This is a genomic window from Roseivirga seohaensis subsp. aquiponti (assembly GCF_001267955.1).
GTDB lineage: Bacteria > Bacteroidota > Bacteroidia > Cytophagales > Cyclobacteriaceae > Roseivirga > Roseivirga seohaensis.
Map to the genome: position 1 here is coordinate 1 of NZ_JSVA01000012.1, position 57,671 is coordinate 57,671.

Here is a 57,671-nt window from a genome sequence, read left to right on the forward strand (position 1 = left end):
GTACTAGTTTTGGGGGAGCTTACAGGAATAATTGACCGAACGAATGAAATTGTTCCGAAAGATTTTCAAAACAATCTACAAGGATTCTATGTGACATTTGTAGTTAACAATGTGGACGAAATATTTAGAATTGCCGAATCGGAAAAATTTGAAATTATTAGCGAACCGAAAGACACGTTTTACGGACAAAGACGACTACTATTGAAAGACCCGAACGGAACTTTAGTGGACATTTCTTCACCGATAAAAGACTTTAAATTTTAGAATAAACAGATCAGATTGCAAACTTGAACCAGTAGAAAACCAATTTGAAACAACAGCGTGTATAAAACATAGCTATTTCAGACTTTTCCAAGATGTTTGTGTGTATTTACAAAGTCCGCCAATTTCTTAGAGAATCACGCCTCTCTACTCCTCTTCTTAACGCTTACCGTTAAACACCCGAATTAGTTTGCCGTCTTCTTCATCTGAAAGTAAATAGAGTTGACCTGCGGGTGAAACTACTGCTTTTCTTAACCTCACCCTGCTATTGATGAATAGTTCTTCGGCACTTATGATTTTATCACCATCAACCACCATTCTCCACAAGCTGCCTTTACTCAATCCGGGCACAATCAGATTTCCCTTCCATAATGGAAATTCAGCGCCTGAGTAAAAGGTCAGCCCGGTTGGTGCCACAGTATGATCCCATGAATATACTGGGTCGGTAAAAGTAGCTCCTGGAATAGTTTTTGGTTGGTAATCCGTTCGGTAACTGCCTGTAGTAACATTTGGCCATCCGTAGTTTGCGCTTGGCTTCAGAATATTCAGTTCATCTCCTTGATTTGTACCATGTTCACTAAACCAAATATCGCCCGTTTCTGGGTGTATGGCCAGGCCCTGCGAGGCACGAATACCAATGGCAAACAAACCTTTAATCGCACTTGGCCCAAAATCAGGATTGTCTTTTGGAATGCTTCCATCAGGATTAATTCTAATAACTTTTCCACGTTTGTCTTTTACATCTTGTGCAACTGGAATTTCAGGGTTCATATACTCAAAGAAGTTGCGCTCGCCAATGGTAATGTATAGCTTTCCATCGGTTCCGAAGATCATACCTCCTCCATAGTGATAAAGCCCATGCACATAAGGTTCTGCTACAAAAAGTGTCTCCACCTCTTTCAGCTCATTGCCAATCAGCTTTCCACGAATAAATTTGGTGGTGCTGGCGCGCGCTTTATTCTCAGCAGCATAGGACATATATACATAGTTATTTTGGTCAAAACTTGGGTCAAGGAGCACCTGAAACCAGCCAGCGTTGGCGCTTAGAGTTTTGGCATGAAGACTATTAGGGAAAATGCCTTTCTCGAATTTGGTAGTGTCAATTTCCACAGCCCTTGCCACATCCTTGGGTAATCCGGAAATGACTTTCCGTTGTTTGGTTTCCAAATTAACACGAAGAAGGCTGCCATCCTTTTCAGCAATAAGCACATCCTTTTCTGAAATAAAGGTCATGCTCCAAGGTTTGTTGAGCCCTGTCAGTACCACTTCCTTTGCTGGGTTTGGTGTAAACTCTTCTGGTGCTTTAGGAATCGGTCCGGCTGAAGTGGCCTTGCCCACAATTTTCCACTGACCAAGGATTTTTTTAAGTAAGAGTAAATCATGATATCGATTTCCAAAAGAAGGAATATCGATCTCCAATTTGGCATAAGCCACATCTCTCACAATCTCAATGCCGATGATTTTTGATGGTCGATTATTCAGCGTACCTGGTGCTCTGCGGCCATACAATGCAGCATATTCTTCAGAGGTCATATAATAGGCCGAGTCGGTTCCATTATAAAGAAACATTCGGGTGCCCGGGTGGAAAGCCATGGCTATCGAATCTGGATAGTTATACTGGGTACCCACAATAAATTGATTGAGCGTTTTCGTGATTTGCTGATGATCTGTTTGGGCAAAACACGGGCTAATACTTATTACAGCGAGAAAGATGAATGCTTTAATTTTCATTGGATGAATTGATTTGTTCGTCCAAGATTACGAGCAGTACCGTCAAGAAATCGAATGAAACGGAGATAAGAAGTCCAGAATGATCATTCTGGAGTAATTTGTAGCTTATGCCACCAGTTGATGGCTCTTTCTATACTCCGAGGGGGTAGAATTCGTGATCTTTTTGAATGCATCAAAAAAAGATGATTTGGAGCTAAAGCCTGCTTCAAAGCCGATGCCCTCCAGCGAAAGTTCATGCCTAGTATGAATTAATTGCTGTGCTTCTTTTACTCTAAACTCTTTTACATATTGCGCAAAGCCATATCGGTACTCTTCATTCAATAGTTTGGACAAACTGTGTTTCGTAAGACCAGCCTGCACAGCCAAGTCATCCAGTTTGAGTTTCTGATTGATATATGGTTTTTGTGTATCCATGAGGACATTCAGTTCCTCCAATTTTTTTGAGGCATCTGCAAGAGGTTGGTCGGTAGATTTAGGGGAGAAAAACTTGCTGGAAATCAACATCCTGCCCAAGAGAAAATATAAGGTGAAGGAAAAAATAAGCGCCCCCCATATGTAGGTAAACAAACCATATAGCGCCATCTGATAAGTCAAATTGATGATGAGCAGCGCAATGGTGAGTATGGCCAAATGCTGCTGTGACTTAGTCATTGTGGAGGGCTTGAGTATTACTGTTTTCAGCATTTTTACAGCGTAATACAAACCCAATAATGTGAATACAGCCCAATTGATATAGATTCCATAAACCACATAACCTCTCCATATGGCGGGCTGCGTTCGGTAAGGGAAGATTAAACCTACGCTTACAATAGATACCAAAAGGAGCAAGAGCAGCAGAGCATCCTTAGTATGAATTTTCCGATGTTGCTTGTAAATGGCTTTGGTGTAGAGGTAAAAGAATGGCCCAATAAAAGTACAGGCAGAAAGCCCAATTTGAAGAATCAGTAAGTCTACATTATCTTCAAAATAATAGAAAACAGATTTACCAATCCGTAAGCTCAATGCCAATAACAGACCGCCCAAATAGGCATTCGCTACTTTATTCTGGTTGCGAAAAACCAGAAAAACACCAATCAATAATCCGTTGATTACCCCCAAACTGGAGAGCAAATAAAGTACTGACATCTTGAGGTTTTAGAATGATAGGATAAAGATAGAAAAAGACTGCTTCTATGTAACGGTTCTGTTTAGGGTAGGTTGGTGTTGGGTTTATAAGAGAGGTGTTATTATGATTAAAGTTTGTTCAATTCTAAACTTAGTACGCAAGATCAACGTACAGTAATTTGTATGGTACGGATATTGAACGTACGTTTGTAAAAAGTAATAGTATGTCTACAAAAGAATTAAATGCCAAAGACGCGAGGTTTGACACTCGACTTCCTAAAGAACAAAAGGCTTTTTTCGAAAGGGCTGCTCGCTTAGGTGGTTATCGAAATCTGACTGATTTTGTAGTGATCGCTGTTCAGGAGAAAGCGAAAGAAATCATGTTGGAGCGAGAACGTATAATTGCTTCTCAAAAAGATAGTGAAATCTTTTTTGACGCGGTATTAAATCCAAAAGCACCCAATGAAGCGCTTTCTCAAGCGGCTAAAGAATTTAAAGCACTTTTTGATTAATGGGCCAAATATCAGAGCCTTTAAATTCAACACATAAGAAGGCTGACTTTTCTTGTGGGAAAGAGCTGTTAGATTCTTACCTCCACAAGCAAGCAAATCAAGATATTAAGAGAAAGCTTTCTGCTTGTTTTGTTATTACTGAAACAGAAACTAGTTTAATCAAAGGTTACTATACCCTATCAAATAGTAGTGTCCCATTAGAGTTTATTCCCGATCACATACAGAAAAAATTACCCCGCTCTTATGACTCCATCCCTACAACTTTACTAGGTCGATTGGCCATTGATAATAGATTTCAAGGACAAGGGATTGGAAAGTTAATCTTAATTGATGCCCTGAAAAGAAGTTGTGAAATATCTAAAACCATTGGTTCATTTGCCGTAGTGGTTGACCCCATTGATCAAGATGCAGAGCACTTTTATACCAAGTACGGATTTATAAAACTCCCCGATAGCGGAAAAATGTTCTTGCCCATGAAAACGATTAGTCAACTATTTGAGTGAAAAACTTTGGGTGCCAAAAGGTACTATTACCCTACTAACAATGACCTTTTTAAAGGAGTACGTTTTCCAATTATAAGCTAGCCAGTGACTGTTATACATTGTATATCATTTATATACGTCATAAAAATGAATATATTTATGGCTATCCGTCACATTTGTGACGGATACATAATTTAAGGTCAAATTCACACCATGGAACATTTTTCTTTCATATCTGAAAAGGGAAAAACTTCTTTGCCTTCAAAGGAAGAAATTGATCAGATGGTGGAAACTAATCAAGAACGCTACGCATTAGTTTTAGATAGCTCCGTTTGCCTTGAAATAATAAATTTGGTCAACTATAAAAGCTCAGCTCGTGTAGACAAACAGAAAATATTTAATCTGCTGGAATATGTACAGACCCATGATGTAGTACAAATTTCAATGTTTGCTCTTATTGAACTGTGCTATGACCGTCTAACCCTTGATATTAATGAAGAGAAATTTTGGGAATTTAAAAACAAACTAGATTTTGCATTTAGTTATAAAAATAAGCTATTCAGGCAGTTGAAATACGACTACAATACTGAGTATATAATCAACAGATGGCCACAGCTAAAAATCACGTCAATCAAACCTCTAACCGAACAACTCAACATTTCTTATGCCGCGCTTTTAAAAATTCGAGAAATTGCAACGAGTCAAGGATTATCCAAACAAACTGCAGAAAAAAACATCACACAATTCATTGATTGGATGACTTACGATTTGGATTTTATTATTGGAACTGAATATTTTCTGGCAATCCAAGTCTTTGGTGGAAACTCTGAATTTAGAACAATGATTAAACTTGATTCTAGCAAGGAGAAGACATTAAAAGTACTTTTGGGAACGGCATGGGATTTATTTCATGCGAGAGCCAGTCGAAACAGAACTCAACTAACAAAAATTGTTGGCAAGCCCGCATTTCCGATATTTGTAACAAAGGACAAACGGCTTTTCGATTTACTTTCACCAACTGTAATCTTACAAACAGAGTTGGGTTCCACAAAGCTTTCACTTACGCATGAAAATTTAACGCCCCCACATTATTCAGATTCTTTCATGAACACTTTGAACACAGAAATGCTGACCCGAACCAAAGAACGTTTGTATAACAAAAATGAACCAGATATGGTGAGAGTAAAGACAATGATAAAAGAGCTAGAAAACAACCTGACCTAACAAGCACTATCGGTTATGCGCCAAACTGCCTCTTTGCCAGTATCATCGGTACTTGCCCGCGGACATGCGCTTTCTGATCCTTTATTGCTTTTGGATACTTCTGTGCTTCTGGATTATGACTTTTGGAACACAATTTTCACAGATGTCGTAGTGCGTGTTGGGCATTTCCATTATTTTAGTTTACCTGCCAACTGTGGGCACACAAGCCGATAGTTAGTCGTTAAATCAAGAACTTCAAAGCATTCTCTTACTTCCCTTCTGACAAATCCTATTACTCACCTGTTACCAATTTGGTAACTTTTGATTATCTTTGTCGTAGATAGAATGAAAAATGAGAGTAATCGCTAAAAAGATACTTCGTGATTTCTGGACACTTCATGCTGATTCTGAAGACCAACTAAAGACATGGTACAAGGAAGCTTCGAAAGCATCGTGGAGTAATCCCGTTGATATCAAAGAAGAATATGCAAAAGCGAGCATACTCAAAGGTGGGCGAATTGTTTTCAATATCTGTGGAAACAAGTATCGGTTGGTGGTAGATATTAACTACTTGAGGCAATGGGTTTTTATTAGGTTCATTGGGACGCATTCTGAATATGACAAAATAGACGCAAATACTATTTAAGATGGAAATCAAAGTAATCAAGACGGAACTGGACTACAATCAAGCGCTTAAAAGATTTGAAGCAATCTTTCATGCTCCCGAGAAAACTCCAGAGGGCGATGAAGCAGAAATACTTTCAATATTAATAGAGAAATACGAGGACGAACACTATCCAATAGATGCTCCTGACCCGATCGAAGCTATTAAATTTAGAATGGAACAAATGGAAATGAGTAATAATGATTTGGCTCATATTCTTGGATACAAAAGCCGCGTATCAGAGATATTTAGTCGTAAAAGAAAACTCACACTCAAAATGATTCGAAACTTGCATACAAAGCTGAATATTCCCTATGAGTCGTTGATGACTGACTACTGAAAGCCAGAGCCTTTTTTAGAATAAAACAAAATGACACACACAGAATTCACCAAGTTTGATATTGCTGAATACCTAGAAGACGATGCTTCAATTGCCGAGTATTTGAATACCGTTTTAGAAGACGGGGATACCGAAGATATTCTATCCGCTCTTGGACATGTCGCTAAAGCACGAGGAATGACAAAGATAGCTGAAGAAACAGGCCTTAGCAGACCAAGCTTATATAAGGCATTATCGAAAGGCTCCAAGCCACAATTTGACACAATCCTTAAAGTACTTCGAGCAGTTGGGGGCAACTTGAATATCCCTACTACATAACCTTTTTATTTGCCTTGTCTTAAAAACCTACTCACTCCTCAACGCATTTACTGGGTTGCTTTTTACTGTTTTCATTGAAATAAGTGTTATGGTAAAGCCAATCAAGAACAGCACCGCTATTGCAGTAAGCACATAGGCCAAAGGATCTATTCCAATTTGGTAAGTGAAATTGCTGAGCCAGTCTTTCATAAAATATACGGAAACAGGCACGGCAATCAGCAGCGAAACACCAGCAATTAACAGGTACTTAAAGTTCATCAGCCATAGAATTTGAGAAGCCGAAGCTCCCATAATTTTACGGATGCTGATTTCCTTTACGCGCTGTTTAATCACAATGGAGATAATGCCCAAGAGTCCACCGCAAGCCAATAGAATGGAAATGGCCGAAAGCAAAGTAATGAGCGTCAGCGTGCGTGATTCTTCCTTGTACAAGTCCTGTATTTCGGTATCTAAAAATTGATAACTGAACTGACCATCCGCAATTACCTCTTTATAATCGGCTTCAATTTTAGAAACCGTTTGGCTGAGGTCAGTCGGGTTTACTTTTACCAACATAAAGTTAGAGTTCAGCGGTTGCATCAGCATAATCATCGGCCTGATAGGTTCATGCAATGATCTGAAATGGAAGTCTTCTACTGTCCCTACAATAGTGCCTTTCACCAAGTTTTCATTGTCTGCCCAAACCAATTGTTTGCCAATTGGGTCTGTGAGATTCAATTGGTTGATGGCCGATTGATTCAGCACAAAAGAACGTCCTGCGGAATCTGCAGCGTATGCTTTACTCAGCATTCTGCCTTCCAAAACCTTCAGTCCAAGTACTTCAGCCACATCATCGTCCACAAACATTTCAGAAGCATCCACACTTTCCGAAGGGTTGTTTTCAGCATAAATCGGATGTTGGTTAAATTGCCCTCCAGGAATATTGGACACGGCAGAAGCTCCGGTGACAGCTGAGTTTTTGAGTAATTCAGTTTTAACCAGTTTCGTTCTTGGGTCATAACCATCCACTTCCAAAACCATCAGGTTGTCTTGCTTAAAGCCAAGGTCTTTTTCCTTTAGAAAAGTGATTTGATGTTTTATGACTAAGCTGCCGCTAATCATCACAATGGCCGCAATCAACTGCACTGCCAAAAGGCCATTTCTAACATTATTACCACCCAGTTTGCTCAGTTTTAAGCCTTTCAGAATTTGTCCCGCTTCAAAAGAATTGAGGTAGAATGAAGGATAAATGGCCGATAAAAGTGCGGTCACAATGGTGATTGAAAGCAAAAGCAAAATAACATCTGTTTGGTATAAATCCGTCACCGAAACGTTTCCATTGACCAATTGATTGAAGGGAGCTTCCAGCATATACATGGCCACAAAAGAAAGCACAAGCGCCAAAAAAGTAGTGAACAGCGCTTCGAAAATGAATTGCGAAAATACCTGAGATTTGTAGGCTCCCAAAGTTTTCTTCACCCCAACTTCCTTGAGTCTTTGCGCGGCTTTGGCTGTGTTCAAATTCACGAAATTAATGATAGAAATGAGTAGAATGAACAAAGCGCTGATACCATAAATAAGCAGGTAGCTATAACTGCCGTTGGCTTCCAGTTCCCAGCGAATATTCGAATGCAAGTGAATGCTTTGGACAGGCTGTAACTCAAATTTCAAATCGCCAGCTTTCAGAGAAGCCAAGCTTTCTTCTCCCCAGTCTAAATACTTGGGTGCCCAATCAGGAATTTTCGCTTCAAAAGCTTTTGCATCGGTTCCGGGAGCTAGTTTCAAATAATTGAAATGACCAAAATCATCCCACGACATCCACGGATCGTTAAACTGCAATGACTTCAACGTTACATAAGAAATCAGGAAATTATAATGGAAATGTGAGTTTTTCGGAGCGTCTTCAATCACCGCAGCCACTTCCAGCATATCTGGATTTCCCATGAACGAAAGCGTTTGACCCACAGCTTCTTCATTTCCAAAATAGCGTTTGGCCATAGATTCGGAAAGAATTATTCCGAAAGGCTTTCGCAATGCTTTATCTGGGTTTCCTTCCACAGCCTTAAAGCTGAAAACATCGAAAAAGGTACTGTCGGCAAAATAACCGTTGGGTTCGTTAAAGCCCACCTCGCGTTTTTCGTTCCGAAGTGGAATGGTAGTTTTGGTAAGTCCAGGGCCATAAATTGGCGAAATACTGACCGCATCAATCACTTCAGGAAAATCGTTGACCAGCGCCTGTGCCATTGGGTGAGGTGTTCTGGTTTGAGGGTTTTCGTTCATCCATGCTATGCGATAAATGTCGTCAGCGTTATCGAGAAAAGAATCGTAAGACGACTCGTATTTGATGTGGGAATAGATGAATCCGCATACGCAAAAGGCCACAATAAGCCCTAGCAAATGGAAGCTGGTTTGCAGTTTTTGGCGGAGCATTCCGCGCCAAGTAAATTTGAAATAGCTTCTGTACATGATGATTGTATTTGAGTTTTGACCGAGTTTTTTGATGGCAAAGGGGCGTAAAAAATTAAGCATGTGAAACCAGTAATAAAGGTTCGCTACCCGTTTCGTTTTCTCTTCCCTTTGGCCTTGGTAGTATTCGTATAAATCGCCTTCTATTTCTTCAAGAAGGTTTTTCTTGCAAACAAGCGAAAGCAGCTTGACAGCGAGTTTTGGTGGTTCATATGTTGGTTGGAGCCCCACGAGATTACACTATTTTTAGGGCCATTTCTGGAATTTGGCTGAAAAGAGAGTTTCTCAATTCGTGGTTTTTTTCAAGGGCTTGTTTGCCGCTAGCGGTAATCTTAAAAAGGCGCTTTCGTCTACCTCCACGTTCGTGAGTGCCTTCGGCCAATTCAGATTCTAAAAAGCCTTTTTCTTCGAGCCTACTAAGAGCAGAATGTACTGCGCCAATTGCAACTTTTCGCTTGGTTTGATTAATGATTTCCTCGCGGATATTCAGGCCGTAAGCTTCTGGAAATAATACGCCTACCACCAACAATACCAGCTCTTCAAATTCACCTAATTGCGTTCCTTTCATTTTCCAAATTTCGTATTTGTAGAACAAGCATAATCAAAATCTACAAATATGAAAATTGGATGTACTAAAAATTAGGAAGAAGAATTGATTTAAGCCCTTTGAGCTCTCTTACTCTTTCTTCTACTGATGAATACACCCAAAACATTAGCAGAAATAATCAATGCCGCGCCTACGATTTTCTGAGCAGGCATAGCTTCATCTAAGAAAATAAAGCTGGTAACCATGGCGATTGGCGTACCCAAATAGAAAATAAGGCTTGTGTTGGTTGGCGGCAAAATGGTGGAGGCACGCAGCCATAAAGTATGTGCGCCTACTGTACATATGGTGCCGAGAATTGCTAGGTAAATCCAGTCTTGTTGGGTCAAATCCCAATTGGATTCGAATGACATGGGCAGAAAAACAACAAGTGCGAAAGTGTATTGACCAAATGCCCTTGTCAAGGAGTCGATATGCTGGTTTTTACGTTGAATAAAAGGCAGAATGGCAAAAAAGGCCGCACTAACCAAACCAATTAGAATTCCCGTTGTAAGGTTATTTTTTAAATCGAAAGCGGGTACGATTAAATAGATACCGAATAAGGCTATTAAGACTGCGGTAATTTCATAAGGCGATGGTTTTCTTTTGTTAATCGCCCAGTCTAAGTAAATCATGTGTAGCCCAAATGACGAGACCGAGAGAATGGCCATGGACGGAGTGGCAAGTTTTACACTTATGAAGTAAGTGATCCAGTGGCCTCCGAAAACTAAACCAATGAGAATAAGTGCCTTCCAATCTTTTTTAGTGAGCTTTTTAAGGTTCTTATTTCCTGCCAAGAAAAACAAAAAACTTGCGCCAATCACTAAGCGCACCAAGCCAATAGTTACCGCATTGGCAGAAACTTCCTTGATAAAAATTGGGGTAATGCCAAAGAGAAAAACGGCAATCAATCCCTCGATGTAGTAACGTGATTTCAATTTTTTGAATTAGGTAGCAAATAACGAAAAAAGCACGGCTATTAGATAACCGTGCTTTTAGTAAGGTATTAACCTTTCTTATTTCTCTGTTTGCTCTTTTTGACCTTTAATCAAGCCCTTACGTCTCATAATTGTCTCTACGAATTTTACTTCGTTTTGAGTTTTGAAAACAGTGTAAGGGAACATCATCATTTGTGCTTTGTTTACCACAAGCACAAATTGCTTTTTGTCCATCCAAGCGTATTTGATTTGCTCCCATTTCATGGGCATACCTTGCTTAGAATTCATTTTGATTAAAATCTGACGGCTGTCAATTTCGTAAGAAAGCTTATCGAAAAGCATTTTACTTTGTTCTAACTGGGTGACTCCCGTAAACTGAATAAGCCAAAAAAGTAGATACAATACATAGGCAATCAAAGCGCCAATCCACCACCAGTTTGAAGGTATAACGAAGGCCATGGCTGAAATGCCAATAGCAATTAAAACCACCCACCATTGCTCTTTAAGGATGTTTCTCATCCCCGCACGGATGTAAGCTTTTTTATCTAAAGCGTATTTTTTTGTTTTTACAATCATGATAATTTACCTGCTAACTCGCACAGTGTCGAAAAAGGAACACAAACATAATGATCAAAACCAAGGCTTCAATCATTAACACTAAAAAATTGCGTTTCTTAACTTTCAAATTATTCTGCTTTCAGGCTTATGTCCAGGCTTTTTGCCGAATGGGTAAGTGCACCAACGGAAATATAGTCTACTCCAGTTTCTGCTACTGCCCCAATGGTCGATTCGATAATGCCACCGGAAGCTTCGGTTTCTAAACGGCCATTAATTAAAGCCAAAGCTTCGCTCATTAATGCTGGGCTCATGTTATCGAGCATAATTCTATGTACGCCTTCCAAGCTCAAAACCTCTTTAACTTCCTCTAAGTTACGGGTTTCTACTTCAATTTTAAGGTCGCGCCCCGTGCGTTCTAAATAGTCTTTTGTTGCAGATACTGCCTGAGTTATTCCGCCAGCAAAATCGTTATGGTTGTCTTTCAGCATGATCATATCATACAAGCCAAACCTGTGGTTTACGCCTCCGCCAATAAAAACAGCCCATTTTTCCATCAGCCTAAAATTAGGGGTGGTTTTTCGGGTGTCTAAAAGTTTTGTTGAGGTGTGAGAAATCAGAGAATTCAGCTTATTGGTGTAAGTCGCAATGCCGCTCATGCGCTGCATACAGTTGAGCATTAAGCGTTCACCAGACAAAATGGTCCTTGAGCTGCCGTGGATCCGCATGATGATGTCGCCTTTTTTGACTACATCGCCATCTTTTACCAAGGCCTCTACTTTAATAGAAGGACTTAATTTTTTGAAAATGATTTCGGCCAATTCCACACCAGCAATAATGCCGCTGTCTTTCATAAGCAGATACGCTGAGCTTTCTGCGTTTTCTGGAATTGATGCTAATGATGAATGATCGCCATCGCCAATATCTTCGGCTAAAGCGTTTTCAATAAACTGATCGAGAGATTTTTCTGTAATGTATTTCGGCCACATAGGCCAAAAATACTAAATAGATTGCAAGGGCTTATCGGTCTTCGGTAAATTCAAGGCGATAGATTTTATAGTCTGCTTTATATTTCTTTGCCCTTAGAACAACTCTATATTTTTTGTTTCTCGAAACGTAAGAACCAATGGCATAAATAATTCCTCCATCTGAATTTCCTTCGTGAATAAACTCTGTGGAATCAGCAGGGTTTTTCTGAAAAAATTGCTTCAGAACAATCTCTGCTTGGTTGGTGCTATAATCCTTTTTTTCGTTGTCGAGTTTAATTTCAACTCTTTCGTGTAGGTATTTTACAAGCTCTCGCGAGCTCGAAGACTTCAATGCCTCTTGTACGTTTTTTATCAATTTTTCTTCTGGTGTTTGCGCAAAACCCGTAAAGGTGCTGAACACTAGCAAAAGAGACATGAAAGTAATAACGATGTTTTTATTCCTCATTTTTAGTGACTTAGCCATTAGTTTAACGAAAATAATGCCAATTATTACTCTCCTTAGGTTAGTTCAGAATCAAATTAATACAATCACTTTGGACTTACAAACCAGATCATAATAATATATATTTGCCCCCATGGAAAAACGCGTTCTCTTAATGATCTTAGACGGTTGGGGTTTAGGTACCGATTCTACCGTTTCTGCCATTGATCATGCCAAAACTCCCGTAATCGATTCACTTTATAGTAAGTATGCTCATTCTAAATTAGAAGCTTCTGGTTTAGCGGTTGGTTTGCCGGCTGGCCAAATGGGAAATTCCGAAGTAGGCCATATGAATATTGGGGCTGGTAGAGTTGTTTACCAAGATTTGGTGAAGGTGAATAAGGCTGTGGAAGAAAACACTTTGGCTGACAATCCAAGCTTGAAAGCCGCTTTGAGTTATGCCAAGACCAATTCCAAGAAAATACATTTTTTAGGTTTACTTTCAGATGGTGGGGTTCATTCTCACATCAACCATTTAAAAGCCCTACTCAGCATTGCAGGCGATCAAGGTTTGAAAGATGTTTTTGTACATGCTTTTACTGATGGCCGAGATACTGACCCAAAAGGAGGTATAAAGTATATGGCTGACCTAGAGGCGCACATGGAAAAAACTACCGGAAAAGTAGCTTCTGTGATTGGTCGGTATTATGCCATGGACCGTGATAATCGCTGGGAAAGAATAAAACTGGCTTATGATGCCATGGTTAAAGGAGCTGGTGTAAATTCAGAAAATATATCTGAAAGCATAGCTAAATCATATATTGAAGGCGTTACCGATGAGTTTATTATTCCAATTATTCATACAGAAAATGGTGCTCCATTGGCTACAATTGAGGAAGATGATGTAGTCATCTACTTCAATTTCAGAACGGATAGAGGAAGGGAAATTACCCAAGCACTTACTCAGCGTGATTTTCCTGATCAGGAAATGAAAGCCATGAAACTTTACTTCGTTACCCTCACAAATTACGATGACTCATTCAGTGGTGTAAAGGTGATGTTTGATAAAGATAACTTGAAAAACACCTTAGGCGAGGTAATTTCCGAAGCAGGTAAAAAGCAAATCAGAATTGCTGAAACAGAGAAATACCCACATGTTACCTTCTTCTTTAGCGGTGGGCGTGAGGTTCCGTTTAAAGGTGAAAAAAGAATTTTATGTCCTTCGCCAAAAGTGGCCACTTACGATTTGCAACCAGAAATGAGTGCGAATGATATTAAGGACGAAATTGTAATAGAGTTAGATAAAAGGGAAGTGGATTTTGTCTGTCTCAATTTTGCTAACCCTGATATGGTAGGGCATACTGGTGATTTTGATGCAGCTGTAAAAGCTTGCGAAACGGTAGATAAATGCGCTGGAGAAGTGATTGATTCAGCCTTGAAAAACGGATATACCACAATAGTAATTGCCGACCATGGTAATTCAGATATTATGGTAAACCCAGATGGTAGTCCAAATACTGCACATACAACGAACTTGGTTCCTTGTATTCTCGTTGACAAGGAATTGAAGCCTCAAATGAAAGATGGTAAATTGGGCGATTTGGCCCCAACCATTTTAACCTTAATGGGGCTTGAAATTCCAGAAGAAATGAGCGGAGATATACTCTTATGAAATTGAAAAATCTAGTGTTTTTACTTTCTCTAATGCTGTTTGGTTGTACAGTAGGCCAGAAGTCTGAACCCATACGAACAGGCACTTACTTTGACCTTGTCGAGTTATTAGACGAACAAATTGCTAAATTTGAAGCAGAGAAACCTGTTTTGACCAAGGAGCTTAATGTGAGCGGAGAAACGGATAGGGTAACAATTCAGCTAGATTCTGCAAAACAATGGAAAGAGGAGTTAGGGCTGTTTTATCAGGCCGATATCAATAAATTAGGCTTGGAAACTTCTTATACCACAGAAGAGCTTTCAACCGGGGTAAACACAAAAAAAGTGATTGATTCGGCCAAAAATGAAAGGCCAGCTGTTCGGTCAATTGAATATAATTATACTGACGACCAGTTGGTAAGCATTCGCATTATAATTAGAGACAAAAACCCAATCTATAAATTTGAAAAAGAGCTCAATCTCTATTTCCAAAATGAACAAGGAAAATCAATTTTGAGCTCTTTTACTATTTCTGGAGATCAGAACATGATCTTAAAAGATGAACTAAGTTATAGCCTAAAAGCTACAATTGGTAAATAGGTTACAAGCGGAACAGTGCCTCAAGTAGGCTTAGGTTCTCTTTCCCTTTCTTTACCAAGAACAAAGGAATATCACCACTTTCATAAACTAATTTTTCGGCAACACTACCAATTAAAAAGGCAGCTGCACTGGTACGTCCTTTTGATCCAAGAATGATTAAGTCTACACCTTTTTCCGAAGCGGTTTTATAAATTTTATCCGCGGGGTGTGGGTCATCATCTAGGGCAAAAGTATGTTCAAACTTTACATTGCCAAGCTCCATTTTCTTGAAGAATTTCTCGGAATCCTTTTTAGTGTTCTCAAGCATTATTTCAGCGAATTCTTCATAATTCTTGCCTGATTTGTGGTAACCAGTTGGAACTCTATAAATGTGGTTACTCATTAGCATGGCACCCGTTTGCTGTTGAATTCCCATGCCTATTTCAAAAGCCATTTGAGAATGCTCTGAATAATCAATTGGGATTAATATTTTATTAAGTTCAAGTTTTGGGTTTTCTGGTACATAAATTACTGAAGAAGGTGAGCTCTTCGCGATTTTGCTTGAATTCAAGCCTGCATTAGAGCGGTGATGCTTTCGGCCCAAAATCATAAGGTCAATTACTTTGACTTTGGCCATTTTTAGCACTTCTTCAGTCACTTTTCCTGTAGCTACTTTTATTTGGACATCGCAACCTTCTGGACAAACAAAATTCTCCTGCACTTTAGCATTTATTTCATGCTCCAGCGTTTCGTCTAGTGGTGCAACTAGGTCAGGGTATTTCTCTTGAATCTCTGCAGGTAGCTCTAATGATTCGGCTACATGCAAAAAGTAAACAGAATTAATTTCAAAAACGCGTGCTATCATTGACGCATATTGGATAAGGCCTTTATCCATTTCGGTTAGGTCTAAACAGACCATCATTCTCTGAAACTTGCTTAAATCGTACATCTTTAATCAGGAAATTTGTTGATGTAATTTATTGAAATAATTAGCCCATACCCACGTATTTGAGGTTTTTTTGATAAGGTTTTATTTATGGTTGGTGATTGGTATCAACATGCCTAACTTCGTGCGCTTTTAAAAAGGTAAAAGGTTTGGCAAATACGCAGTTTTTAGAGAAGATGAAAGAGCGATGGAATCTCAATTCGCTCATTCAGGTGGTTTTAGTGTTGGTTGTATTTTCACTTACAGGTACATCTGTTGTGTTTTTAAAGCCATATGTTTTTCAGCTTTTTGGTATTGAAAGCCTTACAGGCATTAAAGGCGTTTTTTTATACCTGCTCTTAATTCCACCCTTGTATCAAATTCTGCTCTTATTTTATGGAACCCTACTAGGCCAGTTTAGTTTTTTTTGGAAGTGGGAGAAGAAGACATTCAATTCAATAGGAAAACTTTTTAGAAAGAGAAAAAAGAAAGTTTAATACTTTGATGCCTATCTGCCCAATAAATAAGGAACTTAAAATTTGGATGTAGCATTCTACTTTCTAATAACTATCTTTATTACGTGGACAATCATATTAAAGAACTTTTAAGAGATCACGCCTTAAGGCTTACACAAGGTAGGGCAGATATTATTGATGTTTTTCTAAATCATCAAGTGGCCGTTTCTCATTCTGATATTGAGCTGGCTGTAGATGGAAAGTACGATAGGGTTACAATTTATAGAACTCTGAAATCTTTTTTAGACAAAGGGTTAATTCATAAAATACTCGATGACAAAGGTGGAATTCGCTATGCACTCTGTGCCGATACTTGTTCTGAAGGAAGTCATCAGCATAATCACATTCATTTTAAATGTAATAAATGTGAGCAAACCACTTGTTTGGAGCACGTTGAAATTCCGGTAGTGAAGTTACCTCGAGGCTTTACGGGCGAAGAAAGTAATTTTTTAATTACGGGTATTTGTGATAAATGTAAGCAGCAGTAATTAGTATGCTTTTTCGGGCTTTCGTTTTTTCACCAAAGGAGAGTCAGGCCAAACTACACCAGGAGGTAAATTAATATGTGGAGGTATAAACTCACTTACGCCTCCTTCATCATCATCTGTACCATTATTCACCTTTCTCCTTTTCATAAGCTGAAATGTCAAATACGTTAGAATTACGTAAGTGAGGCCGCTTAAAATTAGATCGAAGTAAATACTATTCATTTCAAAACATCAGAGAAATGAAGTTACAAAATGTTTCTACATAAAATCAATAATGCTGCAGTCTTTCCTACTTTACATTTAACCTAATGGGTAAAGAAAATAAGCCAAATAACAAATAGTATTGGTAAGAGAATAGGTATAGAATACCTTAATATATAGCCAAAGAATGAAGGCATATGAATCCCCATTTGTTCAGCAATAGACTTTACCATAAAGTTAGGGCCATTACCTATGTAGGTCATAGCTCCGAAGAACACCGCACCAAGTGAGATGGCGATTAATTTAGATACAGAGTCATCATAAACACCTCCTACTGCATAATCATGTACATTACTGATTACTGCAATATCGCCCCCTTGCGAAGCCATAGCTGCTGCCAAGAAGTTTAAGTAAGTAGGCGCGTTATCTAGAAATCCAGAAAGAATTCCTGTTCCCCAGTACAAGGTGTTGTGCGTAATAAGAGCAGTACCTGTTTCTGACTGAGCAAACTCACTTACCAGAGCTAATGCTGGCATCATTGTACCGAAAATTCCAATAAAGATAAAGGCGACTTCACGAATTGGTTCAAAATTGAATTCATTCCCTTTAATGGCTCGTTTGTCGGCAAACCGGTAAGATAGAAAGCCCACAGTGAACATTATCAATTCGCGAATAAACGAGAACTTCTGGCCGTGATAGTGAATGGCAGGAACGCCTTCAATTACGTTTGGATCAATAAAAACAGAAGCAATAATAATGGCTAGCCAAATAAAGTTTCTGGAACCAAGAATAGTAGTTTTATTAGTGAAGGTTGAAATCTCTTCTAAGTCTTCATCAGTATTACGTTTATCAAAAATGTAGAACACTATTGATAACATACCTAAAGCAGTTGCCCACGGGATAATATTATGTTCAAGCGTCCAACCAAAAGGTACGCCCTTCAAAAAGCCAAGGAATAAGGGAGGGTCACCAATAGGGGTTAAAGCTCCACCCACATTACTTACCATAAAAATAAAGAATATGATATGGTATGGCTGAATTCTGCCTTTATTCAAACGAACAAAGGGTCTAATCAAAAGCATTGATGCTCCTGTGGTACCAATAAGGTTAGAAATAACAGCACCAATGAGTAATAGGCCTACATTGGTGATAGGAGTGGCTTTTTTATCCACATCAATCATTATTCCACCAGAAGCAATGTATAACGAAGACAGCAAAGCTATAAACTGCACGTATTCGGCAAGTGCATGTACAGGATGGTTTACATCACCAACCCCAAACAAATAATACAAAACGACAATTGCGGCCAATGAAACCGCAATAATGGGGTAGTTCTTATGCCAAAAATGCTCGTAAAATAATGGGCCTGTGGCAATCATTATCAGTAACAAGGCAAATGGAATTACTGACCAACCCGCTGGAGATACATGCTCTTCGTCAGAAGATGCATCAGCAGAATCGTCAATTGAAACCGCTGGCAGTTCTTCTGTGGTTATAGCAGTAACTGAAATTTCAGGCTCAAGCCCATTCATAGTTTCAGTTTTGGCTATAAAAACCATAAACAACATGCACAATGTTAGTAGTAGTCTGTTTTTCATTAAAGTCGCTGTGTGTCGCTAAAGTATACTTCTGATTCGAGAATACAAATTCACTTTGTAGATTTTGGGCTAAGATAAGCATTAGTGGTAAAACCAATGTTAATCAAAAATCAAATTCTAATGGACAAAGAAAATGTTCAACTCGATATTTAAAATTCTTAAACTTATGAGGCAATGTGCTCTAAGCTGGCTCTAAAGTTTAAACAAGCCTTTACTTATTTCTAGGCTCAATTTTAGATGATTGTGTGATTGACCAAAGGATATTTATTCGAAAGGCAAAAATAAAAATCAGTAGGTTAATCAATCAATCCCGTGACTATTCTTTATGAATGCCAATGGTGTAGCCTTACGCAATAGCCGTTCTATAGGTTATGAAAAATTATTACCGAAGAAAATTCTATGGGGTGATCGGATAAGCTATACTGTATTTGGTTAAAATTAAGTGTGACAAAAAATTGTCACGACCAATTTATTCAACTAACTTTATAGTCGATCCTCTGCGATAAGTTCTAAAAGTTGCTTAGTATGCTCGGTGTTTTGCGGTTAGTTTTAGCGATTTGAAAGACTATTAAAAGGTGTTTGTAAGTCTGCCTGAGCGATGAACTGAGGCTATTTTCACAATTTTGGTTAAAAATGCCTGATTTTAAGGTGATTATTGATATCCCTTTTTATAAAGGTTTGAATCTAAAAGAAAAGCTGACATATTTGTAACCCTCAAATTAGTGCTCGTTGGACTGAATGTGTTTAGGTTAAGCAATGCTCAAAAATATCATTAAATATTCGGCCCTTTTAGGGGCATTTTTATTCTGTGCTCCTCTTAAGGCGCAGTTTACTCAAAGTTCTTATTCTGCTTTTGGAATAGGTGACATAAACTGGGGCGGTTACTCCCAAAATGCGGGAATGGGAGGTTTCGGCATTAGTTACAACAACAGGTTTTATGTAAACAACCTCAACCCTGCTCTGATTGCCTCTAACTATGACGCAGTCTTTCAGATAGAGGCTTCTTTTGATTCAAGAACCTATAACAATGGCGACAAGAGCTATAGCTCGTTTACAGGTGGATTCAAAGATTTTGGATTTTCATTACCCATTAAATATGGTAAATGGAATATGGCCTTAGGAATAAGCCCTTATACATCTGTTAGTTATGGTATTCTTCAAACCACTACTGGGCCAGATAATACAACCTTGTTATCTCAATTGGATGGTAACGGTGGTATAGACGAGGCTTTCATGACTCATGCGCTGAGGCTTGGGGATTTTATGATAGGCCTTAAAACCTCATACTTATTTGGTTCTATCGAAAGAGACACCGAATATCTTTTAACGGGTATTCCAGCAATTACCTTTAGTAGCACGATTTATAATGAAAGAAGAAGTTTCTCGGATGTTACAGCCAATGTTGGTTTGGCTTATAAACTGAAGTTTAACGAAAGGCAGTCACTGAATTTTGGAGCGTTCTATAATTTAGAGGCCAATATTAGAAGTAGAAATCTAACTAGATTAGAGAGCCAAGATATTAACGGAAATGTTCTCTCGAGTGATACCCTTAAGAATAACATTGATTCAAAAATCTCTATTCCTCAACGCATTGGTTTTGGTATCTCATATGAAAAATCACAGAGGTTTGCAGTCGGGATTGATATACAAACTCAAGCATGGAGTCAGTACTTGAATGAATCTGGCCAAACAGGTTCTGAATTCGGAGATGCCTTTAGAATTGCCGTTGGTGGAGAATTATTACCAAACTACGAAGTTTCAAAGGCTGGCCCCAGAATAACCTATAGATTCGGGGTTCATTACGAGAGGACTCCTTACTTAGTCAATTCACAAGAGGTAAACGACTTTGGTATAAATTTTGGAACGTCATTACCGCTGAGCGGAATATGGGGTGTTTCAAACGTAAACTTAGGAGCTACCTTTGGAAATAGAGGTAACGTAACCGATGGGTTAATAAGAGAAAACTACCTTAAGTTGAGCATTGGATTTAGCTTGCAAGACCAGACATGGTTTGCAAGACAAAAGTATAATTAAACTACAGTATTATGAGAATTAAATTTTTATTGACCTTGATCATTATTACCTCTGGGTACTCTGCTATGGCTCAATTCAAATGGCCAGAAGACCCAGAAAAAAGAAGTGATGCACAAACAAAATGGACTTTGTTTAGCGATACCGAAAAGGCGGGTAATTATGATGCCGCTAAAGGTCATCTGGAATATATTTTAGAGAATTACCCTGAATTAAGTGAGTCAACTTATATTAAAGGAATCGCGATTTGGGACGAATCATGGGAAAATGGTAAAACTGAGGCTGAAAAAGAAGCAGCGGCAGCTAAAGTAATGTCATTATATGATATGCGCTTTGAAACCTACCCTGAGTCAAAGAAAGACAACATTGGTCGTCAGGCTATTTCTGCTTACAAGTATTATATTAAGGATGCCGATAAAACGAAATATCTTCTAGACTTATTTAAACTCACCTATGAGCTTGAAGGTAATGAAGGCTTCTACTCAACTGGGCGTTACTATATGCAAACTGCCGTTTTAGGTTATGCACGTGACATTGGTCTTACTGATGATCAGCTTATTGAAATCTACAATACATGTACTGAGCACATTGATTATCAAATTCAAAAGGCGAAAAGCCAGAATAAGAGCACTAAAAGTATGGATGCGGTAAAAGAGTTTGTTGATAAAAAATTAGCAGACCTTAACCTAATCGACTGTAATTTCATTGTAGAAAAGCTTGTTCCAGAATTTAAGGCAAACCCTAACGATGAAGAGCTTGCAAACAAAATATTTGTTTATGCATTCAATGGCGGATGTACAGATGCCGATTGGTTTATTGATGCCGCTAAAACGGTATTAGAAACTAAACCTCAATATGGTATTGCTAACATGCTTGGCTCAACTTATCTTAAAGAAAAAGATTATGTTAACGCTAAAGTATACTACGAAAAGGCCATAGAAATTGCTGAAGATAACACTGACAAGGGTAAAGCTATGAAGCAGATTGTTTTAATGGAGCGCCTTGAAGGAAATAAAGCTGAAGCTAGAAAAATTGCCATTGCTGCTGTTGAAATTGACCCAACTTTGAAAGAAGAAATGTACACCTTGATTGGTGATATGGTGTGGCAAAGTAATGAGTGTAATCAAGAGAAGAGCCAAGTAAATGATAGAGCTAGATATATTGTTGCCTACGATTATTATATTAAAGGAGGTAATCAACTGAAAGCAAGTCAAGCAAAGGCACAATTCCCAAGTGGTGGAGAAATTTTCACCGAAGGTAAAGAAGTAGGAGACTCCGTTACTGTTGGCTGCTGGATACAGCAAACCGTTAAATTACAGAAAAGACCCGATCAGCAATAGTTGATTTCTAAATAATAATAAAGGCGGTCTTCTCTATTCGGGAAGACCGTTTTTCATATCATGAGATTGAAAAAGTTTATACCACTTTTGTTCATTATGGCTTTTACGGCCTGTTTTTCTGAGCCAAAAAAATTGGCCGAAATGGAAGAGTATGACGGTCCTATTCTGGAATCCGATTATGTAGAAATCATTATGACTGAAGGTTCTATTCGAAAACTGGGAATCAAAGGGAATAAACAATTAACTTTCTCCAATGGAGATTTAGAGTTTCCAGAAACCATAAGGATTGATTTTTTTGATAGCGAGGGCGACACAACTTCAGTGCTTACGGCTTTGGAAGGTTTTTATGATGCAAAAACAAAACTTTATAGAGCCAATGGCGATGTAGTAGTTAGAAACCTAAAGGAAAATCAAACACTGAAAACCGAAGAGTTATTCTGGAATCCAAACACAGAAAGAATTTATACGGATCAGTTTTTTATTGTAACAACAGAAACGGAACTGATTCAAGGGACAGGCATGGACGCCCCACAAGATTTTTCCGAGTTTTCAGTAACAAACCCAAAGGATTCGGAATTCGAAATTAAAGAGACAAATGAAAACAACTAGTGGCACCATAATCTTTTCACTTTGTGTAGTCACATTTGTGATTGGAGTTCATCAAACAATGACCTATGGCATTGCCTATTCCTATTTTATTTTTATGATATCAGTAGGTCTATTATTTTTATACAGATATAGGAAGTCTAAACACAAAGAACAGGAAGAACAAGCCAAATCAGCACCTAAGCGGAAAAAGAAAAATTAATGGACTACTACCAAATTACGGTTATCATCATTACCCTGATTTTTTCAGCATTTTTTTCTGGAACTGAAATCGCGTTTGTAACCTCCAGCAAGCTCCAAATAGAGCTTCAGAGTAAAAAAGGCTCGCTTAGTGGTAAAATATTGGTGTTTTTTACTCAGAAGCCCTCGAGACTTATCAATACCGCATTGGTGGGAAATACAATTGCCTTAGTTATTTACGGCTACTTCATGGCTTTAATTTTAGAACCTCTCATCATGCGGGTTTTGCCAGAGTATTTAAATAATCCAGGCGCTGTTCTTCTTATTCAAACCGTATTATCAACCCTGTTGGTTTTGTTTACTGCAGAATTCACTCCAAAAAGCATATTTCTAATTAATCCCAACCGATTATTGAGCATACTTTCGGTGCCAATTATGCTCATTTTCATTATCATGTTTCCGTTGGTTTGGGTAATTGAGCAAATGTCTCGTTTTATCATAGTTTATGTTCTAAGACAGAAATTCTCTGAAGATCGCCCAGTTTTTGGACTTACCGATTTGCGCTCATACATCCAGCGCAATACTCACAAAGACATTAAAGAATCCAAAGTAGAATTGGATACTAAAATCTTCAACAATGCCCTTGAATTCAAAACCGTTAAAGTGAGAGAATGTATGATTCCTCGAACAGATATTGCTGCGGTGGAATTAGAGGATTCTATTGAAGATTTAAAAAACGAATTCATAGAAAGCGGGCACTCTAAAGTTTTAGTGTACCGAAATAATATAGATGAAGTGATTGGCTATTGCCACGCTCTAGCCTTATTTAAAAAGCCTCAGGATATAGAGAGTATTCTTACTCCAATAATAATTGTACCCGAAACAATGCTCGTGAATGAACTTATGATTCAGTTTATTCAAGAAAGAAAGAGCTTGGCCCTCGTTGTCGATGAATTTGGTGGAACTTCTGGCTTGGTAAGCTTAGAAGATGTAATCGAAGAAATTTTTGGTGAGATCCAAGATGAACACGATGATGAAGACTGGGTAGAGCAACAACTTGACGAGAATAATTATCTTTTTAGTGCTCGTCATGAGGTTGATTACTTGAACGAAAAGTATGATTTCAACATACCAGAAGGCGATTACGATACGCTAGGAGGCTTTATCCTGTCGATTACTGAGAATATTCCTCAAGTAAATGAGACCATTTCTGTTCCTCCGTTTAAAATAAAAATAGTGGCAATGGAAGATGCTAGGATTGATAGTGTAATGCTCAGCATCCTGCCAGACAGAGAAGACTGATTAACAGGGCTTTTTGTCTGTATTTTCTTTTGCTAATAGGTCATAAATCAATTATGTTTGCGGCTATTTCAATTAATAAGTACAAATGGCAATAATTAACACGCTTCGTGAAAAGATGGGACGACTTTTGGTAGTCGTAGTTGGAGCATCGATTTTAGCTTTCGTTTTAACCGATGTTTTAAGTAGTAGGTCGTCCATTCTGGGTAGTGATAAGCAAGAAGTTGGAGAGATTTCTGGAGAATCAATCAGTCAGCAAGAATATGCTAACCTAGTAGAAAGCATCAAACAAAATTACATGGCTCAATACGGTATTAACCCGAATGAGTTCTTAATGCAAACCATTAGAGATCAAGCTTGGGAGCAGTTAATTGCTCAAATTGCTTACACAAAACGTTTCGATAAGGCTGGTATTGCGGTTTCTGGCGATGAAAGAATCGACATGGTGCAAGGCAAGAATATTTCGCCTCAAGTATTACAACAATTTGCAGACCCTCAAACAGGAGAGTTAGATCGTCAATTTTTGAACCAAGTTTTGGTGAATAGCGATTTAGACCCACAATCTAGACTTAGATGGCAATTGTTTGAGAACAGTTTGGCTGAAAACAGACGAATGACGAAGTATCAGAACTTAATTCTGAAAACCAACTATGTGACTTTGGCTGAAGCACAGCAGGAGCATATGGAACAAGAAGGTGGAATCACTTTAGATTACCTTTACATTCCTTTCTTAGCGGTAGATGATAACCAAATTACTGAAGTTACTGATACCGATTTACAAGCTTATTTGAACGAGCATAAAGATGAATACACAGTAGAAGAAAGCCGTTCAATCGACTATATTTCTTTCCCGGTGATTCCATCAGCTGCGGATAGTGCCTATTATACTGAAGAACTGAATCTCCTTCGAGCTCAACTCGAAACAGGAGATAATGACTCTACTTTAGCCGTAATTAATACAGAACAAGGTATTGGATTCGGTACTTTTGACCCATCAGCTCTTCCAGATGATGTTGTTAATAACCTTTCCAACCTTAAAAAGGGTGATGTAATTGGCCCTAAATTATCAAACGGAATTTATACACTTTTCAAATTATCTGATATAGTTAAAAGTGATGCCGAGTTTGTAAGAGTAAGCCACATCTTATTAAGAACAGAGGGAATGTCGGCAACAGAAAAAGCTCAAGTAAAAGCCAAAGCAGAAGGTATTTTACGTCAGGCTAGAAATGGTGCAGATTTCGCTCAGTTAGCAATCGAAAACTCTGAAGATTCTTCAGGTCCTTCTGGAGGAGACTTAGGATGGTACAGAAAAGGAGGAGACGCACAAGGTCAGTGGGCTGAACCATTTGAAAATGCTGCTTTCTCTGTAAATCGCGAAGGTGTAATTAACCGTGTGGTTGAAAGTGATTTCGGTTACCATATTATGAATGTAACTGGTGCGCCAAGTAACAACCGTTATAAGGTTGCTATGATTCTTAAGGAATTAACGCCATCAGACGAAACGATTGATGTTGCATATCAGAAAGCAGGGCAGTTTGTTTTGGAAACTGATTCTTACGATGAGTTTGTAAACAATGCATCTGCAAACGGTTATTCTGTTTTCAGTGGAAATAACATTAACTCTAATAGCTCTAGCATTGGTAGACTACAAAATGCTCGTCAAATTGTGACTTGGTTGTACGGAGAAGCTTCAGTTGGAGATGTTAAAGACTTCGACCTAGGAGAAGAATATGTTGTAGCAGTTTACAGAGCCAAAGTAGAAGCCGGTACTGCAAAACTTACCGATAGTGGTGTGAGAAGTCAAATCAAGCTTAAGGTTGAAAACGCTAAGAAAGCGAAATACATCACTGATAAAATTGCATCAGCATCAGGTTCATTGTCAGATATGGCCGCTTCATTTGACGCCATAGCGCAAGTTTATACTGATACTGAAGTGAAATTAAGCTCTAATTCTTTACCAAACGTAGGAGTTGCCCCTGCTGCGGTAGGTACGGCTTTCGCTCTTAAAAATGTTGGAGATAGATCTAAAGCTATTACAACCGATGTTGGAGTTGTTATTATGGAGCTGAAATCGAAAAATGCCCCAGCGGCCATTACTGATTACACAACTTATGTTAATCAAATTCAACAAAGAGCATTAAATAACGCCCAATTGAAGATGAATCAATCGATCAGAGAAAAGGCTGAAATTTTAGACAAACGTTATAAATTTTACTAAAAATATTAAATCGGCCTTCGGGCCGATTTTTTTTTGACTCTTCCTGCCTTAACTTAGCATGATGCAAAAGTTTACTTCAGAGAATTTTAAAGAAAAACTAGAAAGTACCCTTAATTTTCCAGCGTTATATATGTTTAAGTTTATTGTGGAAGAAGAAAAGCAAAATGAAGTAAAAAAGCTTTTCCCGGGCCACGACCTTAAAGCAAAAGCCTCTAGTAAGGGAAAATACGTGAGCATCACGGCTCAAGTCATGATGCCCTCTAGCGATGCAATTATTGAAGTTTATCTTGAAGCTGCAAAAATTGAGGGAATTATAGCTCTGTAATTGTGAGATCATTGTCTTACATATTGCTCATTCTTCTAGTTTGGTCCTGCTCCAGTCGGCCAAAAGAACAAAGTGTAGATTCTACTACTGAGAAAGAGGAATTGGTGCCAGAAGCTTTAGATGAAAGTCAGGATTTACAAGAAGACAAAGAAAGGACAGAATGGCAAAATCCTGAGTTCGTAGTTAATTTATTGGGCGATTTAACCGATAAAACTGTAGCCGATGTTGGGGCTGGATCTGGTTACTTCACTTTTAAGATTGCTAGAAAAGCCAAGAAGGTAATAGCTTTAGATATCGACCCAAATTCGTTAGAATATATTCAAAACCAGAAGTCCATTGTAGGCAAGTGGGCCGATAATATAGATACCCGTTTAACTCCTGCAGATGTGCCTAATTTGTTAGATAATGAGGCTGATATCGTATTGATAGTAAATACTTACGCCTATATTCCGAATAAAGACCAATATTTGAGCCGGTTAAAAAAGGGAATAAAGAAAGACGGCACTTTGGTGATTATTGATTTTAAGAATGGCGATATACCTGTAGGCCCTTCAGATGAGGCCAAGGTTCCGAGTAGAAGATTAGAACAATCCTTACAAAAAGCTGGTTTCTCAGGTATTAAAACAGACATTAAAAGTCTAGAATATCAGTACATCATTACAGCTAAAAATTAAGATATGTGGGAAGAGAAGAACAATAAACTCGTTCGAAAATTTGAGTTTGATGACTTTATAGAGGCTTTCGGCTTTATGACCAAGGTGGCTATTTGCGCTGAAAAAATAAATCACCACCCAAATTGGTCGAACGTTTATAATACGGTTACTATTGAGCTAACCACACACGATGCTGGCAATACCGTTACTGAAAAGGACCGTGAATTGGCTAGCAAAATTGACCAGTTAATTTGAATTAGATGTCTGAGGTTGCTTTGTATCTTGTACCAACCCCAATTGGAAACCTTGAAGACATTACTTTAAGGGCTTTAAGAATATTGAATGAGGTGGATGTTATCTTAGCAGAAGATACGCGTACTTCTGGCAAACTATTAAAGCACCATAATATTACTAAGCCGCTTCAGAGCTACCACATCTTCAATGAACACAAAACGGTAGAAAAACTGATTAGCAGAATGGAATCGGGTGAAAAGTTTGCACTGATTTCTGATGCAGGAACTCCTTCTATTTCAGACCCTGGTTTTTTACTTGTAAGAGAGTTGTTAAAGGCTGGTTTAGAAGTTAATTGTTTGCCGGGAGCAACGGCTTTTGTACCCGCCTTGGTTAATTCAGGATTGCCATCTGAGCGTTTTGTTTTCGAAGGCTTTTTGCCTCATAAAAAGGGAAGGCAGACACGGTTAATGAAATTGGCCGAAGAAGAGCGAACCATTATACTTTATGAATCGCCTCACAGATTGATTAAATGTTTAGAACAACTGAAAGAACATTTGGGCGATAGAAAAGCCTCTGTATCTAGAGAAATCTCAAAGATGTTTGAGGAAACGGTTCGAGGCACGTTATCAGAACTAGTGGCTCATTTTACAGCTAAGGGAGTAAAAGGCGAATTTGTGGTTTTGGTAGAAGGAAAGAGCTAATTTTTATATTAGCCTCCGCACCCAATATTCCTTTTAAATGAAACATCTTTAGGAATTCCGCCAAAATCGAAAGCATCATTTTCAATACTTTCTTCATTTTTTTCAACGGGCTTATCCTCCTTTTTCGTTATCTTTTTTGACTTTTTCTCGACCTTAACTTTTTTTTCTTTCATAATTTTATAACCAAAGTCTCCGGTTTAAAATTCCAAAATTGTATAGCTTAGATGTATGTTGAATTTCTTTTCTAAAATTATTCAAAAGCAATTCGATCCAGTAGATAATTCTCCGCTCGTTTTATTTCGGATGATTTTTGGTTTTCTAATCTTCGCAGAAACTTTTGGAGCAATACTTACAGGTTGGGTAAGGCAGGCACTGATTGAACCTGAGTTTACGTTTACACTTATTGGTTTAGAATGGCTCCAACCTCTTCCAGGTAGCGGAATGTACGTGTATTTTGGCTTAATGGCCATTTGTGGCCTTTGTGTCATGGTGGGCTATCGTTATAGGCTTACGCTCAGCATCTTTACTGTTCTATGGACGCTGGTGTATTGGATGCAGAAATCTTTCTACAATAATCATTACTACCTGCTGATCCTCCTGTGTTTATTTATGTTATGTGTTCCAGCCCATGCCTATGCTTCTTTCGATGCGAAAAGATGGAACTCTGTGGTAAGCACGACCTGTCCTAGGTGGTGTATCAGCATTTTTATAATACAGCTCTGGATTGTATTCACGTATGCCGCCTTAAACAAGCTGTACCCCGGTTGGCTCGAAGGACATTTTATTCAAGTGGCTATGAGCTCTAAAAGAGGCTATTGGTTAATAGGTGATCTTTTGCAAGAACAATGGCTTCAAAAAACGGTAATTATAGGTGGTGTAGTCTTCGATCTTCTAATTGTTTATTTTTTGCTATGGAAGAAAACAAGAGTAGTGGCATTTATTGTTTCAATTGGTTTTCATTTATTCAATGCAGTAGTATTTCAAATTGGCATTTTCCCTTTTATGATGATTGGGCTCACAGTGTTTTTTTTCAACCCAGAAACCATCAGAAAGACCTTTTTCCCAAGGAAAACATTAATTGCACTTTCAAATAATGAACAAACAAAACTTAAGGCGGGTAGGTTAGCCTTGGCAGTGGCTTTTGCCATTTATTTTGGTTTTCAAATTTATCTTCCTTTACGTCATCATCTATATAAAGGGGATGTCTTTTGGACCGAAGAAGGGCATAGGCTTGCTTGGAGAATGATGCTGAGAGTGAAATACGGAAGCTTGTCTTTTGACATCAAGCATCCTGAAAGCAATAGAACATGGCAGGTAAATCCTAAAGAGTTTTTTACATCTAAGCAAGTAGCAGCTGCGGCATCAAAGCCGGACATGATTTTGCAAATGACCCGATGGATGAAAAAGCATTATGCTAAAGAAGGAATTACTGGAATTGAAGTCTATGCTAACACTAGTGTTTCTTTGAATGGAAGTAGCCGGCAAGTAATTATTGACCCTGAAGTGGATCTAGCCAAAGTAAAATGGCAACCGTTTAAACATTCTGAGTGGATTCTGAGCCCAGAATAAGTTTTTCTTTACCTCTGCTAAAATAGATTAACCTAAAAGGCATCAGTATTTTGTTATCATCGTTGACTCTAGTAAATTGCGGCTGTTTATATTTAATCTAAATAAGCATAGAGCCGTGAGAAGTCTAGCAGAGTTAAAGAAAAACGAGAGAGGAATTATAAATGGGTTTAAAGATGACTCTCTTTCCGTAAAACTAATCGAAATGGGCTGTCTGCCTGGCACAGAAGTTTCTGTAGATCTGATAGCTCCGTTTGGCGACCCGATTGCTATTGGTGTTTCTGGTTACTGCTTATCGCTCAGAAAAGATGAAGCGGCCTGTATCATGATTGAAGATTAGCACATGGCAAGCACAGACCGAATTAAAATTGCACTGGTTGGAAATCCTAATTCTGGAAAAACCACACTTTTCAACTTACTTACTGGGCTAAATCAAAAAACAGGCAACTTTCCTGGAGTTACGGTAGATAAAAAATCTGGGTTCTCTAAACTTCCTGATGGCACTACGGCCGAAATCATTGACCTTCCTGGTACTTACAGTATCTATCCGAAAACATTAGACGAACAGATCGTTCAAGACATTCTGCTCGACCCAGAGCATTCACAATACCCAGACAAGGTTATTGTAGTTACCGATGCCTCAAATCTAAAAAGAAACCTACTCCTTTTTACTCAAATCAGAGATTTGGGTATTCCTTTGGTTTTAGTGTTGAATATGATGGATGTGGCTCAGTTGAAAAAACTGAATATCGATTTAAGAGGCCTTTCCATTGATTTAGGAGTTAAGATAATCCCTACAAACTCTCATTCTGGAGATGGAATTGCAGCTTTAAAAGAAGCTCTCACTCAGCCTTTAGTAAAAAGTAAAAGGCCGTTCTACGATATTTATGATTTAGCGCCTAAAACCATAGACGCAATAAAAACCGAATTTGACCTCACCGAAAATTACCGTGCTTATCAATATGCGCAGCAGTCGGTAAGGTTGAATTTCTTGAATGACAAAGAGAAGGAAAGAATTGCTAAAATTAAGGATGAGAATGGCTTTTATGATGTTCCAACTCAGTCACAAGAAACTTTAGGTCGGTACCAATTCATTTCCGATATCGTAGATCGTAATGTAAAGAACTCTCGCGATCCACTTAAGAAATCGGTAAGCCAGAAAATAGATAGGGTAGTAACCCATCCTGTTTTTGGTTACCTCATTTTCTTTACGGTGCTTATGCTTATTTTTCAAGCCATTTTTGCTTGGGCAGAAGGGCCTATGAACCTTATTGAAGGGTCTATTGCTGAATTTAGCGGTTGGGTAAAGGGTATTCTTCCAGAAGGAATTTTATCAGACTTGCTCACAGATGGCGTTTTAGCAGGGCTTGCTGGCGTACTCGTATTTATACCTCAAATTGCTATTCTTTTTGCATTTATAGCGCTGCTAGAAGAAAGCGGCTATATGTCGAGAGCAGTTTTTCTTATGGATAAACTGATGAGAAAAGTAGGGCTAAATGGTAAATCTGTGGTGCCATTAATAAGCGGAATGGCCTGTGCAATTCCGGCAATCATGGCAACAAGAAACATTGAAAGTTGGAAAGATAGGCTCATCACAATTTTTGTAACCCCATTTATGAGCTGTTCGGCTAGGTTACCAGTTTATGCCATTTTAATTGGTTTGGTAGTTCCTGAACAACAAGTTTTGGGCATATTCAATCTTCAAGGTTTGGTGCTTCAAGCACTCTATTTACTTGGGTTTTTAGCAGCAATTGGTTCGGCATATGTAATGAAGCTTATTTTAAAAACTGGCCAGAAATCATATTTCATTATGGAACTGCCGGGCTATAAAATTCCAAGCTGGAAAAATATTGGGCTCACGATTTATGACAAGAGTAAAACTTTTGTGCTTGAGGCTGGAAAAATAATCATCGCTATTTCTATTGTATTATGGGTGTTGGCATCTTATGGTTTCAACGATAATTTCCGAAATGCGGAAGAAAACGTTAGGCAGCAGGTAGGAGAAAACGCTTCTCAAGAAGAGTATGAAGTAGCACTAAGCTCTTATAAACTCGAACATTCTGTAGCTGGCTCGTTTGGTAAAATTATAGAGCCTGCAATTCGTCCGCTTGGTTATGATTGGAAAATAGGAATTGCCCTTATCACGTCATTTGCAGCGCGAGAAGTTTTTGTAGGTACCATGTCTACGATATATAGTATTGGTGCCAGCGATGACGATGAAGTAACGATTAGGGAAAGGTTGAGAGAAGAGAAAAACCCTGAAACTGGCGGCCCCATGTATACCCCTGCCGTTGCATTTTCTTTAATGGTTTTCTATGCCTTTGCTATGCAATGTATGAGTACTTTGGCTATAGTGTATAGAGAAACTAAAGGGTGGAAATGGCCAATAATTCAAACGGTATATATGACAGCAGTGGCTTATATATCGGCATTTATTACCTATAATATTTTCTCTTAAACGTAACTGCCAAGATTATTGGTCTGATTCTTTTGGCCTAAAGTTTAACGGTAGCTTTACCGAAAAACCACCCCATGTCCACCAGCCGAGGTACAGGGCAGCTCGCTTACTACTAAAATAGCCGGGGTAGGCAATTAATGGTTGTTTTTCTTGAAACAGAATTACTGACTTTTGAAACAGCGGTACATCACTGATGTCCATGCCTACTACTTGGTAACTTGTTAGGCTTTGATCATTGCTTAATGAAATGGTAGACCTTGACTTCTGGTCAGTGTATTTATAGTTTCCACTTTTGGATTTACTTCTGAAAAGCTTTTTATATTCTTCATCTTCATAATCTTTTGTGTAGGTAATTTCTATGTCAGAAGAGGTTATCAACTTATACTCTAGCTCTTTTTCAGCTGGCTCAAGTTTTATGATTTCTGAAATTTTGGCAGGGTTCAAAGGTGTGCTGTATTCTGAAGTTACCGAGTCGAACTGAACCGTATTTACTAAAAACCCTTCTTCTGCAACTCTGCCTTCTATTAATGAATTCAAAAAATGATTTACAGACCCCAAATAGGCCTTTTCTCTAGCTGCTTCCCATTTACTATTTTGCTTTCTAGATTTTGGTTCAAGCTCTGTAAACTGAGCTTTTCCAATATAAGTTTTAGTGCCATTTATAAAAGTAAATTCCTCCAGCATATAGCTAATAGAATAGCCTAAGGCGTAATTCTCTATATATAGTTTGTCGTTAGCTGTTACCTCATAGTTATTTAATGAATCCAGTATAAAGAAATCAAGCACTTCAGGATTCACAATTCTACAATCTTTAGCATTGTTATCTCTTCCTAAAAAGTCTTCTTCAAACCTTTTCAAGAGTCTCCGATCACTTTTTCGCTGCTTTCTGGTCTTGTTGGCCGAGACTTCAACAGGCTCTAAAGCTACTTCGTCAACATTCATTTCAATAATAAACCGATTGTTTTCTAAGGGTTGCGAATAGTTGAAAGGAATTGTCTTGGCTTGATAACCCACGTAGGAAACTACTAGGTTAAAGGCTATATAGGGGATATTACGAATTTCAAAATAGCCTTCTCTATTTGTGGGAACTCCAAAGGTGCTATTATCGATAAATACGTTGGCATAGGGAAGGGGAGCTTGTGTTTCGGCATCAAGTACCTGCCCCTTTATTGTTCGGTCTGTGGAGGGCTGTTTAAGGATTACTACCGTTCCGTTGACCTCTCTGTAATATAGATTGGCTTTTGATAGAATGTCATCTAAAATCGACCGTAAGGATACACTATCATACGTCACCGAAAATTTATCCATTTTCGGAATGATCATAGTATTGTACGAAAAATTGATTTGCGTCTGACGGTTCAATTGACGTAAAGCCGCACTAAGCGTTACGTTGTCAAATTCAACAACGTATTGAAAGTCTAAAATAGAATTAGACTTGTCTTGAGCTTGTGCATTAATACACCAAAATGCGTATATGGAAACCAAAAATCCCCTGAGCATGCAACAATTTAATGATAGCAGGCCTTTCCGTCTAATTTTATTTGATTTTCTTTAAAGGAAACGAGCTTTACTTCTGGGAAAGTGGCTACAATAGTCTTAATTACGTCTTCAATAGTAGCTCCTTGAAAAGTTGAAGTTAGAGGGCAAGCGCCAATGGCTTCATTATAGTCAACTTCTACCCAGTAAGTGTCTTCTAAATCTTTGAATACTTCACTTAAAGGAGTGTCATCGTATTCAAGTTTTCTTGTCCACCAACCGCTAAAGTTAGTGTCTTTCATTTCCTTCTTCTGTAGTACTTTTCCTGTTTTATCAAGTTTGGCACTTTGTCCTTTGGCTACTTGTTCTTTGGCTCCTGTAATTGTTGAAGAAAATTCCACCAAGCCTTCAGTAACATCCAACTCTACACCATCTTCAGCATCGGTTGTTAAATTGAAACTAGTGCCTAAAACTTTTACTGTACTGTTTCCTGCTTCTATTATAAAGGGTTTTTTTTCATCTCGAACAATGTCAAAATTTGCCTCTCCGCTTAAAATCACATTGCGATTGCTGTCTCCAAAACTCTTTGAAAGGGTAAGTTTAGCATTAGCGTTTAATTTTACTAATGACCCATCAGGCAATGTAAATTCTTTGATTCCATGGGGTACTGAGGCTAATTCTGTACCTTCAGCTTCTTGGTTCAGGGTAGAGTTATAAATGAAATAACCAGCAACAGCGAGTACCAACAAAGTGGCGGCAACTTTTAAGAAACTAAAGTTAGTCCTTTGAATTTTTACAACCTTAGTCTCTTTTGTGCGTTCGTTTACTTTATTCCATGCGGTATCCGCATTGAAGATTGTGTTATCCTCATTGCTTGTTAAATCAAGCACTTTAGCATAGGCCTCTAAATCGAGTCTAAGCTTTTCATCTTGAATCAATTGCGATTCAAAATCGGCTCGTTCGCTAGTGTTTAGTTCATTGGCCAAGTATTTGGCCACTAACTCTTCCATCATTTCCTTCTTTCTGTCAGTTAATGTAACAACCCTGACAATTTATTCCCCTATAACAAAACTACAACAGGCAGAAAAAAAACCAGATAATCTTGAAGTTGGGTTCTTAATAACTTAAGTGCTTTCCCCATATGTACCTCAACAGTCTTTTTTGATATATGTAGTTCTTCTGCAATTTCATGGTATTTTAAGCCTTCCTCTCTACTCATTCTAAATACTTTTTGACATTGAGGTGGTAAGCCCTCAATTGCGTCATCGATTCTTTTTTGTAGTTCAAAATCAGGCTGATGACTTACATAACTTTGGATGCTGATTTCTATAGAATCTTGCTTATTATTTACATATTTATTGACCACCTTTTCATGCTTAATATAATTAAGGGCAGTGTTATAAGCGGCTCTAAACAAGTATGATTTGAAGTTGATGTCTTCTTTAAGCATCTCTCGTTTTTCCCATAGGTTTACGAAAGTACTCTGTACAATTTCTTCGCAGGTGTCTTCATCACGAAGAATTCTAAATACATACCTACAAGCACCATTGTAATGCTCTTTAAATAGATGCTCAAAAGCACGTCTATCGCCATTGGCAAATGCAGCAAGAAGTTGATTTTCGTTTAACGACACTCTTTAAGATTTCAGCAGCGTTGAAGATAAAAAGAAAAAACAAATTCCAATGAATTCACGTGTTTGCATACTAATTAATTGATGTTTTTTGTAGAAGTGTAAACTGTGGTGTCTATGTTTGAACATAAATACGCCTGAATGGTAAGATTGGTTTTTTATTCCCATTATTTTATCCAAAGCCGCATTTAAACCGCTAATTAACAAAATGGAAAAAATTTTTAACGAGAGGGCAGAGCAGTTTAGGCTTAGTCTGGATAAACTAAAGAAACGATCACTTTCACTGGCATGGCTGAGGGTATCTTCTTTCTTTGGAGCAATCATTCTAATCACCTTGTTTGCAAATGCTAAAATTACGCAAGGTATAACAGCAACCATTGTGGTTTTTATTCTGCTGTTTTTCTATTTGCTGAAAAAGCATCTCGCAGTAAAGAAACAACTAGATTTTACCGAAGCTCTGTTTAAAGTGAATGAGGAAGAACTTCAAAGGTTAGAAATGAAACTTGCGACCTTAGATGATGGAGCTGAGTTTATTAATCCACTTCATGAATACCATATTGACTTAGATGTTTTTGGCAGGCATTCACTTTTTCAATTAATCAATCGTGCATCGACTGCTTTCGGTAGAGTAACTATGGCAAATTGGCTTAGCACACCTGCCAATAAAGATGAAATACTTCTGAGACAAGAGGCCGCTAAAGAAGTAGCACCATTAGTAGACTGGAGACAAAATATTCAGGCAAGCGGAAGAGCATTTAATGAAGAAAAGGCAAACATTGAGCCGTTACTTTCTTGGATAAAAGAGCCTAATGTTCTGTTAACAAAAGCGTTTTACCGACTTGCAATTTTTATTTTTCCACTGCTATCTGTCACTTGTATTGTACTTTCTTCGATAGGCGTTGCCCCAATCGGACTTCCTGTTTTAGCGGTTTTCATCAATATTGGTGTTTTAGCCACAGTATTTAAATATGCGGGAGATGTATTTCAGAAAACCATTTTCAGTAATAAAATATTGAAGGCCTACGAAGCCCAAATTGCTTGGATTGAAAAACAAGAACTGACATCGCCTTTAATGAAGCAATTGAAGGCGAAACTTCAAACCGATGGTAAAGATGCTTCGGTAGTAATAAACCAGCTCCAGTTTATTTTAGATAACCTGCACAATCGGGCTAACATGATGTATCAGATATTCAATACGCTCTTTACTTTAGATATCTTTTGGTTGATCCAGGCAGAAAAATGGAGAGAGAAAACAAAAGAAGATATCCAATCTTGGTTCGAGGCCATTGGTGAAATTGAAGCCGTGAATAGCCTTGGTGCATACTACTTTTCAAACCCAACTGCTGTTTTTCCTACCATTGAAACAGAACCATTTGTGATTAGAGCCACTCAAATGGGTCACCCCATGCTAAACGCTAAAAAGAGGGTAAGCAATGATTTTGATTTCTCTGGAAAGGGTGGAATCTGTTTAATTACGGGTTCGAATATGAGTGGGAAAAGTACATTTTTAAGAACTGTGGGTGTGAATTCAATTATGGCACTAATGGGCGCGCCAGTTTGTGCCGAGTCCATGAATATTTCTAAACTTCAGGTGTTTACCAGCATGCGTACTCAGGATGATTTGGAAGAAAGCGTTTCTTCTTTTTATGCTGAATTGAAAAGATTGAAGCAGCTTCTGGGTTCTATCAACACAGAAACTCCTACACTATTTATGATTGATGAGGTTTTGAAAGGGACCAATTCAGAAGACCGACATACTGGAGCTATCGCTTTAATCAGGCAATTGAATAAATCATACGCCTTTGGCTTTGTTTCCACACATGATTTAACGCTTGGTAAAATAACTACAGAGCTTCAAGGCATTAAGAATTACAGCTTTAATAGTGTAATTCAAAATGACGATATCATATTTGATTATACACTTACTCCAGGCCTTTGCAAAAGCTTTAACGCAACTAAGCTCATGCAAAAAATGGGAATAGAAATTATTGATTAAATTTGCCCGCATTCCATTAAAAGCAAGCATGTCGGTATTTGATTCTAATTTCAAAATAGGAGTTTTAGGAGGAGGTCAGTTGGGTCGAATGATGATTCAGTCAGCCATAGATTTCAACTTTAATGTACACGTATTAGACCCAGACGCAAACGCGCCTTGTAAAGAAATTGCCACTTCGTTTACACACGGAAAACTCACTGATTTTGATACGGTTTACAGTTTTGGGAAAGACAAAGATGTAATTACCATCGAGATTGAAAATGTAAATACCGAAGCTTTGAAGCAACTGGCCAAAGAGGGTAAAAAGGTGTTTCCACAGCCTGAGGCAATTGAGTTGATTCAAAACAAGACACTTCAGAAAAGGTTTTACAAAGAAAACGGAATACCTACAGCCGACTTTATTGAAACTCAATCTAAAGCCGATGTCGCAAAACACACAGACTTCCTTCCTTTTGTAAACAAACTGGCCACTGGTGGTTACGATGGCCGAGGAGTGCAAGTTATTCGTACCGAAGAGGCATTAGAGAAAGCTTTTGATGCCCCCGGTTTTGTTGAAAAGCTTATTCCTTTCGAAAAGGAAATAGCGGTGATCGCTGCTAGGAATGAAAAGGGTGAAATAACCTGTTTTCCAACCGTTGAAATGGTTTTTCACCCAGAATTGAACCTTGTTGAATATTTGTTTTCACCGGCCATTGTGAGCCAGAGTATTGAAAACAAAGCACAAGAAATTGCCAAAACATTAATCAGTAAACTGAACATGGTAGGTCTGCTGGCCATTGAAATGTTTTTGACAAAAGAGGGAGAGATATTGGTGAATGAAATAGCCCCACGAACTCACAATAGCGGTCATCAAACTATTGAAGGCAACGAGACTTCTCAATTTGAACAACACCTAAGAGCCATTTTAAATTTGCCTTTGGGTAGCACCAAAATTGTACAGCCCGCAGCAATGGTAAACCTTTTAGGTGAGGCTGGCTTTGAAGGGCCTGCAAAGTATGAGGGAATGGAAAACGTACTAAGCCAAGAAGGTATCCATGTACACCTTTATGGAAAAAGAATTACTAAACCTCACCGCAAAATGGGGCATGCTACAGTTACCGCAAGTAGCATAGAAGATTTGAATGAAAAAGTTAATTTCGTAAAAGCAGAATTAAAGATAAAAGCATGAGCAAGGCATTAGTGGGAATCATCATGGGTAGTCAGTCGGATTTACGTGTAATGTCTGATGCGGCTTCTGTTTTAGAAGAGTTGGGTGTGCCTTTCGAGGTAACCATAGTTTCTGCACATCGCACACCACATAGAATGGTTGACTATGCTGAAAAAGCCATTGAAAATGGTATTAAAGTAATTATTGCTGGTGCTGGTGGGGCAGCGCATTTGCCGGGTATGGTGGCTTCATTAACTACTTTGCCTGTAATTGGTGTGCCTGTAAAATCTAGTAACTCTATTGATGGTTGGGATTCAGTGCTTTCTATTTTACAGATGCCAGGAGGAGTGCCTGTAGCTACAGTAGCGTTAGATGGAGCAAAAAATGCAGGAATTCTGGCAGCTCAAATTGTGGGTACTTTTAACGAAAAGGTGGCTGAAAACCTGAAGGCGTACAAAACACAAATGCGTAAAAAAGTAGAAGACAGCGTAGAAGAGTTAGCGGCTAAAGGCTGGAAAAAATAGAGCCAATGCCTAGGCTTAGGCGTAACTTCTTTCTCTTCTCACTCAAATTTTATATTTCAAATTCTAACTCGTTCATTCCTGAATATTGAAAATCGAACCAATATTCATATTCTGAATACTGAATGCAGTCCTCTAAAACTTGATCGGGCAAATTAAGCCTAACAAAACTTGTTTGTGGCAACCATTCCCTAAGTCTCAAAGCCTGATCAAAAGGCAATCTCGAAACCTGAATATATCCAGTGCCTAAGTCGATGTGGGGATACGCTTTCATTTGAGTGCAATTCTAAACAATTCTAACATGTTTAACTTAATCTTCTGTTTATCAGATTGTTAATTTTGTGTATCTAAAACAATAAGTCGCTCGTAACTCAAGCGACTTATTGTTAAGATGATAGAATGGACTAAAATGTTACAGGTCTGGTTCAGAAATTATTCTTCGTTGCCTCCATTCCCTTTTTTCTTTTTCAGTAAACCTTTTAAAACACTTTCAGCTTTTTTCTTTGCTTCTTCAAGCTTCTGATCTGTCGTGTCTGGTTTAACTCCGAGTTTGCCAGCTAGTTTTAAAGCAACACTATCTTTTTGAGCTTTCAATAAGGAATCAGCCTTAGATTTTAATTCTGTTTTCTTGGCATCTAATACTAGGCTAGCAGAATCTTTAGCCTGCTCTACCATGGCTTCTACTTCTTGTTTTGCCTCTTCTTTCTTTTCGTCCACTTTGGCTTTTACCGAAGCTGTGACCGCACTCTTTACGTCTGTGCCATCTCCACTTCCAACACTTCTAAGCCCAAATTCTGGTTTAGCATATGTTCCACTCATGCCAATATTCAACCTTACAGTACTGCTAGTGGCGGCTGAGCTACCTGTGATTTGAGAAACCAAACTATTGAGTTGAGTGCCTATTTGTCCGGCTTGAACGTCCATAGCCAGCGTATAATCAATTGACCCATCAATTCCTGTGCTGCCTGCAATTGTGGTTTTATAATCGCCAAGCTTCACATCAAAGGGTTTTACAAATAACCTTCCTTCTTTAATTTCAGCCGACATTTTCACTTTATCTAGAGTGGTGGCAGAAAGCTTTTGAAGTTTGGTAAGTGAAGTTAAGCCTGTAACGATTTTTGAGTCTTGATCTAAACTTGCCTGTAATAATTGCAATACACCGCTACCAGTCAGGGTGCTATAATCAGGCATCATGTCTGCGCCCAAGGCTCCTGCCATTGAAAAATCAGTAGATAAAAGTCCTTGCGTTCTTTCTGCTATAGGGGCTAATTTCTGGATCATCTCAATGCTCTGAAACGATTGTGGGATTGAAATCTCCTTTACTTTGAACCCAAATGCAAAGAGAGGTTTTTCTGGCTTACTGTCATAAGAGCCTTGTAAACCTACGGTACCGTTGAGGGTTTTCATATTGGCGTTGTCAAGGGCTACTTTTCCATCCTTTACTACCAAACCACTTTTTACCTCTTTAAGCTCAAGCTTATTGTACATCACTTTATTTACTGAAGCGTTCATGTTGAACTCCACGTTTTCTGGAATTCTAACTACTTCCATTGGCTCGCCATTTTCGTCAACCGCCTCATCTTCTGATTCGGTCATCCATTCGTTTACATTAAGTACATCGGCTGTAGCATTCAGATTTCCTTTAAGCTTTCCTTCATTTAAGGCAAAGCCCAAGTAATTTTCAATTTTACCTGTGGCGCTAAAGTTAGTTTCACCAGCCGAGCCGCTTAGCTCGTTTAGGTTAATGCTGCTTTTATCGAAAGTGGTATTGGCAGAAACTACTTTGAATGTTTTGCCCATGGCTTCATCGGCATACACTAGGTTCTTCACGTTCAAAGCTCCTTTGGTATCTAAGTTCTGATAACGCTCGTTCTCTATATCACTCATGCGGCCTTTTGAGCTTAAATCGGCAGTAATAATTCCAGATGCCTGAACCCCTTCCATTGGGTAAATTTTGAAGATTTTCTCAAGGTCGATTGTTCCTTTCGCGGTAGCATCCCATTCAAAATTGTCTGGGTTTTGTAGCATCAATTTGGCCTGAAACGGCTGACCATCCATCATAAAGTCCATATTAGAAACATTGATTTTGGTGTCATTCATTTTACCCGTTGAGTTAAGAACTTCTGCCATCACATTGATTTTCTCTAGTGGAATAGGGAACTCGGTAGATTGGATTAAACCGTCTTTCAAGTTCATAGTAATATCTAGCGTAGGAATAATAGATTGTATGCTATCATATTTACCGTTGGCTTTTGCATTTAAGGTCAAAATTCCATCTAAGATCAGCCCTTCAATCGGTAGCATACTATTGAGGTCTTTAAGATTTAAAGTTCCTTTCATGTCCGCATCGATAGGGTAGTCTTTAAGATTGGCCACTTTCAGTCTTGCATCAAAGGGGTTTTTCCCAAAATCAACATGCATTTTCTTTAAGTCGATAACCGTATTTTCTATTACTCCATCGGGGTTATCTACATTTAAAGCAAGTTGGATGTTGTTAATTGCCTCGGGTAAATCAGGGTACTGAACAGAGGCGTCATCAATGTTAAGAGTGAGATTGAAAGCTGGCATTTCTGTTTCTGAATACCTGCCCTTTACCATTCCACTGAACGACACATTTCCTGCGGCTTTTACATCGTCAAAACTTTCAGTGTATGCTCCCGGAATTAGGGAGAATATTTTTTTGAATTCTGATGAAGGAGAACTGAATGAAAGATCCATTCCGTAAGCATCATCGAACATGGTAAATGAACCATTGGCGGCCAAAGGAAATTCGTTAATTAAAAACTCATTCTCTTTAAACGTGAACTTCATGTTTGGTAAATCCATGCTCATAACTAAGTCCATTGTGATAGACTTGTTGGTTACATACTCTGTTCCATCATAGGTAAATGTGGCCTCATCTACTTTTCCTTCAGAAATCAAATCAAAAATATCTTCAGCAAAATCGCCTTTACCAGAAATGTTAATTCCGTTGAGTTGCGTAAAAACTTGTGTCGACTGGTCGAAGTAAATAAACGCACCATTTGAAATTGAAAAGCTATTGATTCCGAAGCTCATTGAACCCTCAGACTCTGTTTCTGCTGTTTCGCTTACTTCAGCAGAAGCTTTCATTATATCGTAGTTGGCTGTTCCATCTTCTAAAACGATGATGGTAATGTCTGGAGTTTCCAGGTTTACTCCTTTGATGGTAATGGCATCGCCAAAAAGCACTTCTTTTAAGTTGATTTGTGCCTCTAGATTTTCTACGCTTGCCAAAGTATCGCCTTCAAAAACGCCTTTGCCAATAATGCCAAAATCGCCTAAGCTTACTGTGAAATCAGGAAAATTTTTAATCAGCGAGAGCCCAAATTTATCAACATCAAAGAATAAAGTGGCTTCGGTGTTTTTGTCGAATTCAGAAACAATTTTATCCCGGATTTTATCTTTGAAAAATACAGGAATGAGAAGCAACAACAAAAAGATGACTAGAAATATTCCTAGAAGAATTTTAAAAAAGCGTTTCATACAACCTTAGTTTTTTATACTACAAAAGTAAATAATTAACTAAGAAGTAGCTTTGATGTTATGAAAATGAAGGTTAAATAATCTTGAAGCTTATGATTTTAACTGTCGAATCTTTCTAGGGCCATACCATAACCATATGCCTGAAACGGATAGGATTAATAAACCAATTCCCAGAACATTCATAGAAATGAGCTTAAATAATTCAGAAATTATGCTGCCGTCATGAATTTGCTCGATCCAATCAGAGTTTCTTTTGGCTACAGAATAAACTTCTAGTGTTGTGGCATCTACTTGAACTTCCCAGCTTCCAGTGTCAAAAATTACTTTCGCAATTCCTTTGGTAGGTCTGTATTCAATTCTGTCAAAATTTGAGGCGTTCAATCCTAAACTGTCTACCGCCTGAATGGAGACTTCAGCTAAACGGTGAACAGGCTGCCATCCTGAAATGTCTAGAGTTTCTCCTGTTTGAGTAGGGGGTTGTAGAATATCAATATTCTTTTTCCAGCCTAAAATAAGGCCCGTAATTGAACTTATAATTAAAAAGACCACGATGAACAAACCGAGTGTTTTGTGGATTTGACGATATGATCTTATGCTTTTTACAAGTTTAACAGGAGCCTTCGCCATAAGTGAATGAGTTTTGCTGAAAGCCCGAATAAGTGGAATTTAAGTGGAATCCGCAACCCTATTTACAGGAACAGAGCATTGATCTTATAGCTAAGCTAATCATTGAAAATTAACCAGACATAAATTATATGTTACGTAATTTGCTTTTATGTTATGTTAATGTTACCTTAATGTTAACAATTGTTTTATAGATTGATAACTTTGCGCCTAGATAATGAGAAAAAGAAGGTATATATGGTTGATAATAGTATTGGGGTTTCTCCATGTCAACCTGTATGCTCAAGCTCCTATTCAGCAAAATGTTTTAGCCCAGACGCTAAGTAAAGCAGATCTATTTCTTGCCGATATTGAGCCAGAACAAAGAGAAGATGCGTATAAAAACCTTAGTCAGCTTATTGAAAGCCTAGAGGTTATAAGAGAAAAAGAGTCAGATGACGATGTTTTTTTGCGCAAAGTATTCCTGAAAACAAATAGAAAAGTACTTCGCAGATATAGCCTTTTCTCTGATTTTTCTGAAACTCTTTCTACTGGAAATTACGGTTGCTTATCTGGCACGATTCTGTACTCACTTGTACTTTTTCATTTCAATTTTGATTTTACTGCCATTGAGCTTTCAGACCATGTTTATTTGTTGGTTGAGAATGGTGAATCGAAATTTATTTTTGAATCTACCCTAGGTTCAAGAGGCTTTATTGCGAACAAGCAAGATATAGAAAATGCGCTTAGTGGCTATAGTGAGCGATCCATGATCAATCAATCAATGGCAGCCGTGGCTTCGTATAGAAGTAGTGAGCAAGCTTCTTCAATTAATAATCGTATAGGTTTAAGAGAACTAGCAGGTTTGCAGTTGTATAATAAGGCTATCGAAAATTTTAAAAACACTGAATTGATTCTTTCGTTAGAATATGCTGAAGCGTCTCATGAGCTTTACCCTTCAGTTAGAATAAAACAACTTATGCAGTTATTAGTAAACGAAATCCTTTATAGTGAAGGCTTAACCAAAGAGGTGAAAGAAAACGCCTTGAAGAATTACATTTCTCACGTTCGTGAGAATAAGATTAGTCAAACCAAATAGGTTTCCTCTCTACATACTTATAATGGTGAACTCAACCCTTCGGTTGATGGCTCTACCCATTACAGTTCTATTGGTAGTGATTGGTTCACTTTCTCCGTGCCATACAAACTGAAGTCTGTCTTCTTTAATGCCCAAGGTAGCAAGTGCTTTTTTGACAGCTTCCACTCTTCTTCTAGATAAGTCGATATTATACTCTAAGGTGCCATAATTATCGGTATGGCCAGCCAGTTCAACAATCGCTGTTGGGTAGTCATTCATAAACTGGGCAAGGTTCCGAATTTCCGTCCACGACCTCGGTTTAAGTAGATCTTTATCGAAATCGAAGAATACATTTCGGATAATAAACGAAGCGCCAGGGGCTGCTTTTACCACTTGTGCATTTACGTTTATGATTGGAGCTTGTACACCACTCACCAAAGCATTAGATTCCAATGGTTCTTGTCCTAATTCTTTACGCTGTGCATTTAATAGCTCAAATGTATCTCTCTTAATTTGAGGTAAGCTCAAGTCAATTGCTACCGCCTTCATAATATCATTAGGCACACTAATAGGTTCTCCTGTTGCTAAATCGGCACTATCCAGATCTAGTTTATCAAGCGTTACGGCATACACATTGATTTCAGAAATATCAAGAAGGTCAATAGTGGCGCCTACAGGAATGAAGCCTGGTATTTCGGCTCTATAACTATAGATTTCATCGGCAGGTAATTCAATGCAGTAGTTTCCGGCAGCATCGGTTCTTACTCGGCCTACTTCAACACCATCTCTTAGCCTAGAGAAAACTACCTCCGCATCCAATGGGTTGCCTGTTTCGGGGTCTGCTATGGTACCACACAAGGTTACCAATCGTAACTGACGAGTTACTAACGGTAAAGTTAAGGAATGAATATCTAAGTCATTGCCTTCTACCTCTCTACAGAAATAAGCAAAAGAGCCATCGTGTGGAATGAAAAGGAACATGTCATCCACCTCAGTGTTAATCACGGGGCCTAGGTTTTCTGGCTCCGTCCAGCTAGTCCATGAATTATCAAGGCGTCTGGTAACAAAAATATCTTTCTTACCATAACCACTATGTCCTTCAGAAGTGAAGAACATGGTTTTCTTATCAGGCATTAGGAATTGGCCTTCTTCTTCGCCAGCAGAGTTGATTACAGGCCCCATATGTAATGGTTCTGTCCATAAACCATCCTTCTGCAAAAAGCTTACATATAAATCTCTTCCTCCTTCTGTGCCCCTTCCTTCTTCAGAAATAAGTAAAATTTCACTATCGGGTGTGAGCCAAAAATTTACATTTCTATGAACATTGATGTCGTTAAAAATCTTAAGGTTGTTTGGTTTGGTCCACTCAGTTTTGGATATCCTCTGACTTTTTGAAATACCATATTTCATTCCGCCAGGTAAGTACTGGTTTCCTAGAATAATCAACTCTTCATCTTCTTGAAGGAATGAGCTTATAAAGTTTGGGTCGGGATTGTTGAGTACATCTCCGATATTTTTTGCCTGCCCCCAATCTAGGGTGGTTGAGTCAAAATCGGAATACCAGATATCTTCTAAGTCTTCCTCACCGCCTACATTTTCTGGATGCCCCCTTCTGCTGAAATAGAGTGTTTTCTTGTCTTTGGTCATCAGGGGTTTTATCTCTCTATTGGTACTGTTTACCAAATCATTAAGTCTATACACCATCAATTTGGTATTGATATTGGGCATTAAGTTGATTTTTGCCTCTATAGGTTCTTGAGAGTTAGAAACACCAATACAGTCAATGGCAGTAAAGCCATCAACAGATTTTCCGTCTATTACAACTTTTACCGCTTTTACATTGTAAGGGGTTTTATCCAAAAATATTCTGAACATTCTGTGCAGTTCACTTACTGGCCCTGGGGCTTGCTTAAATACAGAATACTCATTGTCATCATCATCGTACAAAAATACTTCTCTAATGGCTCCTGGATTAAAGGTTTCACCAATGGCAATTTGCTCAATGGGCATTTCTAGATCGAATTGCACCTTTACAAACTCAACAGTATTAGGATTAAAGGGAGACCAAGCACTTGGATTATCACCGCCAGCAGGAAGTACATTGGGTTTGCCCAGCACTTGCTTGGCTGAGCCTTGTAATTCTGAAATTTCGGAGGAATAATCAATCACACGAGAAGCCCACTGAACTGTGGTTTGGGAATAGGTTGTAGAAAAACACAATACCCAAAGAAGCGTACAAAAGACAATTCTCATAAAAGTGGAAACACACATGTTAATTGGGACTCAATAATAACCAATTATAACAAGTAAATGAATATTTAAAGGAAGCAAATAGCCTTTTTCTATTCAATTGATCTTTGGTTGAAAATCATATACCCGAATGAGAGCGACAACCCTAAATTTGAAGTGGGGTTTTCTAAATAATTCACTCGAAAAGTGAGAGGGCCTAAAACCGAATTGTAGATTAGGCCAGCCATTCCTAACAAACGAACATTGTCAAAACCTCTTTTGTCTTGTGCCTTTTGTCCTGCTATTTGCTGTGGTCTATTATAGGCGCTGAAACCATAAACCTCTCCTCTAAAAAACAGATTATTGGCCAAACGAACGGAGTGTACCATTCCTGCCCCTACATAGCTATATGCTCTATAGTTTGGAAGAAAATAGGTTTCTGAATCGAACATGGGGTTAAACTGGGTGGTATAAATCAGACTAGACTGATAGTTTATGAAATTGGGTTGGCTACTGAAAATTGACTCAAACTTCCATCCAAAGCTATAATTCTCAGACATCTTCTTATACTCTTCAAAATATAGTTCAAGTGCCAGCCAATTTTTTGATTCTGTATAGGTGGTAGTCACATTGGGTCTGAATAAAACAGAAGTGCTTCCTGGGGTATAGGAAAGGTGCCCTACCAACATGTTGGCAGAGGTGTAAAACCTCACTCCTGAAGTGGCAAATTGTTTGGCGTTCAGGCTGTTTCTTTCGTAGCTCAGTTTGCCTTTAAAGGCCTCATACCTGGTGTGGTCTAAGCTTTCTTCAACTGAAATATTAGCCATGTTGCTAAAGTTATCAGAGTTTCTAACATAGGCGGCTTCGGCTGTAAATACACTGCGTTGACCAGATCCTAAACCTACGATAGCACCAAACTTTCTGTCGATTCTATTCAAAATAGTTGGATTGGCTTTTTCATTGAAAAAATCATCTGTATTCAAGTAATCCCATTGGTTTAGTAAAAAGGAAGGTTCTAAAAATAACCTTGTTCTAGGGTTAAGATTAAAACGCGAACCCAAATAAACCGACTCATAAAATTTACCAGTTGAAATTTTAAGCTTATACGAATTTAAGAATCGATTAAAAGAATTAAGCGTCAAACCGAAGTGTAGGGTACTCACGCTTCTCGTGGAAAGATTTCCTCCAAAATCGACAGATAGGCCATTTCTTGCAGTTGGTTTTAAATAAAATTCCAATACATAAAATTCCTTTTCGTAATCGTAGTCAAAGTTGATATAGATATTTCTGAAGTAAGGTTCGGAAAGCAGCTTAAAGTAGGCTTGTCTGATTTCTAGCAAGCTTAAAGGGCCATCTTTAAAAGAAACTAATGAGTTAATCAATAATTCCTGTTTTGGCATAAAACCAAATAACCGAATGGCTCCAAATTCATATTCTTCAAACTTTTTTCTGAATTTGGTTCGATTTGATTCCACCTCATTTTTATCAACTCTACGCGAAATTTTCTGCTTTATACTTTCCATTTGGCTCATGGTTACATCGTAGCCTGCTTGAATTAATTCCGGAACTTTATCGAACGACATGGCCGTATAAGACTTCATTTCTGGTTCAATGTAAATATCCGTGCTGTCTAGCTGAGAAGGGTCAGACTTGTTGAGGAAGAGAAAAAGAAGAGCGTCCGTCAAAATTTCTTCATCAGCGTCAAACGGATAAGATTCGGCTTTTTTAGTAGCTACGTTTGACCCGATTGTTACTTCGGGCTTAAACTCATCTTTCATTATGTCTACAGGAAAGTTGTCGTAAACACCACCATCAAAAATATATTGGTTCTGAAATTTGATTGGCCGGTAGAAGAATGGAACTGCCATGGATGAACGCGTAGCTTGCATTAACGAGCCCGTGTCTAGTCTCACTACTTTTTCAGAAAAAATGTCGGCAGCTACAGCTTTAAATGGAACAAATAAATTATCGAAATTATAATCGGCTGCTTTTGCCGCCTGACCTAAATATTCGTTCAAAAGAAAATTGATAATGATATCATTGGCCAAAGGAGTGCTAATGGAAGCCTTAAGGTTTTTATCTAAAAGAAGATCAACGGTTAGCCATGAGGCATCGTCTTGAGATTTGGTATAGTTGTATTGATAGCGTTCTGATGATACTCCGTTGATCCAATTCTCAAAGTTGGGATTAGTAACAATTATCTCGATTTCTTCTGGGCTAAAACCTGCAGCATATAGCGACCCGACTACTGCTCCCATAGAGGTGCCTACTACATAATCTATCGGGATATTATTCTCTTCTAGGGCCTTCATTACCCCAATATGGGCAATACCTTTGGCTGCTCCTCCGCTCAAAACCAAGCCCACTTTTTGCGCATGGAGAATGAATGAACTGCACAGCAATAAGGCAATAACTAGAGACCGGTTTGCAATTTTGATTGACATAAAAAAAGCAGGGATTAGCCTGCTTAAAAATATAAATTCAATTTCATTTATCTATTACTAGCAGTAATAACATCTTCCACCCAATCCATGGGAATATCGTTTAGCTTTTTATCCATCAATTCCTTCATGGCTTCAAACTTTATAATGTGTTCTGCAGAAAGTGGTTTTTCAGCAGGTAAATCTTCTCTCAAGAAATCAACTTGCTCTCCTCTTTTCCAAAACCTGAAACAAAGGTGGTTGCCAGTGGCTAAGCCGGTGCTACCTACGTAGCCAATTATATCACCCTTTTTTACTTTTTGACCATTTTTGTAATTGCCAAATTTAGACATGTGTAAATAGCCTGTAGTATAAGTGCCGTTATGTCTAATTTTCACATAATTTCCATTTCCTCCAGTATAACCTCGGGCAATAATAACTCCATCGGCAGCAGCTTTAATTGGGGTTCCTTTTGCAGCGGCAAAATCAGTTCCTAAATGAGCTCTTCGGGTATTCAGTACCGGATGAAGACGATTTTTATTATAGCGTGATGAAATTCGGGAAAACTCAACAGGATACCTTAAGAATGCTCTTTGAAGGCTTTCACCCAGGTCGTCATAATAATCGAAACCGTCTCCTTGGTCGTAGGCATAGGCCATATAGTTATTTCGAATATGATTAAACTCTGCCCCTAAAACTTTGCCTATTCCAATGGGTTCACCATTCACTTGTCTTTCTTCATAAATCACTTTAAACCAATCTCCCACTTGGAGAGAACGCATGTCTATTTGCCAACCAAAAACATCGGCCACAGCACTTACCAATGCGGCTGAACCTCCTTTTTCTCGTATGGAATGATCGAGTGAAACGGTAATTCTGCCCGACATGGTTTTTTCTATGGTTTCAACTTCTCTTTCTTCTTTATAAATAGAAATAGAATCCTTCAATTGATAAACTACATATTCTAAAGGGCTTGGTTCGTAAACAAAGTAGGCGGCTCTTTTAATTGAGTCTTCGGTATAAAAAAGGGTGTAGTCACGATTGGGAACAAAATTACGCACGCTAAATACATCTTTAGAAAGACGATCGATGCTGAAAATATCTTGATTACTGATATTAAAAGGGAGAAGGATGTCTGCAATAGTTTGATTTCGCTTTATTTTTCCTTCAAGCATTTGGTACTCATCTAAGGGTATTCCAAACTTATAAAGTGGCTCTGAGATTTCAGCAACCTCATTCATTGGTATGTTTTCTTCAATAGAGGGGGTGCTTTTTTTGCTAAAATAGAAGTATAGAACTACCACAACGACTAAACTCACAACACTGGCAAGTCCTAAGTTTTTTTTCATTCTCCGTTAGTTTTTACCTTTCAACGGCAAAGTACTAAAAATGTGGCCTTTTAATAAATCTTTTTTTTCGACTATATTTTTGAACCTCTAAGTCTAAGACTATTCAATACAACAGAAACAGAAGAAAAGGCCATTGCCGCCCCAGCAATCATAGGATTTAGAAGAAAACCATTGATAGGAAAAAGTACTCCTGCAGCCAAAGGAATGGCTATTACGTTGTATGCAAAAGCCCAAAACAAGTTCTGCTTCATGGTTTTTGTGGTTTTTTCGGAAAGTAGAATTAACTGATGTAGTTTAGAAATATCTCCATTTAGTAAAGTTACAGAAGCGCTTTCTAATGCTACATCGGCTCCGGTGCTCATGGCAATTCCTAAATCGGCTTCGGCCATGGAGGGCGCATCATTAATGCCATCGCCAGCGAAAGCTACAATGTGTCCCGCAGTTTTGGCCTGTTTAACTATCGCGTGCTTGTCGTCTGGCAATAGGCCAGCCTGATACTTCTTGATTCCTGTTTCGCGGGCTACATTCGCACAAATTTGTTCGTTGTCGCCTGAAAGCATTTCGATTTCTATACCGCGTTCTTGTAATTGAGCCACTAAGGCTGCGGATGATTTACGGACAGTATCTTTTAAAGCAATTACCGCCAAAAGCTTTTCGTCCCGAATAAAGAATACTTGGGTTCTACCTTCCTTGTCATAGCTTTTTATCAAATCACTAATATCATCTGAAAGCGAAATTTCCTTTAAGCCGCTTTTTCCTACAATTTTATAATTGTGTTGGTCTAAGGTAGTGGCTAAACCAACCCCTGCAATTGTTTTAAGGTCTTTGATTTGTACAGGGAAAAGCAAATAATTTTCTTCTAGGTAATCCGTAACTGCTCCTGCAATTGGGTGACTTGATGCCGCCTCCATTCCGTTGAGCACACTTAAGAGTTCAAGGTTGTTTTCTTCAGTAAAGAAGGTTTTGAAGTCGGTAACCGAAAGTTTTCCTTCCGATATAGTGCCTGTTTTATCTACAAATAGCTTGGTCACTTTGGAAGCATTCTCTAAAGCCACTGCATCTTTAACAAGAATTCCGTTTTTAGCTCCTTTGCCAATACCAACCATAATGGCCATAGGTGTGGCTAATCCAAGTGCACAAGGGCATGCAATTATGAGTACAGAAAAGGTATTTACAAACGCGTAAGTAAGTGCAGGGTCGGGGCCAATAAAATACCATATAACGAAGGTAAGTGCGGCTAAGCCCAACACTATTGGCACAAATACACTTGCAATTTTATCGGCCAGTTGTTGGGCGGGAGCTTTGGAGCCTTGGGCTTCAGTAACCATCTGAATGATTTTGCCCAACGTGGTGTCTCCACCCAACTTTTCGGTTTTAACTTGTAGACTTCCATCGGTATTGATGGTGCCTGCTTTTACTTCATCACCTTCTGATTTTTCAACTAAAACAGATTCGCCAGAAATCATGGCTTCGTCTAAACTTGCACGTCCAGATATAATTTTTCCGTCTACAGGAATTTTCTCTCCAGCTTTTACCAAGAGAATATCGTTTAGCTGAACTTCTTCAAATAGAATTTCATGTTGTTCTCCATCTTCAATCTTTATTACTTTTTTAACCTGAAGCTCATAAAGCTTTTCAATGGCTTTTGAGGTAGAAAACTTGGCTTTTTCTTCCAAATACTTACCCAATAGAATAAAGGCAATTATTATCGCAGCCGACTCATAATACACATGCACCTGCAAACCTTGGTTTCTAATTATTTCTGGAAAAATGGTGTTGAACATGCTGAATAGAAATGCCGATCCTGTTCCAAAAGCAATGAGCGTATCCATATTAACGGCTCCTCGCTTAATTTGCGAGAAGGCACTTGTAAAAAACCTCCACCCAGAAATAAAGACTACAGGAAAAGAAAGGGCAAGTAGAACCCAATTTTTATAGGGAAAGTCGCCTACAAACATGGAAAGCACCATGACAATAGCGCCAAGCGTAATGGCCAAAGCCAATGCTCGTTTCGTTTTCTTTAGACCTTCTTCGCGTGACGCGGCAACTGAGGCTTTGTCTTTTTTGGCCTGCAAAGTATAGCCCGCTCCTTTTACATATTTCTGGAGCAGCTTAAAGTCAACTTCGGCCTCGTTGTAGACCAAGCTAACCGTATTGGTAGCATAGTTTACCGAAGCTTCTTCTACTCCTTTGCTGTTCTTGAGGGTTTTCTCAACGGTGGAAGCACAGCCTGCGCAGTGCATTCCTTCAACGGGGTAAGTATCTTTAATCATGGCTTCTTTCATTGCGTTCTGTGAACAAAACCAACGCTGGAAAAGTTGCCACGAACATGTTTAGCGTTTAGCGAATTCAGCAAGGCCTTTGTCTAAGAACTCCACAAAGTTAGACACTTCAACATCATAGGCTTTGGGCCTGACCAATGGAGCTTCGTTATTATCTAATAGCACATAATAAGGTTGAGCATTGCCATTAAATCGGGTGATCTGAAAATCGAAATTCTGCTTTCCAATGGTCTTTTTGACTTTGTTGTCGAACTCAGAAGTGTACCATTCCGATTCCGGCAGTTCTGTTTTATCATCTACATAAAGAGCCACCACCACATAGTCTTCTTTCAATCTTCTGAGTACTTCAGGATCTGACCAAACATATTCTTCCATTTTACGACAGTTCACGCAGCCGTGACCTGTAAAGTCAATGAACAAAGGTTTCTTTACCTTCTTGGCATAAGCCAAAGCTTGTTCGTAATCAAAAAAGCCTCTGATGCCATGCGGTAAATGCAGTATGTCTGAATATTTTACTTTACTCGGAAAACCTGTTTCAGTGGCCGAACCTGAAATTTGTGCAGCGTCAATCTCTTCTCTTATCATTTCCCTAAGCGCAAAATCATGTGTGCTAAGTGGAGGCAAATAACCAGAAAGGCCTTTGAGTGGTGCACCAAACATACCAGGCAATAAATACACAGCAAACACAAAACTGATGATGGCCAATACCAAACGTGGTACCGAAGTTTTTTGAACTTCATCATCGTGAGGCAAGCGTAATTTCCCTAACAAATAGAAGCCTAAAAGCACTGCAATCACCAACCAAATGGCAATATAAATTTCACGGTCGAGCAAGCCCCAATGATAGGCCTGATCGGCTACGCTTAGGAATTTGAAACCTAAAGCCAATTCGATAAAGCCTAAAACCACTTTTACTGAGTTTAACCAGCCACCAGATTTTGGAAGGCTTTTCAGCATTCCAGGAAAAATTGCGAACAGGGTAAATGGAATTGCAAATGCTGAAGAAAAACCCAGCATGCCCACCACGGGCTTGGTTACTTGTCCTTGAAAAGATTCGATTAAGATTGTTCCTACGATTGGTCCCGTACATGAAAACGACACAAGCACTAAAGTAAAAGCCATAAAGAAAGTGCCGAACATTCCACCCTTGTTGGCCTTTTTATCCATTTTATTCACAAAACCACTTGGCAATACGATTTCGAAAAGCCCAAAAAAGGAAAGTGCAAAAATGACGAATACGGCAAAGAATATAATGTTTGGAATAGCGCCTGTGGCCAGTTCATTGGCAATGCCTACCCCGAATAGGCTTGTGAAAAGCAGGCCTATTAAAATATAGATTACAATAATTGAGACCCCGTAAATACTGGCTTTGGTAATGGCTTGTGCTCTCGACTGACTGCTGTTTGTAAAGAAAGCCACTGTCATGGGGATCATTGGGAAAACGCATGGCGTTAATAATGCTGCCAACCCGAAAAGAAAAGCGGTAATAAAAAAGCCCCACAAGGAGCCATCATCTTCGGGTTTTAGTAGGTCTTCAAAACTGCTTTGACTGGCTTTGCTGTTTGTGCCCGTTACTACTCCAGTCGTTGTGGTAATCTTCTTCGCTCCATCTTCTAGGGCTGACAGGGCTACATCAAAATCCTCACTTCCGTTAATACAGAGGCCTTCAACATCGGAGCAAGTTTGAAAATCGAGCTCGCCCTTAATTTGAAAGTCGGGTTTCAATATTTTTATTCTCTGCTTAAACTCACCTTTTCCAGAAAAGTAGGTGACTTCTTCATTGAAAAAATTATCGAATTTTTTCTTTGGATTGGTAGGAATCAAACCACCAATTACCTCAAAAGCATCTGTTTCTTCAAAAACTACGGTGGCAGGAATAGGAGAGGCATCAGGTGCTAAATCACTAGAATAGATGTACCAGTTGGCATCGACAGTTACATTGAAAACCAGATCAATTTCAGCGCCTACTTCTGCGGTTCCTTCTTTGCTGAGTTTCCAAGAGGTTACCTTTCTCACCCCAGGCCCTTGGTTTAATAAATTCTGCGGTGCAGCTTGGGTTGGCGTTTCGGTTGGTTCTTTTTCTCTTCCGGTTACTTTTATAAAATCAATTACAAAGTCTTGCTCTCCCGGAACACACTGCCCAGTAACATCAGTACAGGTTTGAAAATCAAGTGTGCCTGAAATCTTAAGGTTGTTGCTCAGTACTTTTATTTTTTGTCTAAACTCTCCCTTCGCACCAAAATACTCTACCGTGTCGCCCCAAATTTGGTCAAACTTATGTTTTGGATTAACGCCATATAGCTTTCCAATCACTTCGAAAGAAGAATCTGCATTCAGTTCTGCAGTGGCGGGTATGGCCATCACATCTTCTTTTTGGTTTGAAGAATAGATGTACCAGTCCTTAATTACATTGACCTTGAAGATCAATTCGACCTCATCCCCAACTTTTACTTCTTTTTGCGAAGCATCAAAGGTCCAATTGGTGGTTTGCTTGAATTGAGCAAACGAGCTTAAGGTAAAAACAATAAGAATAAGTGACAGCAGATACTTTCTCATATGTAACCAGAGTTTGTAAAAAGTGGGCCTTAAAATTTTAAGGCCCACTGTAAATGTACTTTAGTCGTTCAGTTCAGCAAAATTTTTGAAAAACAATGGAATGGTTTCAATTCCTTTAAAGTAATTGAAAACCCCATAGTGTTCGTTTGGAGAATGAATGGCATCTGAATCAAGGCCAAAACCCATTAATACAGTTTTTAAACCCAGGGTTTGTTCAAAAAGTGCCACAATAGGAATACTTCCTCCACCTCTAAACGGCACAGGTACCTTTCCGAAAGTAGTTTCCATAGCCTTGGCCGCAGCAATATAAGCTGGAGAATCCGTAGGCGTAACTGCAGGCTTACCTCCGTGGTGTGGAATTACTTTTACCTTTACCGATGGAGGAGCTATTGATGTAAAATGATCTTGGAAAAGCTTTGTGATTTTATCAGGGTCTTGGTTTGGTACCAAGCGCATTGAAATTTTTGCATAGGCTTTAGAGGCAATTACAGTTTTAGCACCTTCGCCAATATAACCGCCCCAAATTCCGTTCACGTCTAAAGTTGGTCGAATAGAAGAACGTTCCATTGAGGTATAACCGGCTTCGCCTTCGGTAGCGCTTAGGCCGATTGATTTTTTGTATTCTTCTTCATCAAAAGGAGCAAGAGCCATGGCTGCCCTTTCATCAGCAGAAAGCTCAATTACATCGGCATAGAAGCCCGGGATGTTAATTTTCTTGTTTTCGTCTTTTAACGAAGCAATCATTTCGGCCAATACGTTGATTGGGTTTGGCACTGCTCCACCGTATAAACCTGAGTGTAAATCTCTATTTGGGCCAGTAACTTCTACCTGTACATAACTCAAACCTCTTAAACCAACCGTAATAGAAGGCACATCGTTGGCAATAATTCCAGTATCGGATACTAATACAATATCGGCTGCCAATTTTTCTTTATTCTCTTCAAGGAAAATCCCTAAATGGTCAGAACCAACTTCTTCTTCTCCTTCAATTAAGAATTTTATGTTACAAGCAAGGGTATCAGTTTTCATCATGGCTTCAAACGCCTTGATATGCATGTAAACTTGGCCTTTGTCGTCACAAGCACCACGAGCAAAAATGGCTCCTTCAGGGTGAATTTCTGTGGTTTTAATTACGGGTTCGAAGGGAGGGGAATCCCAAAGCTCATAAGGGTCGGCTGGTTGTACATCGTAATGACCGTAAACCAAAACGGTAGGCAATTTGGCATCAATAATTTTTTCTCCATACACAATTGGATGGCCACCAGTTGGGCAAATTTCCACAATGTCGGCACCGGCTTCTAGTAATTTTCCGTGTATAAATTCAGCCGCTTTTAGTACATCTCCTTTAAACTTACTGTCGGCACTTACCGAGGGAATTCTGAGTAAATCGAGAAGTTCGTTTAAGAAACGGTCTTTATTGTTTTCTATGTAATCGTTGATGTTTGCCATGTCTTTTAATTTATGACTCGAAGATAATTGATTTGTAATGAAAAGCCCATGGAGATGATGGGTTTTGGGAAGTTCTAAAATCCATCGCCTTCAACCACTTCTTTCTTTTTGAGTGATTGATTTGAATCGGCCGACATCACTAACTTATAGGGCTCGTCTATACCGTAAAACAGCTTTCTGTAATTTTTCGACCAAGCGATAACTTCCTCCAAAGAATAAGCAAAAACATTGAATTCGCCTACTTTGGGTTTAGATGATTTCCCCTTGGCATCTAAAGGGTTTGCGATAGAGGCATTGAAGGCTTCGTTAGATGAAAAAGTGCCTAAGCTGAAACCGTCATAGGTGAAATAATACCATGTGCCATCGGTCATTTGAATCAAAACATTTACAATGTCGCCTTCAGGAGTTTTCTTGATTTCTACAAAACCATCCAACTCCATATTGATGTCGGTGTTATTGATATTGCTGACACTAATTTTGCCTTCGCTATAGAAAGTTTTCAGTTGTTTTGACCATCTGAGGTCCACATTTGAAATTACTAGGTTTTTCACTAGCTCACCATTTGCAGAAGCACTCACCAATGGTATGGGCACCGACTGATACGATTTATCCCATTTTTTGACGGCTTCGTCTCCAATAAATTCTGCGGCTTTGTAAATCAAGTCAGACCTGTCGTCATGAGCTCTTTTGATTCCCAGCTTTTCGCCCATGTCTTTTAAGTTTTGAGCCATAAGCGGAACACTGTTTACAGGCAAACCGAAATCCATTACCAGCATGGCGTTGATTTTAAAATCGGCCGAATCTAAATTTCCAGAACCTTTACCAGCTCCTTGAACCGTTAAGCCTTTACTAAGTGGACTTACAAAGTTTAGCTTTCCTTCAAAAGAAACATCCTGAGTTTCTTCATTATAAGAGAACATGTTGCCTTTGTAAAAATTAGCAGGGTCGTCTAGTTTGTTAGGGTTTGCAATATTGTATGAACCAGTATTCTGATCGTAGAATAAGTTTCCGCCCTTAGGAATAAAGAAGTCGTCATCGCTTGGGTCGCGTTTTTCAGTGATAAATGACAGATAAATGTCTCCATTATTAAAGTGAAGTCCAGCTGTAAGTGGCTCTCCAAATTCGGTTCTGGCCTCATCGAAATTGAAAACTACTTCGGCAATGTCATCATTCGATTCATATTCAATCCAAACGTTTCTTTCTTTCAATTTCTGAAGGTTAAGCTTTACTGAACCTCTCAACTCTAGCGCTTTTCTGAAGGCATACATAAATACAGTGCCTTTGAAAGTAAATCCTGGAGATACGATTACGCCAGCAT

The 57,671-nt window shown here is 38.7% G+C and carries 54 protein-coding genes (1 of these 54 running past the window's edge); 29 read left to right on the forward strand and 25 right to left on the reverse strand.

The features are described from left to right. Positions 1-264: VOC family protein (locus OB69_RS18710; RefSeq protein ID WP_394324654.1), on the forward strand; the 264-nt coding region annotated here is incomplete at its 5' end. Between the two features lie 156 nt (positions 265-420). Here the strand turns inward: OB69_RS18710 and OB69_RS11610 are convergent. Both OB69_RS11610 and OB69_RS11615 read right to left on the reverse strand, forming a co-directional pair. After that, positions 421-1,992: a PQQ-dependent sugar dehydrogenase gene (locus tag OB69_RS11610; RefSeq protein ID WP_053223907.1), complete on the reverse strand. Its 1,572-nt coding sequence runs from the start codon at positions 1,990-1,992 to the stop codon at positions 421-423. A gap of 105 nt (positions 1,993-2,097) precedes the next feature. After that, on the reverse strand, positions 2,098-3,117 hold the full coding sequence (locus OB69_RS11615) for a helix-turn-helix domain-containing protein (RefSeq protein ID WP_053223908.1): 1,020 nt from the start codon (positions 3,115-3,117) through the stop codon (positions 2,098-2,100). A 203-nt stretch (positions 3,118-3,320) separates the two neighbouring features. Between OB69_RS11615 and OB69_RS11620 the strand changes: the two genes are divergently transcribed. The 7 genes from OB69_RS11620 (at position 3,321) to OB69_RS11645 (ending at position 6,615) form a co-directional block, all read left to right on the forward strand. Then, a complete protein-coding gene (locus OB69_RS11620) occupies positions 3,321-3,608 on the forward strand; it encodes a type II toxin-antitoxin system TacA family antitoxin (protein ID WP_053223909.1) in 288 nt (95 codons plus the stop codon). Further along, positions 3,608-4,111, forward strand: a complete 504-nt coding sequence (locus tag OB69_RS11625; RefSeq protein WP_053223910.1) for a GNAT family N-acetyltransferase — start codon at positions 3,608-3,610, stop codon at positions 4,109-4,111. Before OB69_RS11620 ends, OB69_RS11625 begins: the two co-directional genes overlap by 1 nt. 192 nt (positions 4,112-4,303) lie before the next feature. Next, complete coding sequence (locus tag OB69_RS11630) at positions 4,304-5,314, forward strand: hypothetical protein (RefSeq protein WP_053223911.1); 1,011 nt, start codon at positions 4,304-4,306, stop codon at positions 5,312-5,314. A 15-nt stretch (positions 5,315-5,329) separates the two neighbouring features. Further along, a complete protein-coding gene (locus OB69_RS18605) occupies positions 5,330-5,527 on the forward strand; it encodes a hypothetical protein (RefSeq protein WP_157608559.1) in 198 nt (65 codons plus the stop codon). A 118-nt stretch (positions 5,528-5,645) separates the two neighbouring features. After that, positions 5,646-5,939: a type II toxin-antitoxin system HigB family toxin gene (locus OB69_RS11635; RefSeq protein ID WP_053223912.1), complete on the forward strand. Its 294-nt coding sequence runs from the start codon at positions 5,646-5,648 to the stop codon at positions 5,937-5,939. Position 5,940: 1 nt separating this feature from the next. Next, positions 5,941-6,297 (forward strand): helix-turn-helix domain-containing protein, encoded by a 357-nt coding sequence (locus OB69_RS11640; RefSeq protein ID WP_053223913.1) that lies wholly within the window; start codon positions 5,941-5,943, stop codon positions 6,295-6,297. Positions 6,298-6,327: 30 nt separating this feature from the next. Then, positions 6,328-6,615: an addiction module antidote protein gene (locus OB69_RS11645; protein WP_053223914.1), complete on the forward strand. Its 288-nt coding sequence runs from the start codon at positions 6,328-6,330 to the stop codon at positions 6,613-6,615. Positions 6,616-6,642: 27 nt separating this feature from the next. Here OB69_RS11645 and OB69_RS11650 read toward each other — a convergent pair whose 3' ends face one another. The 6 genes from OB69_RS11650 to OB69_RS11675 form a co-directional block, all read right to left on the reverse strand. Continuing rightward, a complete protein-coding gene (locus OB69_RS11650; protein WP_053223915.1) occupies positions 6,643-9,291 on the reverse strand; it encodes an ABC transporter permease in 2,649 nt (882 codons plus the stop codon). Positions 9,292-9,295: 4 nt separating this feature from the next. Continuing rightward, positions 9,296-9,628 (reverse strand): PadR family transcriptional regulator, encoded by a 333-nt coding sequence (locus OB69_RS11655; protein ID WP_053223916.1) that lies wholly within the window; start codon positions 9,626-9,628, stop codon positions 9,296-9,298. A gap of 89 nt (positions 9,629-9,717) precedes the next feature. Continuing rightward, positions 9,718-10,581 (reverse strand): DMT family transporter, encoded by an 864-nt coding sequence (locus tag OB69_RS11660; protein WP_053223917.1) that lies wholly within the window; start codon positions 10,579-10,581, stop codon positions 9,718-9,720. A gap of 78 nt (positions 10,582-10,659) precedes the next feature. Further along, positions 10,660-11,157: a hypothetical protein gene (locus OB69_RS11665; RefSeq protein ID WP_053223918.1), complete on the reverse strand. Its 498-nt coding sequence runs from the start codon at positions 11,155-11,157 to the stop codon at positions 10,660-10,662. Between the two features lie 110 nt (positions 11,158-11,267). After that, entirely contained in the window at positions 11,268-12,125 is an 858-nt protein-coding gene (gene nadC / locus OB69_RS11670; RefSeq protein WP_053223919.1) for a carboxylating nicotinate-nucleotide diphosphorylase, read from the reverse strand. Between the two features lie 31 nt (positions 12,126-12,156). Next, on the reverse strand, positions 12,157-12,588 hold the full coding sequence (locus OB69_RS11675; protein ID WP_053223920.1) for a DUF4783 domain-containing protein: 432 nt from the start codon (positions 12,586-12,588) through the stop codon (positions 12,157-12,159). A 112-nt stretch (positions 12,589-12,700) separates the two neighbouring features. Between OB69_RS11675 and gpmI the strand changes: the two genes are divergently transcribed. Together gpmI and OB69_RS11685 are read left to right on the forward strand one after the other, a co-directional pair. Continuing rightward, the gene (gene gpmI / locus OB69_RS11680) at positions 12,701-14,218 is read left to right on the forward strand and encodes a 2,3-bisphosphoglycerate-independent phosphoglycerate mutase (RefSeq protein WP_053223921.1); all 1,518 of its coding nucleotides are present in this window, start codon (positions 12,701-12,703) and stop codon (positions 14,216-14,218) included. Further along, a complete protein-coding gene (locus tag OB69_RS11685; protein WP_053223922.1) occupies positions 14,215-14,796 on the forward strand; it encodes a hypothetical protein in 582 nt (193 codons plus the stop codon). Before gpmI ends, OB69_RS11685 begins: the two co-directional genes overlap by 4 nt. A gap of 1 nt (position 14,797) precedes the next feature. Here the strand turns inward: OB69_RS11685 and OB69_RS11690 are convergent, their stop codons facing one another. After that, the gene (locus tag OB69_RS11690) at positions 14,798-15,724 is read right to left on the reverse strand and encodes a universal stress protein (RefSeq protein WP_053223923.1); all 927 of its coding nucleotides are present in this window, start codon (positions 15,722-15,724) and stop codon (positions 14,798-14,800) included. Positions 15,725-15,870: 146 nt separating this feature from the next. On the opposite strand from OB69_RS11690, the gene OB69_RS11695 reads away from it, so the two are divergent. Both OB69_RS11695 and OB69_RS11700 read left to right on the forward strand, forming a co-directional pair. Beyond that, on the forward strand, positions 15,871-16,197 hold the full coding sequence (locus OB69_RS11695) for a DUF6787 family protein (protein WP_245620807.1): 327 nt from the start codon (positions 15,871-15,873) through the stop codon (positions 16,195-16,197). A gap of 83 nt (positions 16,198-16,280) precedes the next feature. Continuing rightward, positions 16,281-16,703 (forward strand): Fur family transcriptional regulator, encoded by a 423-nt coding sequence (locus OB69_RS11700; RefSeq protein WP_053223925.1) that lies wholly within the window; start codon positions 16,281-16,283, stop codon positions 16,701-16,703. On the opposite strand, the gene OB69_RS11705 is transcribed toward OB69_RS11700, so the two are convergent. Both OB69_RS11705 and OB69_RS11710 read right to left on the reverse strand, forming a co-directional pair. Beyond that, positions 16,704-16,850, reverse strand: coding sequence for a hypothetical protein (locus OB69_RS11705; protein WP_245620808.1), 147 nt, complete (start codon positions 16,848-16,850; stop codon positions 16,704-16,706). 158 nt (positions 16,851-17,008) lie between these two features. After that, positions 17,009-18,502 carry a sodium:proton antiporter gene (locus OB69_RS11710; RefSeq protein WP_053223927.1) on the reverse strand — a complete coding sequence of 498 codons (1,494 nt, stop codon included), beginning with the start codon at positions 18,500-18,502 and terminating at the stop codon, positions 17,009-17,011. Positions 18,503-19,258: 756 nt separating this feature from the next. Between OB69_RS11710 and OB69_RS11715 the strand changes: the two genes are divergently transcribed. From OB69_RS11715 to rsmI, 10 genes are all read left to right on the forward strand, one after another. Further along, positions 19,259-20,536: a hypothetical protein gene (locus OB69_RS11715; protein ID WP_053223928.1), complete on the forward strand. Its 1,278-nt coding sequence runs from the start codon at positions 19,259-19,261 to the stop codon at positions 20,534-20,536. A gap of 11 nt (positions 20,537-20,547) precedes the next feature. After that, on the forward strand, positions 20,548-21,873 hold the full coding sequence (locus tag OB69_RS11720) for a tetratricopeptide repeat protein (protein ID WP_053223929.1): 1,326 nt from the start codon (positions 20,548-20,550) through the stop codon (positions 21,871-21,873). 66 nt (positions 21,874-21,939) lie between these two features. Continuing rightward, complete coding sequence (lptC, locus tag OB69_RS11725) at positions 21,940-22,482, forward strand: LPS export ABC transporter periplasmic protein LptC (protein ID WP_185096903.1); 543 nt, start codon at positions 21,940-21,942, stop codon at positions 22,480-22,482. After that, entirely contained in the window at positions 22,469-22,681 is a 213-nt protein-coding gene (locus OB69_RS18715) for a hypothetical protein (RefSeq protein WP_053223931.1), read from the forward strand. Before lptC ends, OB69_RS18715 begins: the two co-directional genes overlap by 14 nt. Beyond that, positions 22,681-23,961, forward strand: a complete 1,281-nt coding sequence (locus OB69_RS11735) for a hemolysin family protein (protein WP_053223932.1) — start codon at positions 22,681-22,683, stop codon at positions 23,959-23,961. Before OB69_RS18715 ends, OB69_RS11735 begins: the two co-directional genes overlap by 1 nt. An 85-nt stretch (positions 23,962-24,046) precedes the next feature. Beyond that, a complete protein-coding gene (locus OB69_RS11740; RefSeq protein ID WP_053223933.1) occupies positions 24,047-26,176 on the forward strand; it encodes a peptidylprolyl isomerase in 2,130 nt (709 codons plus the stop codon). Between the two features lie 58 nt (positions 26,177-26,234). Further along, complete coding sequence (locus OB69_RS11745) at positions 26,235-26,501, forward strand: DUF493 family protein (RefSeq protein WP_053223934.1); 267 nt, start codon at positions 26,235-26,237, stop codon at positions 26,499-26,501. A gap of 11 nt (positions 26,502-26,512) precedes the next feature. Beyond that, complete coding sequence (locus tag OB69_RS11750; protein WP_185096904.1) at positions 26,513-27,175, forward strand: class I SAM-dependent methyltransferase; 663 nt, start codon at positions 26,513-26,515, stop codon at positions 27,173-27,175. 3 nt (positions 27,176-27,178) lie between these two features. Continuing rightward, positions 27,179-27,409, forward strand: coding sequence for a 4a-hydroxytetrahydrobiopterin dehydratase (locus tag OB69_RS11755; RefSeq protein WP_053223936.1), 231 nt, complete (start codon positions 27,179-27,181; stop codon positions 27,407-27,409). 5 nt (positions 27,410-27,414) lie between these two features. Further along, a complete protein-coding gene (gene rsmI, locus OB69_RS11760; RefSeq protein WP_053223937.1) occupies positions 27,415-28,089 on the forward strand; it encodes a 16S rRNA (cytidine(1402)-2'-O)-methyltransferase in 675 nt (224 codons plus the stop codon). Between the two features lie 8 nt (positions 28,090-28,097). On the opposite strand, the gene OB69_RS18610 is transcribed toward rsmI, so the two are convergent. After that, the gene (locus OB69_RS18610) at positions 28,098-28,262 is read right to left on the reverse strand and encodes a hypothetical protein (protein WP_157608561.1); all 165 of its coding nucleotides are present in this window, start codon (positions 28,260-28,262) and stop codon (positions 28,098-28,100) included. A gap of 55 nt (positions 28,263-28,317) precedes the next feature. Between OB69_RS18610 and OB69_RS11765 the strand changes: the two genes are divergently transcribed. The 3 genes from OB69_RS11765 to feoB all read left to right on the forward strand — a co-directional run bounded on the left by OB69_RS11765 (position 28,318) and on the right by feoB (position 32,113). Continuing rightward, positions 28,318-29,658, forward strand: coding sequence for an HTTM domain-containing protein (locus OB69_RS11765; protein WP_053223938.1), 1,341 nt, complete (start codon positions 28,318-28,320; stop codon positions 29,656-29,658). A 115-nt stretch (positions 29,659-29,773) separates the two neighbouring features. Further along, positions 29,774-29,995, forward strand: a complete 222-nt coding sequence (locus OB69_RS11770) for a FeoA family protein (protein ID WP_245620809.1) — start codon at positions 29,774-29,776, stop codon at positions 29,993-29,995. A gap of 3 nt (positions 29,996-29,998) precedes the next feature. Next, on the forward strand, positions 29,999-32,113 hold the full coding sequence (feoB, locus tag OB69_RS11775) for a ferrous iron transport protein B (RefSeq protein WP_053223939.1): 2,115 nt from the start codon (positions 29,999-30,001) through the stop codon (positions 32,111-32,113). A 15-nt stretch (positions 32,114-32,128) separates the two neighbouring features. On the opposite strand, the gene OB69_RS11780 is transcribed toward feoB, so the two are convergent. Genes OB69_RS11780 through OB69_RS11790 form a run of 3 tightly spaced genes read right to left on the reverse strand, consistent with a single transcriptional unit; the run spans position 32,129 to position 35,222 of the window. Then, entirely contained in the window at positions 32,129-33,613 is a 1,485-nt protein-coding gene (locus OB69_RS11780; RefSeq protein ID WP_053223940.1) for a carboxypeptidase-like regulatory domain-containing protein, read from the reverse strand. Between the two features lie 8 nt (positions 33,614-33,621). Continuing rightward, entirely contained in the window at positions 33,622-34,602 is a 981-nt protein-coding gene (locus OB69_RS11785) for a FecR family protein (protein WP_053223941.1), read from the reverse strand. Positions 34,603-34,649: 47 nt separating this feature from the next. Next, positions 34,650-35,222 carry an RNA polymerase sigma-70 factor gene (locus OB69_RS11790; RefSeq protein WP_053223942.1) on the reverse strand — a complete coding sequence of 191 codons (573 nt, stop codon included), beginning with the start codon at positions 35,220-35,222 and terminating at the stop codon, positions 34,650-34,652. Positions 35,223-35,427: 205 nt separating this feature from the next. On the opposite strand from OB69_RS11790, the gene OB69_RS11795 reads away from it, so the two are divergent. Genes OB69_RS11795 through purE form a run of 3 tightly spaced genes read left to right on the forward strand, consistent with a single transcriptional unit; the run spans position 35,428 to position 38,886 of the window. Then, positions 35,428-37,215, forward strand: coding sequence for a MutS-related protein (locus OB69_RS11795; protein ID WP_053223943.1), 1,788 nt, complete (start codon positions 35,428-35,430; stop codon positions 37,213-37,215). Positions 37,216-37,243: 28 nt separating this feature from the next. Beyond that, a complete protein-coding gene (locus OB69_RS11800) occupies positions 37,244-38,383 on the forward strand; it encodes a 5-(carboxyamino)imidazole ribonucleotide synthase (protein ID WP_053223944.1) in 1,140 nt (379 codons plus the stop codon). Further along, positions 38,380-38,886 carry a 5-(carboxyamino)imidazole ribonucleotide mutase gene (gene purE, locus OB69_RS11805; protein WP_053223945.1) on the forward strand — a complete coding sequence of 169 codons (507 nt, stop codon included), beginning with the start codon at positions 38,380-38,382 and terminating at the stop codon, positions 38,884-38,886. The genes OB69_RS11800 and purE overlap by 4 nt, the downstream gene beginning before the upstream one ends. Positions 38,887-38,935: 49 nt before the next feature. Here purE and OB69_RS11810 read toward each other — a convergent pair whose 3' ends face one another. The 3 genes from OB69_RS11810 to OB69_RS11820 all read right to left on the reverse strand — a co-directional run bounded on the left by OB69_RS11810 (position 38,936) and on the right by OB69_RS11820 (position 43,014). After that, complete coding sequence (locus OB69_RS11810) at positions 38,936-39,157, reverse strand: hypothetical protein (RefSeq protein WP_053223946.1); 222 nt, start codon at positions 39,155-39,157, stop codon at positions 38,936-38,938. Between the two features lie 158 nt (positions 39,158-39,315). Further along, entirely contained in the window at positions 39,316-42,387 is a 3,072-nt protein-coding gene (locus OB69_RS11815; RefSeq protein WP_053223947.1) for an AsmA family protein, read from the reverse strand. A 90-nt stretch (positions 42,388-42,477) separates the two neighbouring features. Continuing rightward, on the reverse strand, positions 42,478-43,014 hold the full coding sequence (locus tag OB69_RS11820) for a PepSY-associated TM helix domain-containing protein (protein ID WP_053223948.1): 537 nt from the start codon (positions 43,012-43,014) through the stop codon (positions 42,478-42,480). 214 nt (positions 43,015-43,228) lie between these two features. On the opposite strand from OB69_RS11820, the gene OB69_RS11825 reads away from it, so the two are divergent. Then, positions 43,229-44,089 carry a hypothetical protein gene (locus tag OB69_RS11825; RefSeq protein WP_053223949.1) on the forward strand — a complete coding sequence of 287 codons (861 nt, stop codon included), beginning with the start codon at positions 43,229-43,231 and terminating at the stop codon, positions 44,087-44,089. A 9-nt stretch (positions 44,090-44,098) separates the two neighbouring features. On the opposite strand, the gene OB69_RS11830 is transcribed toward OB69_RS11825, so the two are convergent. From OB69_RS11830 to OB69_RS11860, 7 genes are all read right to left on the reverse strand, one after another. Further along, a complete protein-coding gene (locus OB69_RS11830) occupies positions 44,099-46,321 on the reverse strand; it encodes an OmpA family protein (RefSeq protein ID WP_053223950.1) in 2,223 nt (740 codons plus the stop codon). Positions 46,322-46,410: 89 nt separating this feature from the next. Further along, a complete protein-coding gene (locus tag OB69_RS11835; protein ID WP_053223951.1) occupies positions 46,411-48,741 on the reverse strand; it encodes a patatin-like phospholipase family protein in 2,331 nt (776 codons plus the stop codon). A gap of 47 nt (positions 48,742-48,788) precedes the next feature. Continuing rightward, positions 48,789-50,066, reverse strand: a complete 1,278-nt coding sequence (locus tag OB69_RS11840; RefSeq protein WP_053223952.1) for a M23 family metallopeptidase — start codon at positions 50,064-50,066, stop codon at positions 48,789-48,791. Positions 50,067-50,137: 71 nt separating this feature from the next. Further along, positions 50,138-52,351, reverse strand: coding sequence for a heavy metal translocating P-type ATPase (locus OB69_RS11845; protein ID WP_053223953.1), 2,214 nt, complete (start codon positions 52,349-52,351; stop codon positions 50,138-50,140). Between the two features lie 48 nt (positions 52,352-52,399). Next, positions 52,400-54,904 carry a protein-disulfide reductase DsbD family protein gene (locus OB69_RS11850; protein ID WP_082338169.1) on the reverse strand — a complete coding sequence of 835 codons (2,505 nt, stop codon included), beginning with the start codon at positions 54,902-54,904 and terminating at the stop codon, positions 52,400-52,402. A gap of 60 nt (positions 54,905-54,964) precedes the next feature. Then, on the reverse strand, positions 54,965-56,353 hold the full coding sequence (locus OB69_RS11855) for a dipeptidase (RefSeq protein ID WP_053223954.1): 1,389 nt from the start codon (positions 56,351-56,353) through the stop codon (positions 54,965-54,967). Between the two features lie 74 nt (positions 56,354-56,427). Next, positions 56,428-57,671, reverse strand: partial view of a hypothetical protein gene (locus tag OB69_RS11860; RefSeq protein WP_157608562.1) — the 3' portion only. It continues 3,430 nt past the right edge of the window; 1,244 of the gene's 4,674 nt are visible here — the last part of the coding sequence; the start codon falls outside the window, past its right edge — the gene reads right to left on this strand; its stop codon occupies positions 56,428-56,430.

Bases quoted from the DNA above. Each gene is read 5' to 3' on its own strand.
- gpmI (WP_053223921.1), top strand. From the start codon at position 12,701: ATGGAAAAACGCGTTCTCTTAATGATCTTAGACGGTTGGGGTTTAGGT.
- OB69_RS11640 (WP_053223913.1), top strand. From the start codon at position 5,941: ATGGAAATCAAAGTAATCAAGACGGAACTGGACTACAATCAAGCGCTT.
- OB69_RS11830 (WP_053223950.1), bottom strand. From the start codon at position 46,321: ATGAGAATTGTCTTTTGTACGCTTCTTTGGGTATTGTGTTTTTCTACA.
- OB69_RS11740 (WP_053223933.1), top strand. From the start codon at position 24,047: ATGGCAATAATTAACACGCTTCGTGAAAAGATGGGACGACTTTTGGTA.
- OB69_RS11665 (WP_053223918.1), bottom strand. From the start codon at position 11,157: ATGATTGTAAAAACAAAAAAATACGCTTTAGATAAAAAAGCTTACATC.
- OB69_RS11705 (WP_245620808.1), bottom strand. From the start codon at position 16,850: ATGAAAAGGAGAAAGGTGAATAATGGTACAGATGATGATGAAGGAGGC.
- OB69_RS11785 (WP_053223941.1), bottom strand. From the start codon at position 34,602: ATGATGGAAGAGTTAGTGGCCAAATACTTGGCCAATGAACTAAACACT.
- OB69_RS11795 (WP_053223943.1), top strand. From the start codon at position 35,428: ATGGAAAAAATTTTTAACGAGAGGGCAGAGCAGTTTAGGCTTAGTCTG.
- OB69_RS11720 (WP_053223929.1), top strand. From the start codon at position 20,548: ATGAGAATTAAATTTTTATTGACCTTGATCATTATTACCTCTGGGTAC.
- OB69_RS11810 (WP_053223946.1), bottom strand. From the start codon at position 39,157: ATGAAAGCGTATCCCCACATCGACTTAGGCACTGGATATATTCAGGTT.
- OB69_RS18605 (WP_157608559.1), top strand. From the start codon at position 5,330: ATGCGCCAAACTGCCTCTTTGCCAGTATCATCGGTACTTGCCCGCGGA.
- OB69_RS11635 (WP_053223912.1), top strand. From the start codon at position 5,646: ATGAGAGTAATCGCTAAAAAGATACTTCGTGATTTCTGGACACTTCAT.
- OB69_RS11850 (WP_082338169.1), bottom strand. From the start codon at position 54,904: ATGAGAAAGTATCTGCTGTCACTTATTCTTATTGTTTTTACCTTAAGC.
- OB69_RS11825 (WP_053223949.1), top strand. From the start codon at position 43,229: ATGAGAAAAAGAAGGTATATATGGTTGATAATAGTATTGGGGTTTCTC.
- OB69_RS11845 (WP_053223953.1), bottom strand. From the start codon at position 52,351: ATGAAAGAAGCCATGATTAAAGATACTTACCCCGTTGAAGGAATGCAC.
- OB69_RS11820 (WP_053223948.1), bottom strand. From the start codon at position 43,014: ATGGCGAAGGCTCCTGTTAAACTTGTAAAAAGCATAAGATCATATCGT.
- feoB (WP_053223939.1), top strand. From the start codon at position 29,999: ATGGCAAGCACAGACCGAATTAAAATTGCACTGGTTGGAAATCCTAAT.
- OB69_RS11620 (WP_053223909.1), top strand. From the start codon at position 3,321: ATGTCTACAAAAGAATTAAATGCCAAAGACGCGAGGTTTGACACTCGA.
- OB69_RS11755 (WP_053223936.1), top strand. From the start codon at position 27,179: ATGTGGGAAGAGAAGAACAATAAACTCGTTCGAAAATTTGAGTTTGAT.
- OB69_RS11800 (WP_053223944.1), top strand. From the start codon at position 37,244: ATGTCGGTATTTGATTCTAATTTCAAAATAGGAGTTTTAGGAGGAGGT.
- OB69_RS11645 (WP_053223914.1), top strand. From the start codon at position 6,328: ATGACACACACAGAATTCACCAAGTTTGATATTGCTGAATACCTAGAA.
- OB69_RS11735 (WP_053223932.1), top strand. From the start codon at position 22,681: ATGGACTACTACCAAATTACGGTTATCATCATTACCCTGATTTTTTCA.
- OB69_RS11780 (WP_053223940.1), bottom strand. From the start codon at position 33,613: ATGCTCAGGGGATTTTTGGTTTCCATATACGCATTTTGGTGTATTAAT.
- purE (WP_053223945.1), top strand. From the start codon at position 38,380: ATGAGCAAGGCATTAGTGGGAATCATCATGGGTAGTCAGTCGGATTTA.
- OB69_RS11655 (WP_053223916.1), bottom strand. From the start codon at position 9,628: ATGAAAGGAACGCAATTAGGTGAATTTGAAGAGCTGGTATTGTTGGTG.
- OB69_RS11685 (WP_053223922.1), top strand. From the start codon at position 14,215: ATGAAATTGAAAAATCTAGTGTTTTTACTTTCTCTAATGCTGTTTGGT.
- OB69_RS11840 (WP_053223952.1), bottom strand. From the start codon at position 50,066: ATGAAAAAAAACTTAGGACTTGCCAGTGTTGTGAGTTTAGTCGTTGTG.
- OB69_RS11625 (WP_053223910.1), top strand. From the start codon at position 3,608: ATGGGCCAAATATCAGAGCCTTTAAATTCAACACATAAGAAGGCTGAC.
- OB69_RS18610 (WP_157608561.1), bottom strand. From the start codon at position 28,262: ATGAAAGAAAAAAAAGTTAAGGTCGAGAAAAAGTCAAAAAAGATAACG.
- OB69_RS11745 (WP_053223934.1), top strand. From the start codon at position 26,235: ATGATGCAAAAGTTTACTTCAGAGAATTTTAAAGAAAAACTAGAAAGT.
- OB69_RS11710 (WP_053223927.1), bottom strand. From the start codon at position 18,502: ATGAAAAACAGACTACTACTAACATTGTGCATGTTGTTTATGGTTTTT.
- rsmI (WP_053223937.1), top strand. From the start codon at position 27,415: ATGTCTGAGGTTGCTTTGTATCTTGTACCAACCCCAATTGGAAACCTT.
- OB69_RS11715 (WP_053223928.1), top strand. From the start codon at position 19,259: ATGCTCAAAAATATCATTAAATATTCGGCCCTTTTAGGGGCATTTTTA.
- OB69_RS11835 (WP_053223951.1), bottom strand. From the start codon at position 48,741: ATGTCAATCAAAATTGCAAACCGGTCTCTAGTTATTGCCTTATTGCTG.
- OB69_RS11815 (WP_053223947.1), bottom strand. From the start codon at position 42,387: ATGAAACGCTTTTTTAAAATTCTTCTAGGAATATTTCTAGTCATCTTT.
- OB69_RS11690 (WP_053223923.1), bottom strand. From the start codon at position 15,724: ATGTACGATTTAAGCAAGTTTCAGAGAATGATGGTCTGTTTAGACCTA.
- OB69_RS11630 (WP_053223911.1), top strand. From the start codon at position 4,304: ATGGAACATTTTTCTTTCATATCTGAAAAGGGAAAAACTTCTTTGCCT.
- OB69_RS11615 (WP_053223908.1), bottom strand. From the start codon at position 3,117: ATGTCAGTACTTTATTTGCTCTCCAGTTTGGGGGTAATCAACGGATTA.
- OB69_RS11610 (WP_053223907.1), bottom strand. From the start codon at position 1,992: ATGAAAATTAAAGCATTCATCTTTCTCGCTGTAATAAGTATTAGCCCG.
- OB69_RS18715 (WP_053223931.1), top strand. From the start codon at position 22,469: ATGAAAACAACTAGTGGCACCATAATCTTTTCACTTTGTGTAGTCACA.
- OB69_RS11765 (WP_053223938.1), top strand. From the start codon at position 28,318: ATGTTGAATTTCTTTTCTAAAATTATTCAAAAGCAATTCGATCCAGTA.
- OB69_RS11675 (WP_053223920.1), bottom strand. From the start codon at position 12,588: ATGGCTAAGTCACTAAAAATGAGGAATAAAAACATCGTTATTACTTTC.
- nadC (WP_053223919.1), bottom strand. From the start codon at position 12,125: ATGTGGCCGAAATACATTACAGAAAAATCTCTCGATCAGTTTATTGAA.
- OB69_RS11855 (WP_053223954.1), bottom strand. From the start codon at position 56,353: ATGGCAAACATCAACGATTACATAGAAAACAATAAAGACCGTTTCTTA.